Genomic DNA, 55,384 nt, shown 5'->3' on the forward strand with positions numbered 1-55,384 from the left:
CCGGTTCGCCCTGGTCAGCGGGTTCCGCTGGCTCAGCTGGTTGGGCGGGTTCCGCCGGTTCGCCTGCCTCCCGGTCCCCGCAGTCGTCCGTGGCGGGGTCGGAAGCGTCCGGCTCGGAGGCGTCGCGCTCGACGGCGGCCTTGGCCTGCCCGTCGGCCGGCTCGGAAAGCGGCTCCGCGTTCGCGGCCGCACCCAGCACGGCGACCAGTAGCCACCCCACCAGCGCCAGGCCTGCCGTTACCAGCACGCGCACGACGGCAGCGGGCAACAGGCAAGGGCGTGCGGGGTCCGCACTCCTCACCATCACCACCACCGTTCGAGCGTTCCTTGCACGCTTGCTGGAATTACAACGGCCCACCGGCCTCGCGGCCGACAGACCGGGCCACGACTACCCCGGAGACTGCTATTTCTAGCATTGCCGCGAAGTGTTTCACCCAGTCGATGGTCGATCCACCCCGGAAGTCGCAATCGAGATCAGTTTGTGCAGCCGGCTGATCGCCTCTTCCAGCACGTCATCGCGTTTGCAGAACGCGAAGCGCAGCACGTGTTTCCACGGTTCGGAGTTGTCGGTGAAGACACTCACCGGGACGGCGGCGACGCCTATGGTCTCCGGCAGCCGCCACGCGAGTTCGGCGGCATCGCGGAATCCAAGCGGCCGAACGTCGGCGCACACGAAGTACGTTCCCGCGCTCGGCCATACGTCGAACCCGGCCGCCCGCAATCCCTCGGACAGTCGATCCCGCTTGTGCTGCAGGGAAAGCCGCAGTCGCTCGACCCAGTCCAGCTCGTGCTCCAGCGCGTAGGCGACCGCGGGCTGCAGCGGGCCACCGGAGACGAAGGTCAAGAACTGCTTGGCCGCCTTCACCGCCGCGACCAGTTCCGGTGTCGCGCAAACCCAGCCGATCTTCCAGCCGGTGCAGTTGAACGACTTGCCCGCGCTGGAGATCGACACGGTGCGCGAAGCCATGCCGGGCAGCGTCGCGAGCGGGATGTGTTCACCGCCGTCGAACACCAGGTGCTCGTAAACCTCGTCGGTGATGGCGATGAGGTCGTTGTCGACACACACCCGCGCGATGGCGGCCAACTCGTCGCGGGTGAACACGGTGCCCGTGGGGTTGTGGGGCGAGTTCACCAGGATCGCCCTCGTCCTGTCCGTCACGGCGGCCCGCAACGCCTCGGTGTCGAGCGCGAACCGGCCGCCATCGGAGACCAGCGGCACGACCTTTCGCTCCGCGCCTGCCATGGCGACCGAGGCCGCGTAGGAGTCGTAGTACGGCTCGATGACGAGTACCTCGTCGCCCGGCTGCGTCAGCGCCAGCAGGCTGGCCGCGATGGCCTCGGTGGCGCCAGCCGTGACCAGGATCTCGCTGTCGGGGTCGTAGTGCGTGCCGTAGCGGGCTCTGTGCCGCGCGATGGCGGCGCGCAGTTCCGGTCGGCCAGGGCCGGGTGGGTACTGGTTGGCGCCGCCGAACAGCGCTTCCCGCGCCGCTTCCAGCATCCCGGCGGGACCGTCGGTGTCCGGAAAGCCCTGGCCGAGGTTGATCGCGTCGGTGCGCACGGCCAGTGCGGTCATCTCCGCGAAGATGGTCGAGGTGAACGGCCGCAGCCGGGGAACGAGTACAGGTTCACGCACGATCGCCCATCCTCACGGACAATGTCGGTGTGGAGCAACCGACGTCCGCCGCCGTTCCCGTGTCGCCACCGGGTGTGCTCGCGGGCGAGCAGAGCAAGCGGCGTGGCCTTCGCAGAATGAAGCTGGTCGCGCTGGGCTTCCTGCTTGGCGCGACCGTGATCTTCCTGCTCGCGAGCTGGGCGCAGTCGGCGGGCTGGCCCGCGTGGGTCGGGTACGTGCGAGCGGCGGCCGAGGCAGGCATGGTGGGTGCGCTCGCCGACTGGTTCGCCGTCACCGCGCTGTTCCGCCATCCGCTCGGCATCAAGATCCCGCACACGGCGATCATCCCCAACAAGAAGAACGTCCTCGGTGACAGTCTCGGCGACTTCGTCGGGTCCAACTTCCTCTCCGAGCCGGTGGTGCGGGACAAGCTGCGCAGGGTGGAGACCTCGCGCCGAGCGGGCGAGTGGCTTTCGCGGCGGGAGAACGCCGACCGCGTAACGGCCGAACTGGCGTCGGTGGTTCGCGGTGCCGTGACCGTGCTGCGCGACGAGGACGTGCAGGAGGTGATGGAGCAGGCGGTCGTGCGCAGAGTGGTGGAACGACAGTGGGGTCCGCCGCTTGGCAAGCTTCTTGAACAAGTGTTCGCCGACGGTGCGCACTACCGGCTGGTGGATCTCGTGGTGGACCGGGTGTACGAGTGGGTGCGGGACAACCACGAGACCGTACTGAGGGTGGTGTCCGAACGCGCGCCGTCCTGGTCACCCAGGTTCGTCGACGCGATGCTGGCCGACAAGGTCTACGGCGAGGTACTCGCGTTCGCGTGGGCGGTGAAGACCGACGTCAATCACCCGATGCGGCTGGCGCTGGACCGGTTCCTCGGAGAGTTCGCGCAGGATCTGCAGAAGGACCCCGACACCATGGCCAGGGCCGAGCAGGTCAAGCAACAACTCGTGGAACACCCGGAGGTACGCAGGCTGATCGACTCCGCGTGGTCCACGGCCAAGGAGATGTTGCTGACCGCGGCCGAGGACCCCTCGAGCGAGCTGCGCAGACGCGTGCGCGACGGGCTGGAGTCGCTGGGCCGGAAGTTGCTTTCCGACGCCTCACTGGCGAAGAAGGTCGACGGCTGGGTCGAGGGCGCCGCGGCGCACGTGGTGAACAACTACTCGCGTGAGATCACCACCATCATCACCGACACCGTCGAGCGCTGGGATGCCGAGGAGACGTCTCGCAAGGTCGAGTTGCAGGTGGGGCGGGACCTGCAGTTCATCCGGATCAACGGCACCGTCGTCGGCTCGCTCGCCGGGCTGGTGATCTACACGGTGGCACAGTTGCTGTTCTGAGTTGCTGTTCTGAGTTGCTGTTGGGCAACGGGTGTGGGATCTGGGAACGCATCGCCAACTTCGTGGGCGCGGAGGAAGCGGCGGCGAGGCTGGCCGCGCTTGCGCAGTGGCGGTCGGCTCGGGTGGTGTGAAGGCCAATCCGGACAGCCCGCAACTTCCGGTGCGCTCGCGGGCGCTGGCGGGTGGCAAGCCGCTCTACCTCGCGGGGCCGAAACTGGCGGGGGAGCAGCCGTTCGTGCTGCTCGATCCCGCTTCACCGGACGTATCGCCACGCAGGGCGGCGGCCAGGTGGATCTCGTGGCCACCCCGGACGAGGTGATCAAGACGGCGCGGCCGAAGCGAAGTACCGGCATCCTGTGGGACCACCTGTCCGAGGAGAAGATCGCGGCGATTCCCGAACTCGCCAGGAGTGCTCCCCGCGGTCGTGACGCGGGCCACCCAACTGGGTGAGGTTATCCACAGTTGGCGCGGTTATCCACCGAGTTATCCACAGGGTCAAGTGGTGGGCTTTGTGGCTGTGCGCTCCCGAAAAGCCCTCGCCTTCTCCCGGTTGCCGCAGACCTTCATCGAGCACCAGGTTCTGGATCGGTTGCGGGAGCGGTCGTAGAAGGCCCACCGGCAGTCGTCGGCCGGGCAGATCTTGATCCGGTCCCACTCGCCCAGTACGGCCAGTCGCGCGGCGGCGGCCAGCACCGCCGCGACGGCACTGCCCGGCACCATGGCTGGACCGTCGGGGGTAAGCGTGACCTCGACCTTGGCCCGCGTCGGATGCGCCTCCACGTCCGGATCGCCCACCGCGGCCCGCAACGAGTCGCGGGCCCTGGCCGCCTCGTCGAGCGGGTCGGCGGCGAGTTGGCGTTCGCCCGCCCACTCCTGCCAGTCCCGCTGTGCACGCAGCACGTCGGTGTTCGCCTCGACATCCAAGGTGTTGAGGAAGGCGAGCACGAGTGAGGTGTCCGCGTCCACCTAACCAGTCTAGTGCGAATTGTTGTTGTCACCTGCCGCTGTAACCGTCATACTCGTTTTGATAGTTACTGGGAGGTGGCTGTGACCGCAGCGAAGACATCGATCAAGTGGGGTTGCGTGGCGATCGACTGCCCGCAACCGTGGGAACTGGCCAGGTTCTACGGCGAGCTGCTCGGCTGGCAGCCGCACGAGGACGACAAGCCGGATGACGACTGGGTAACGCTGGTCAACCCCGGGTCGGGCGCCGACATCGCGTTCCAGCGAGACCCGGAGTTCCGGCCGCCGACCTGGCCCTCACCGGAGCGCGCGCAGATGCTGCACCTCGACTTCGAGGTGTCCGACATCGAGGCCGAACACGAGCGGGTGCTCGCGCTGGGGGCAAGGCTGCTCGACGACAAGCCGACGTCGTTTCGGGTGTACGCCGACCCCGCGGGCCACCCGTTCTGCCTCTGCGCCTGTTGATCCGGTGCCGCCCGGTCCCCGGACCGGGCGGCACCGGCTTTCAGAACTTCGGCAGCGCTGGTGAGCGCAGCATGGCGTCGGGGTCGCCGAAGGAGAACCCGGCACCCTCGGTGCGGTACAGCTCGGCGTAGCGTGCGACGCGGTCGGGGTCCAGCGCTACGCCGAGTCCCGGTTCGGCCGGGACATCGAGGTGGCCATCGGTATAGCCCGCCACCCCGCCGCCGAAGCCTTCGGTGACGTCGTCGGACAGCAGCGCGCCGTAGGCCTGGTTGGCGTAGGTGAAGTTGGGCGTGGCCGCGATGGCGTGCACGGCGGCGGCCAGGGCAACGCCAAGCTCGCCGAGACTGTGCTTGACCACCGGTAGGCCCGCGGCCTCGCACATGCCCGCCGAACGCTTCAGGTTCAGCAACCCGCCGTCCATCTGGTTGTCCACAGACAGCACGTCGGCCGCCCCTGCCTTGAGTACCGCGAGCTGCTCGTGCCGGGTCCAGCTCGCCTCGTTGGCCAGCAGTGGCACGTCCACCCGAGTCCGGACGTAGGCAAGTTCCTCGAGGTTGCGGCCCGACACCGGCTGCTCCACCAGTTCGAGGTCGAACCGAGCCAGCTCGCGAATCATCCGAACCGCGGTCCCCGGTGCCCACGCCTCGTTGGCGTCGACGCGCAACCTGGCCGAGGGGCCAGCCCCGTCGCGCAGTGCCTCGACCCGCTCGATGTCGGTGTTCGGCTCGTCGGAGCCGACCTTCAGGTAGCACGTCGAGAAGCCGGACTCACTCGCTCGCCTGGCCTCTCGCGCGACCTCGGCGGGATCGGAACGCGCCACGTAGTAGAAGCACTCCACCCGTTCCCGGAACCGGCCCCCGAGCAGGTTGACCAGCGGCTGACCGCAGACCTTGCCGACGATGTCCCAGCACGCCATCTCCACGGCGGCGATCGCCGGGCTTGTCGCCTTCACGTGGTGCCAGGTGCCGACGAGTTCGATCCTGCGCATCAGGCGCTCGATCGCGAACGGGTCCTCACCGAGCACCAGCGGTTCGATGGAGCGCAGCACCGCCAGCACGATGTCGGCGGACGGGTAGCCGGCCGCCTCGCCGAGCCCGGTGACTCCCTCGTCGGTCTCCACCTCCAGCAGCACGCTCACCTGACCGCGTCGCCTGCCGAAAGCCCATATCTCGTCGTGCACGTAGGGCACGGCCACCGGCGTCGCCGCGAGTTGTTTGATCCGCATTCAGTTCACCACCTTCAGCTCGCGCGGTGTGTTGGTGAGCGGTTCGGCGCCGTCCTGAGTGACCAGCACGGTGTCCGACATGACGTGCCCCGGCAGCCACGACATCAGGTGGAAGGTCATGCCCGGTGCCACCCGCACCCGCCCACCCGGGCGGATGCCGAGCACCTCGCCACCGCCCACCCAGCTGGGCGGGAAGCCGATCCCGACGAGGTAGCCGCAGTGGTGCCTCGGTGTCGGCGCACCCGTGGCCCGCTGCCAGGCGGCGTACACCTCGCCGGTGAGCACGCCCGGCCGCAGGGCGGCGAGCGCCGCGTGCCACCCCGCGAGCGCCACGGCGTGCGCTCTCGCCGCACCATCGGGAAGCCTGCCGATGTAGACGGTCCTGCTCAACGGCGCGTGGTAGCGAAGGTGGCACCCGGAAAGCTCGATGAACAGCCCGCTGCCTGGTTCCAGCTGCCGCTGCGCCCAGGACACGTGTTCCTGGTCGAGCAGCCGCAGCGGGCGGATCATGGGCACGAACCCCGGCTGCTGTCCGCCACCGGAGACCATGGTGTGCTGGACCGTGGCGGCCACCTCGTGCTCGCCGACGCCGGTGCCCGCCGTGGCGATCCCCGCGGCCATCGCGGCGTCGGAGAGGGCGGCGGCGAAGCGCATGTGCTCCACCTCGGTGGTCGACTTGACCGCCATGGCCTCGCTGAGCAGTGGTGTCGCGTCCAGCCATTCGCGGTCGGGCAGCGCTTCCCTGATACGGCTGTGGATCGCGGGTGGGAAGAACATCGCCGCGTCCTCGGTGCCGACCCGGCCGTGTGGGGCAGCCGTACCCCCGATGGCGAGTGCGGCGGCGGTGGCCGGGTCGGTTCCGTCGCCGAACGGCACGTGCTCGCAGTGCGGAACCTGCGCTCGCACCGTCGAGCGTTCCATCTCCCTTGTCACCAGGGCGAGATCGCCACGCAGCGGTACGACGAGGAGCGTGAACGCGAAGTAGCCGTGGTGATCGAGTCCGGTCAGGTAGTAGATGGCCTCCGGGCTGGCGACGGCGACGGCGTCGAGTCGCAGCAGCCGCATTCGCTCCCGCAGCGAGGCCAGCCGTCGGGAGTGTTCCTGGTTCGCCACGGGCGGGCGCGCGGGCAGCAGTTCGGCGGTCACAGCGCCAGGATGTGGTCGCCAAGCCGTAAGAACAAGCGATGATATTTGACGGTCAGCGTTAGAATTTCCGAATGCTTGAGGTCCGCAGGCTGCGGCTGCTCAGGGAACTCGCGCGGCACGGGACCATCGCCGCGACCGCGCGGGTCTGCTCGCTGAGCCCGTCCGCGGTCTCTCAGCAGCTCTCGCTGCTCGAGCGGGAGGCCGGTACGGCGTTGCTGCTGCGGGAGGGCCGCACGCTTACCCTCACGGAGGCCGCCAGGGTGCTCGTCGAGCACACCGAGGAGATCCTCGCCGAGCTGGAACGCGCGCGGGCCGAGGTAGCGGCGCTGACCTCCACCGTGAGTGGTGTGCTGCGCGTGGCCGCGTTCCCCACGGCCGCGCGGGTGCTCGTTCCCGGTGCGATAGCGCGGTGCCGCGCTCGCCACCCCGACCTGCGCATCCGACTCACCGAGGCGCAACTGCCCGATGCGATCACCGCGTTGCAGGGTGGGCACGTGGACCTGGCGCTGGTCTACGGCTACAGCCTGCTGCCCCGGGTCAGGGAGGCCGGGGTGGAGATCCACCGATTGCTCGACGAACCGCTGCTGGCCGCACTCCCCGCCGGGCTGCGGTCGGGGGAGGGGACGCTGGCGCTGGCCGAGCTGGCCGACCAGCCCTGGATCGCCGCCGACCGTGACGACGACCTGCACGAGATGCTGCGCAGAGCCTGCGGGCTGGCGGGTTTCGTCCCCAGGCTGGATTTCACCAGCTCCGACTACACCGTGATCTTCGCGCTGGTCGAGGCCGGGCTCGGGGTGTCGCTGGTGCCCCGCCTCGCCTTCGAGTCGATGTCCGCCGACGTGCGGCTGTGGGAGGTCGCCCAACCGTCGCTCAGCCGCACGGTCGGCGCGGCGATCAGGGCGGGCAGCGGTCGCAATCCCGCGATCGCCGCCATGCTGGCGGCGCTGCACCGGGTGGCCGACGAGCTACCGGAAACTGCGTAGGCTGTCCGTCGTGATCTGTCCCAAGTGCCAGAACGTGATGAAGACCGTCAACAAGTCCGGCATCCACATCGAACAGTGCGAAGGCTGCCGTGGCATCTTCCTCGACCACGGTGAGCTCGAGCAGGTCGTCAACGCGGAGAACGCCTACTACGGTGCCCCCGCCGCGCCGCCGCCGTACCGCCCCGCGGGCGGGCCGCAGCCGCCCGTCGCCCCGCCACCACCCATGCATCACGGCGGGTATCGCGACTCACCGGCGCCGTACCGGGGTGGCGGCTACTACAAGGACTCGCCCAAGCCGTATCGGGGCGGCTACGGCGACTCGCCGAAGCCCTACGGGCACGGCTACGGCCACCGCCGTAAGCGCAGCTTCCTAGAGAACCTGTTCGACTGACCGCGTTGCTCGATCCGACGATCTGCCCCTCCTGCGGTGACCGGGCCGAAGCACCGACGGTGCGGCAGGGGCTACTGGTGTGCGCCGAGTGTGGGCACAGCTGGCCGTTCCGGCGGCTGCCGTTGCTCGCGCTCACCGGCCCGAGTGGGGCAGGCAAGTCCACCGTCGGTCCCCTGCTGGCCGAGCGGTTGAGTGACCGGGTAGTCGTGCTGGAACAGGACGTGCTGTGGACCGGCGGCCTGCGCGACGACGTGGACGGCCATCCCACTTTCCGCGCCACGTGGTTGCGGATGGCGGCGATGATCCACCAGAGCGGCAGGCCGGTGGTGCTGTGCGGGACGGTGGTGCCGCCGGAGTTCGAGCCGCTGCCGGAGCGGGTGCTGTTCTCCGGTATCCACTACCTGGCGCTGGCGGCGGAGCCAGACGTGCTGGCGCGGCGGCTGCGGGCGCGACCCCGCTGGCGAGGCTGGGACGAGGAACGTATCGCCGAGATGCTGCGGTTCAACGACTGGCTGCGGCAGCAGGCCGCCGGGCTCTTCCCGCCGGTGGAATTGCTCGACACCACGCGAACCGCGCTGGAGGAGACGGTGGAGAAGGTCGTGGCCTGGGTGGAGCAGGTGCTCGCGACGGACTGAGCGTGTCACTCGCCAAGCGGCCAGGCGTGTTCGCCGAGTGAGAAGAACTGCCGCTGCGGCGTCACCGTGACGGCGAAGTCGTGCCGCGCGGGCTCGCCCAGCGCCAGCCACCGCTGGTAGGCGCGCTCGACAAGGTCCCACAGCCTGCGCTGCCCGCCCTGCTCGACGACGCGCTCGTCACCGGCCGTTCGGTAGCCTGCCCAGGAGCCGTCGGCGTGCACCAGGTAGGTGGTGTCGGTGGCTGTGGTGCCTGTTCCTTCGCTGTCCCTGCCGATCGTCACCAGCAGTCCGGGGATCTCCAGACTGACGAAGAACTCGAACGGGCTCGCCGGGTCGAGCACGGTGCCGAGCGACAGTTCCGTGGTCCGGCGCGTGTCGGCTTCACCACCGCGAGCCAGTACCTCGGCCGCCTCCGCTTCCCGGTGTGCGCGCATCGGCATGAACCTGCCGTCCTGCGCGAGCACCGTTCCGTGGCCGCTGGGGCCTTCCCCCGCGGCGAGCAGCACGAGACCCGCGCCGATCGGCCGGTTCAACGTCGTCAGCACCAGTCCACCCGCCACGGTCTGCTCCAGCCAGGCGGTGGGAATGTGCGAGACCGAGCACGTGGCCAGCACGCGGTCGTACGGCGCGCCCTCGGGGTGGCCCAGCTCCCCGTCGCCGAGTACGCAGTCGGGCTGGTAGCCGATGGCCGCCAGTGCCGCGCGGGCGGAGAGCAGCAACCCGGAGTCGACGTCTACAGTGGACACCAGCTCCGCGCCGAGCCGGTGGCACAGCAGTGCCGCGTTGTAGCCGGTGCCCGTGCCGATCTCCAGCACGCGCCGGCCCTGCGTGACACACAGTTCCTGCAGCATCACCGCCATGATCGTCGGCATGCTCGACGAGCAGGTCGGGGTGCCTCGCACCGGCCCTTCCCGCCTCGCGAGCGACCACTTGCCGTCCTCGCCGTCGAGTTGGGTGACCAGCACGCTGTCGGAGTAGACGGTGGCCAGCCAGCCGGGGTCCCCCGAGGCGATGGCGGCCCAGCCCTCGCCTCGGGGCAGGAAGTAGTGGGGCACGAACACGTGCCGTGGCACCTGGCGGAAAGCCTCGATCCAGTGAGGGTCGGTCAGCACGCCGTCGCGGCGCAGCGCCTCGACCATGCGCCTGCGTTGCCGAGCCGCGGAGCCCATCACCCAACACTAGTGCCAATGCCATCCGAAAGGTGCAAGCTGAGTGCTTGCAGTAGTTAGCACCCGGGCGTACCGTGGGAAATGCGCGAGGAGGTGCAAGGAGTTGAAGGAAACACCGGCCGCGGAGGGCAACGGCGCATCCACCACTCCGATGGACAAGGTGGCCGACATCGGCCGCGACATCGGGGAGTACATCCGCCTGCAGCGCAACAACGCCAAGATCTCCCTGCGGCAGTTGTCGAAGCTGGCCGGCGTGTCGAACCCCTATCTCAGCCAGATCGAGCGAGGGGTGCGCAAACCAAGCGCGGAGATCCTGCAGCAGATCGCCAAGGGGTTGCGCATCTCGGCGGAGGCGCTCTACGTGCAGGCAGGGCTGCTCGACCTGCCCTCGGGCGGACCGGTGCCCGACGCCATCCGCGCCGACACCGAGCTTTCCGAGCGCCAGAAGCAGGTGCTGCTCGACGTCTACGAGTCCTTCCGTCGCGAGAACCGGGCAGCGCGCACATCCGACACCGACACCCAACCCGAGGAGTGATCCTGATGGCGACTACCAAGCCCGATGACGTCCGAAAGGCCGTCAACACCGCATTCGAACAGATCAAGACGTCGATGCTCGCCGCGCTGGGCGCTGGCAACCTGGCGGGTCAGGCCGTCGCCGACGCCGTGGCCAAGGCCAGGGCGCGAGTGAACGAGAGCAGCGAGGTCGCGCGCAAGAACATCGAGGAGCTGCCCTCGGACGTGGAGGGCCTTCGCGAGCGCCTCGATCCAACGGAGCTGCGCAAGCTGCTCGACGAGTACACCGACGCCGCGCTGAAGCTGTACCACCAGCTCGCGGAGTCCGGTGAGCAGACGTGGGAGCGGTTCGTGTCGCAGCCGCAGGTCAAGCGCAGCATCGAGCAGTTGGAGGAGGCACTGCAGGCCGCCCAGGAGCGGGTCGACGAGGTGGCCTCCGACGCCCGCGAGCGCATGGACGAGGTGGTCTCCATGGTGGCGGGACGCACCAGGCAGGCAGGTGAGCGGGCAGGCACGGTGACCGAGGACGTCGCCGACAAGGTCGCCGACCGGATAGTGGAGCAGGCACCGGCCGCCGAGGCGCCCGCCGAGCCCGCGAAGGCGCCGCAAAAGGCGGCGCAGCAGCGCAAGCCCGCGAAGACCCAGGCGAAGACCACGAAGGCCGCCGCCCGCGACACCGGCGCACGCACCAGTTCAACCCCGAGGAAGCCGCAGGGCGGCTCGCGCAAGAGCGGCGAGTGAGTAGCAGGCGGCTCACCGGCCCCGGCGCCGCGACCCGGTGCCGGGGCCACCGCCGCCGCGGCGGTCTGACGTAGGGTGGATGAGTGCCGTTCCTCGCGCAATGGATTGTCTGGGTCATCGACTGGGCCGGTACGCTCGTCGGCCTGGTCGCGTTCGCGCACGCCGTCATGCAGAGATCGGACGCCTACACCGCCGCCGACCGGATGACCAAGCCGGTTTGGCTGGCCATCACCGGCGGGGCGACGGTCGCCATGCTGCTGTTCAGCTTCTTCGGTATCGGGATGATCTTCTGGCTGGCGGGCATCGTCGCCGCACTGGTTTACATCGTCGATGTTCGCCCCAAGCTCATCGAAGTCCAGCGCGGCGGTCAGAGCTGGTGATCCCGGCTTGAGTACGGTAGCGCTGTGAGCACGTGGAACATCGCAGGAACCCTCACGCCGGTCCCGGCCACTGAGCACACCGAGCTGGTGGCCGAACCCGTCGCCAAGGTGCTGGCCACACTCGGCGAGCCGGTCGGTCTCGTGGAGATCGACCCGGAACTCGCCGACACAGCGGAGTTCTGCGCCACCTACTCATCCCCGCTGTCGGCCTCGGCCAACTGCGTCGTGGTAGCTGGCAAGCGCGCGGGAGAAACCCGCTACGCCGCCGCACTCGTACTGGCCACCACCCGCGCCGACGTGAACAACGTCATCAGGCGCAGGCTGGACGTACGCAAGGCGTCGTTCGCGCCGATGGCGGAGGCGGTGGAACTCACCGGCATGGAATACGGCGGGATCACCCCGGTCGGGCTGCCAGGCGACTGGCCGATCCTGGTGGACAAGGCGGTCGCCGACTCGCCGGAGTTGGTGATCGGCAGCGGTCTGCGGAAGAGCAAGCTCCTCGTCACCGGCACGCTCCTGGCATCGCTTCCGGGTGCCGAGGTGATCGAGGGCCTGGCAAGGTAACCGGCGAAGTAGGCGAGAGGAGCCCAGCAGCCCATGGGTACGGTCACTGCCACCGCCGAGCGGACGATCGACGCTCCCGCGGACCGGGTGCGGGAATTGGTCCGCGACTACAGCCAGACGAGACCGGAGATCCTCACCGAGCACTACCGCGACTACCAGGTGGTCGAGGGCGGTTCCGGAGCGGGCACGGTCGCGCGCTGGAAGCTGCAGGCGACCTCCAAGCGGGTACGGGACGTCGCGGCCACGATCAGTGAGCCACAGCCGGGCACCGTCGTGGAAACCGACGCCAACTCCAGCATGGTCACCACCTGGACGGTGCGGGAACGTGACGGCCGCAGTTTGGTTCGCATCGAGACGTCCTGGCAGGGCGCGGGCGGTATCGGTGGCTTCTTCGAGAAGACCTTCGCCCCCTCGGGACTGCGCCGCATCTACGACGGCGTGTTGGCCAACCTCGAGCAGCGGTCGCGGCAGTCCTGATGGCGGCGACCGAGGTCAGGCTCGCTTCGCGGCCACACGGTATGCCGACGGAAGCCAACTTCGACGTCGTGGACACCGAGGTACCAAGCCCAGGCCCGGGTGAGGTGCTGGTACGCAACACGTGGTTGTCGGTTGACCCGTACATGCGGGGCCGGATGAGTTCGGCGAAGTCCTACGCCGAGCCCTACGAGGTCGGCAAGGTCATGCACGGCGGCGCGATCGGCGAGGTGGTGGAGTCTCGCTTCGACGGGCTCGCCCCCGGCGATGTCGTGCTGCACGGCCTTGGCTGGCGCACGCACGCCGTCGTGGCAGGTAAGCACGCAGGCAAGGTCGACGTTGAGGCCGCGCCCGTGACGGCCTATCTCGGCGTGCTTGGGCTCACCGGACTCACCGCCTACGCTGGACTGTTCGACGTCGCCGGGTTGAAGGAGGGCGACACGGTATTCGTGTCGGCCGCGGCCGGGGCGGTGGGTTCCGTGGCGGGCCAGCTCGCGAAGCTGCACGGCGCCGCCCGCGTGATAGGCAGCGCGGGTTCGGCGGAGAAGGTTCGCTGGCTCACCGAAGAACTGGGGTTCGACGCCGCCTTCAACTACCGGGACGCGCCCGTGGCCGAACAACTCGCGGCCGCCGCGCCCGACGGTGTCGACGTGTACTTCGACAACGTCGGCGGTGAGCACCTGGAAGCGGCCATCGGCTCGCTCAACCCGCACGGGCGTATCGCGGTGTGCGGCATGATCTCGGCCTACAACGCGACGGAGCCGCCTGCCGCCCCGCGTAACCTGGCGCAGATCATCGCCAAGCGGTTCACCATGCGCGGATTCCTCGTCGGCGATCACTATCACCTGCGGTCGCGGTTCCTCGCCGAGGTCGCGCCCATGGTCGCCGACGGAAGGCTGCGCTACTCCGAGACCGTCGTGGACGGTATCCGCAACGCGCCGAGGGCGTTTCTGGACCTGCTCGAAGGAGCCAACACCGGAAAGATGCTGGTCCGCCTGCAGGAGTGACGTAACGGTCGCTGACTGTGCCAAATCTGTGGCACAGAGTTACTAACATCGATGATACTATCATTCATGAAAGTATCATTGGAGTTACTATGGCGCGTTTCATCGGACGCGGGCGGGAACTCGCGCTTTTGGGCCGGATGTTGGACCGGGTACGCGCGGGCGGCAGAGCCGGTCGACCCGGCAGGGCCGTGCTCATCCGCGGTCGTCGGCGGGTCGGCAAGTCCCGGCTCGTTGAGGAGTTCGTCGAGCACGCGGGCGTACCGCATTTGTTCTACACCGCATCGGCGCAACCGAGTGCGGGGGCGGACCTGGAACTCTTCGCCGAGGCAGCGGTGGCTTCGGACCTGCCGGACGCTGACCTGTTCCGTGACCAGACCCCGAAGTCGTGGGACGCGGCCCTGCGGCTGTTGGCGAGCGCCGTGCCGTACGACGAACCCAGCATCGTCGTGTTCGACGAACTGCCTTACCTGATACGCAACGACCCCGGGTTCGAGGGGACGCTGCAAAAAGTGTTCGATCGCGAGTTGTCGCGGCGACCCGTGCTCCTGCTGGGTATCGGTTCGGACCTGGCGATGATGGAAGCACTCAACGATTACGGCAGGCCGTTTCACCAGCGAGCCTCGGAACTCGTCGTGCCATCGCTCAGCCCCGCCGACGTCGCGGACATGTTGGGTTTGGAGACGTCCGCGGAAGCCTTCGACGCGTACCTCGTTTCCGGTGGGCTGCCTCTGATCCTCGACGAATGGCCCGCGGGCGCGCCGGTTGTGCGGTACCTGGCCGAAGCGCTGGCCGATCCGACATCGGCATTGCTGGTGAGTGCGGAGCGTGCGCTCGCGGCCGAGTTTCCGACGGAGGCGCAAGCTCGGCACGTGCTTATGGCGATCGGTTCCGGGCAGCGGACGTTCTCGCTCATCGGGCAGGCCGCCGGTGGGATACCGCACGCCTCCTTGAACCGTTCCCTGCGGCTGCTCACGGCCAAGCGAATCGTCGAAGCGAAGTTGCCGCTCTCGGCACGCTCGTCGAAGGAGACGCGATACTGCGTAGCGGATCCATACCTGCGGTTCTGGTTGGCCTTCGTCGGACCGCATCTGCCCGAGATCGAACGTGGCAGGGGTGACCTCGTACTGGACCGGGTCCTTCGATCGTGGACGACATGGCGCGGCGGGGCCGTGGAGCCGGTCGTGCGCGAATCGCTTCGCCGCCTTCCGCCCGAAATGCTTCCGGAAGGCACCGCGGTCGTCGGCTCGTACTGGACACGGAGGAACGATCCGGAGATCGACATCGTCGGTGCGGACCGGGAACCCGTCGCCAAACGGATTACTCTCGTGGGCTCGATCAAGTGGCTGGAGCGGCGTCCCTTCGACGAACACGACTTGTCGCGGCTTGTACTCCATCGCTCGCTGCTACCCGGCGCCGACGAGCGCACCGCGCTGCTCGCCGTGAGCCGTAGCGGCGCCACCACCGAAGGCGTGCGCACTCTCACAGCGGACGACCTGCTCGCCGCGTGGCCGCGCTGATCGTTTCGCTCGGCCCTCAGAACACGACGGTGCGGTCTCCGTGCACCAGCACGCGCCCTTCCAGGTGCCAGCGCAGCCCGCGGGCCAGGGTCACCTTCTCGATGTCGCGGCCCTTACGCACCATGTCGGTCACCGAGTCGGTGTGATCGACACGGATCACGTCCTGCTCGATGATCGGTCCCGCGTCCAGGTCGGCGGTCACGTAGTGGCAGGTCGCGCCCACCAGCTTCACCCCGCGCGTGTGGGCCTGGTGATACGGCCGGGCACCGACGAACGACGGCAGGAAGCTGTGGTGGATGTTGATCGCCCTGCCCGCCCACGCCTCGCACAACGCGGGCGGCAGGATTCGCATGAACCTCGCCAGCACCACCGCGTGCGGGTCGTGCTCGTCGACCAGTTCGGCGATGCGGTCGAAAGCAGCCGCCTCGCCCGCTGTGTCTTCCGCGTCAGTGGGGAACGGTACGTGATGGAACGGGATTCCGTGGGCTCTCGTGATGTCGGCGAGCACGTCGTGGTTGCCGATCACCGCCCTGATATCGGCGTCCAGCTCGCCGGAGGAGACCCTGCCGAGCAGGTCGTAGAGGCAGTGCCCCTCCCTTGACACCAGCAGTACGACACGGTGGCGCTCTGCGGTGTCGTCGATCCGCCAGTCGGACTCCGCGCCGAGCGAGCGCGCCACCCCGGCGAACCGGGCACGCAATTCGTCGACGTCGAACGGCAGCGAGTCGGCTCTCACCACCTGGCGGGTGAAGAACCATCCGGTGTCCGGGTCGGTGTGGTAGGCGGCCTCAACGATCCAGCCGCCCGCCTCCGCGAGGAACGAGGCGATGCGGGCGATGATGCCGGTGCGGTCGGGGCAGCCGAAGGTGATGACGTACTCGCGGTCGTGCACAACCCGATTGTCGTACCCGGCGTCACGGCGCCGCCAGCGGCTCCAGCAGCGCCACGTCCCCGGTGACCTTCGCCTCGCTCGGCCTGCGCCACACCGCCCGGTAGACCGCGTCGGCGCTGCCCTCGATAGTCACGTCCGGCTCGAACGGCTGTTCCGCCAGCTGTGGTGCCGAACCCGGCGCCAGCCGCACCGACCACAGCCTGCCGGCGTCCTCCGCGTGCACCAGCACCGTGCCGTCGGCGGTGAACTCGCTCCAGCCGGTGCGCCGGTGCACCAGCAACATGAGCAGCTCGTCGATGCCGTCGGCGGCGAACTCCGGGTCGAACGTCACGGTGACGGCGCCCAGCGTGAGCTCGGCGTCGACGCGGTGTATGGCGGCTTCATGGGCCTGCCGCCGCGCCCAGGACGCGACCACCGGCGGGTACGACGAGAACGGCAACCTCGTCGGCGCGCCGGGGCCCCGGTCGAACACCGCGCGCAGCGCCTCCCGCTGCTGTTCCCACCAATCCAGCAACCGCTCCCACTCCCGAGGCGCCTCGCCCGCACGCACCCCGGAAACCTCAGGATGTTCGGTGGCCGCGACGACCCACGACTGGACCCTCGCGATGTGCCGCACGAGCTTGTGCACAGTCCAGTTCGGACACGTGGGTACCTGAGCCTGGGGACCGGCCGCGATCGCCGCGTCCCGCAGCGCGTCGCAGTGGTTCTCGACGGCCTGTCGGAAGGTCCCGTAGTCCACGGCGAGAGACTATCCTTCGCCCCAGCTCCACGCAGCCGAGCACCAGCAGTCCCAGTCCGAACGCGACGAGCAGACCCTTGGCGGGATCGTCGGCGAAGCCCGCCGCACCCGCGTACCCAACCGCGACGGCGTACACCGCCCAGATCGTCACACCCACCGCGTCGAGCGCGGCGAAGCGGGCGAGCGGGAAGCGCAGGCTGCCCGTGGCCAGTGCGGAAGCGACCCTGCCGCCCGGTACGTAGCGGCCCGCCACGACGAGCAGCGTCGCGTGCCTATACACCTTTCGCCGAGCCCACTCGTAGGTGCGTCTGCCCTTCTCGTTGCGGTGCAGCCTGCGCAGCGTTCGTGGACCCGCCAGCCTGCCGACGCCGTGTCCGAGCAGGTCGCCCGCGAGCGCGCCACAGGCCGCCACGGCGGTAAGCGCGGCGAGTGCGGGAAAGTCCGGTCCGAGCAGTACCGCCACCGCCATCACCGAACTCTCGCTCGGCATGAACGGCAGCAACGCGTCCAGACCCGCCACGGCGAAGATCAGCAACCACAGCCACGGTGAGTCGAGCGCGCCACGCAACAGCGCGGCGAACTCGTTCAGCAGCTCCAGCATGCCGGTTCCGTGGCGAGTACGGCGTGCCGGGCCCGTGCCGCGAGCTCCGCACGATCGCCTTCGGGTTCGAGCAACCGGTGCGCGCGCACCCGCAGCTTCAGCTCCCGCGCTCCGCAGACCCGACGCAGTGAGCGGGCGAGCGAGTCCTCGCCGACGAAGGCCGCCACCGTGCTCGGCTCGCCGTCCTGCAGGTACTCCAACGTGACGGGACGCACCGGTGCTTCCGCGTCCAGCGCGGCCTGGAACACCGCGTGCCGAAACCTCCCGCCCGGTGCCGAACACCAGGTGGTGGCCTCGGGAAACACGGCGACGGTGTGGCCCTGCCGTAGCCGCGTCGCGATCGTCGCGACCAGCTCGGGTAGCGCGCGTAGCGCCCACCTGTCAACGAACAGCGTGCCGCTGTCGCGCGCCAGCCTGCCCAGCCACGGCCAACTCGCCACCTCGCGCTTGGCGAGCATGCTTACCGGTTCCACGGCGAGCAGGCCCACGATGTCGAGCCAGGAGACGTGGTTGGCGACCACCAGTGTGCCGCGTCCGTCGGCTGCGCTGAGCCGATCGGTGTCGCGCTCGAGGGTCACCTCCAGCGCGCGGAGCACGCGCAGGGCTCGGGCATCGAGTGTGCCGCGTGCGGTGAGTGAGGACCCCAGCGCTGCGCACCGTTTCATGGCTTTCATGGTGCTGACCGGAGTTCTCCGGTGGGTGACGCAGCGAGGAGTGCAGGGTGAACTCGCGCGGTATGAGTTCACCGGGTCTGCCCGAGGAAGTGCCGCAGGTAGCGGTCGTCGATGCGGTCGAGCGGTAGCAGCACGAAGAAGTCGGCGACACCGAAGTCCGGGTCGTGAGCGGGTGGCCCGCAGACCCAAGCGCCGAGCCGCAGGTATCCCCGCAGCAGCGGCGGCACCCGTGCGTAGCTTGGCCGCTCGTCGGTCGTCGGCGTGGCGTTCCACGGCAGGTGTGGCTCGACCCGCAGGTGCGCCGGTGACAGGTGGCGGCGCCGCGCGAGCTGCCACGTGTTCGCGCAGGCCTGCCCGCCGTCGGCGAGCGAGACCGAGGCGCAGCCCGCGAGGTGGCGCGCGCCGGAGAGCAACGCGTAGCGGGCCAGCGCACCCCACATCAGGTTGATGACCTGCCCGCCACGGTGGTCGGGGTGCACGCAGGAGCGGCCTGCCTCGATCAGCGATTCGCGCAGCGGGCGCAACGCGGCGAGGTCGAACTCTCCGCTGGAGTAGAGCCGATCAGTACGACCGGGCGGCAGCAGCCGGTAGGTGCCCACCACCGTGTCCGCGTGCTCGACGATCAGGTGGTCGCAGCGGTCGTCGAACTCGTCGCGGTCGAGTTCGCCGGGTAGCGCGGCGTTGAACTCGTCGACGAAGACGGCACGGCGCAACCGCTGAGCCGCTTCGACCTGTGCAGGGGTGTGCGCGATCGAAACCGTGTACTCGCGCGTGGGTACCGTGGCGGGTGAGGGCATGGTGACTCTCTTTCCGTTTCGCAGTGAGGAGCCGGTGTCTTCGCGGGGTCGTCGGGTGGCGGCCCGACGACCCCGCTCACCGCAGACTCGCAGGTAAGAGCGGTGTCGACCACGGGCTGACAGCGATCTCAGGGAGAACTCAGGGCACCCCTTACCTGCAGGCCCGACCCCCGTGCGGCGGCTACCTGTTCCGTTCGGACGGGGCGGCCGCTTCCCATGCCACGGTCAGCTCACCGAGCCGCCAACGCGTGCCGCGGCCCAGCAGCGGCCAGCCACGCTGGGCGAGTAACCGCACCGCCTCCACCCACCGCGCCCTGCGGCCGAACGGTGCGAACGGCACCGCGGCGGCCCAGCACTCGTCCAGCTCCGCGAGGAAGCCGTGAACGGCTTCGCCCGGCACGTTGCGGTGGATCAGCGCCTTAGGCAATCGCTGTGCCACAGTGGACGGACGGTCGATGCTGTCGAGGCGGCAGGAGAGGGTGAGGCTGATCGGGCCTGCGTGGTTGAGCGTGACCCACGAGCACAACCTGCCGATCTCGTCGCTGGTTCCCTCCACCAGCAGGCCTCCCGGCGCGATGCCGCCGAGCATCGCTTCCCACGAGGGTGCGACATCACGCTCGGCGTACTGGCGCAGCACGTTGAACGCCCGCACCAGCACCGGGTGCGTGCCCGCCAACTCGAAACCACCCCTGCGGAAGTCCAACCTCGGCGGGTCGGCCACCGAGGCGGCGGCCGCGACGCGGTCGGCGTCCAGCTCCAGGCCGAGAACCCGAACCCCCGGCTGCCGCTGTGCCAACCGCCTCGCCAGCTCCACCGTGGTCACAGGTGACGCCCCGTACCCGAGATCGACCACCAGCGGCTCGGCCGCGCCGGACAGCGCCCTGCCCACCGCCGGATCGGCGAGCAGCCAGCGGTCGACCCTGCGTAGCCGGTTGGGGTTGGTGGTTCCTCGGGTAGGGGTGCCGATCAGCCGCGGTCCGCGAGCCACCGCGACGTGAACTCCGCCTCGTGCTCGAGCAGCTCGGTCACCTGGTCGGCGACGAAGCCTTCGAGCTTGCCCCCCACGAGCGGGATGCGGACCTTGACCTCACCCCTGGTGTGTAGCACGCTACCCGACGTCTCGTCGTAAAGTTCGGTGCGGGCGGTGATGTGCCCCGGCATCGCGCTGACGTGAACGGTTACCGTGCCGACGTAGCGGCCCTGCTGCGCCGACCAGGTGTGCTCGCGCTGCACCTCGAGGTCACCGGAGTGCATTTTCTGCACCAGGTGCGGTAGCTGCTCGGCCGGAATGCCCTGTACCAGCGTGTACGACACACCGTCGGCCGTGGCGGTGTGCTCGCGCAGCGTCGAATCCTTGCCGCCGATCTCGTCCAGCCGTGCCCGCAGCGCGTGCTGTTGTGTCTGGGCGGCATACACGTCGGCGGCACTGTGCGCGAACGTCGCACGGTGCTCGATACGGGTCGCCATGCGCAGGACAGTACCGTTACCGCTTGTGAGCACTGTCGGAACGCCCGTCCAGGAGGCCCTGCGCGAGCACACCACGCTGCGGCTCGGCGGCCCGGCCCGCCGGTTCGTCACCGCGTCGACGACCGGGGAACTGGTCTCGCTCGTGCGCGAACTCGACGCGGCGGGCGAGTCGGTGCTGCTGCTCGGCGGTGGCTCGAACCTCGTCGTGGCGGACGCCGGGTTCGCGGGCACGGTGGTGCGCATCGGCACCACCGGCTGGGACGACGACGGCGTCGCCGCGGGACAGAACTGGGACGACTACGTCGCGGCCACGATCGCGGCAGGTCTGGGCGGCCTGGAATGTCTCTCCGGCATCCCGGGGTCGGCAGGCGCGACGCCGATCCAGAACGTTGGCGCCTACGGCTGCGAGATCAGCCAGGTGCTGCGCTCCATCGATCTCTACGATCGCCGATCCGGCGCGATCCGCACCATCGCCGCCGCCGACCTCGGCTTCGCCTACCGCACGAGCGTGCTGAAGGGCACCGACTCCGGCATCGTGCTCCGGGTGCGCTTCTCGTTGCACACCGACGGGCTGTCCGCCCCGATCCGGTACGCAGAGCTCGCGACCGCCCTGGGCACCGAGGTCGGCGCCAGGGTGCCTGCCGCCGAGGCCCGAGAGGCGGTGCTCGCGCTACGCGCGCGCAAGGGCATGGTGCTCGACCCTGCTGATCACGACACCTGGAGCGCGGGCTCGTTCTTCACCAATCCCGTCGTCGCCGACGACCAGGTCACCGACGTGCTGGCCAGGATCGCCGAGGTCGTCGGGGCCGACGTGCCCGTGCCAAGGTATCCCGCCGACGGCGGCGTGAAGCTGTCCGCGGCGTGGCTGATCGAGCGAGCCGGGTTCGGCAAGGGCTACCCGGGGCCGGGCGGGCGCGTTCGGCTTTCGACGAAGCACACGCTCGCGCTGACCAACCGCGGCGCGGCGACCACGGCCGACCTGCTGGCCCTCGCTCGCGAGGTGCGTGACGGGGTGCTCAACACCTTCGGCGTCACCCTTCGGCCGGAGCCGCTGCTCATCAACTGCCAGCTGTAGCGCGACCTGGATTTCAGCGCCGTCAGCGCCGTTAGCGACGCAGAATGCGGCTGCCGTTGTACTGGTCCCTCGGCTGTAGCACGATCCGGTCGAGGTTGACGTGCGCGGGCCTGGTGGCGGCGAAGGCGATGACCTCGGCCACGTCGGCCGCGGTGAGGGGTTGCAGGCCCCGGTAGACCTTCGCCGCTCGCTCAGCATCGCCGTCGAAACGGTTCAGCGAGAAATCCGTCTCGACCATCCCTGGCACGATCTCGGTCATGCGCAGCGGATCTCCCAGGTGCTCCGAACGCAGGGTCTGGTGCAGCGCCGCCTGCGCGTGTTTGGCCGAGGTGTAGCCCGCGCCGCCGTCGTACACCTCGTGCCCGGCGATGGAGGTCACGGTGATCACATGCCCCTCACCCGAGGCGATCAGCTTCGGTAGCAGAGCCTTGGTGACACGCAGCGTGCCGAGCACGTTCGCCTGCCACATCCAGTGCCAGTTCTCCTCGTCGGCCTCCTCGACGCGCTCGAGCCCCCTCGCGCCGCCGGCGTTGTTGACGAGGAGATGGCATTCTGGGATGTGGTTGACGAATGACGCAACGGAGTCAGCATCCGTGACGTCCAGTTCATGTGCGGTGCCGGACAGTTCCTCGGCGAGCGCACGCAGCCGGTCGAGGCGGCGTGCGCCGAGCACGACGTGGAAGCCGGCTGCGGCCAGCGCCCTGGCGCTCGCTTCGCCGATGCCCGCGCTTGCTCCCGTTACGACTGCGGTTCGCATGCTCATGCCTGCATGCTGCCAAATGAGGTGAGTCCGCTCACGGGCGGTTCACATTGTGATCGAGGAGGACAGGTTGATCGAACGGCGGACGGTTTTCAGGGCCGCCATCGCGGCAGGGTCGGTCGGCGCGCTCGCGGCTTGTTCCGGGCGCACGGCGGGCACGGCCGAGGTGGACCCCGCGCGGGTGCCGCCCAAGGCGAAGATCACGGCTGAGCCCGCGGTCGGGGCCAGGGACGTGTCCGTGCTGGCCCCGGTCAAGCTGAAGGTCGAGGAAGGCACGTTCACCGAGGTCTCGGTGACCAACCCAGACGGCAAACCCGTGGCGGGCGGCCTCGACGGTGACAAGCGCACGTGGACGAGTTCGGAGCCGCTCGGCTACGGCTCGACCTACACCTACACGGCGAAGGCCAGCGGCCACGACGGCAAGGTGGCCGAGCTGACCGGCAGCTTCGACACGATCAATCCGGCCACGCTGGTGCGGGCGACGCTGAACCCGGTCGACAACGCCGAGGTGGGCGTCGCCATGCCGATCAGCGTCAAGTTCGCCGAGCCGGTCGCCGACCGCGCCGCGGCGCAGCGGGCCCTGGCAGTGGAGACGTCAACCGAGGTGGAGGGCGGCTGGGCCTGGCTGTCCGACCGGCAGGTCGATTGGCGGCCCAAGGAGTACTGGCCAGCGAACACCGACGTCAAGGTCACCGCCAAGCTGTACGGCGTGCACTACGGCGGCGGTGCGTACGGCAAGGCCGACGTCAGCACCCAGTTCAGGGTCGGTCGCAACCAGGTCGTCAAGATCCACACCCCGGACCATGTGATGCGCGTCTATCGCGACGGCAGCGAATCCGCCAGCTACCCGTGCAGCAACGGCAAGGACGCCGACCCCAATCTCAACACCCCCAACGGCACCGTGATCGTGATGACCAAGGAGCCGACCTCCATCTTCGACAACGAGCGCTACGGCTACACCGACGTGAAGAAGAAGTGGTGCTGCCGCATCTCCAACCACGGCGAGTACATCCACGAGAACGAGGAGAACCGCGCCAACATCGGAAAGAACAACACCTCTCATGGGTGCGTGAATCTGTTCGAGCGTGATGCCTTGGCATACTTCGACTCCGCGCTGATCGGCGATCCGGTGGAGATCACCGGGTCGAAGGCGGACTTTCCCCTCACGTCCGACGTGATGGACTGGCTACTGGATTGGCGGACATGGATGTCGAAGTCGGCCCTGTGACCGACCCCTGTGCTCAGAAGGCCTGCTTCGACCGACACCTTCGGGAAGGTCGTGGAGATGAGAACAGAGGTCGCCGGTGCGGGTGGCGCCAGGATCGGCGTTCGCGTGGCGGGCATCGGCACCGGGCCCCCGATCGTCTTCGTGCACGGCTGGGCACAGTCGGCTCGGGCATGGGACGCCCAGTTCGCCGATCCACGGCTGACTGAGCGGTTCCGGCTCCTCGCGCTGGACCTGCGTGGTCACGGCGGTTCCGACGTGCCCACCCGCGGCTACGACGACCCGGCGGTGTGGGCCGACGACCTGGCCGCCGTACTGGGCCTCGTGGGCGAGCCCGCGGTCGTGGTCGGGTGGTCCTACGGCGCGCTCGTGATCACCGACTACGTTCGCGTGCACGGCACCGGCGGGCTGGCCGGCATCGTGCTGGTCGGCGGGATCACTGAGATCGGTAAGGGCCACCCCGGCGGCTGGGTCGGTTCCGCGATGCGCTCCGCGCTGCCGGACGCGCTCGCGGAGGACATCGACGTCGCGCTGCCCGCGCTGAGTCGGCTCATCGCGGACATGTCGGTGAACCCGCTGCCGGGTACCTTCGCGCAGGCCATGCTCGGGGCCAGCCTCTGCGTCCAACCGTCGGTGCGATCGGCGCTGTTCAGCCGCGACGTCGACAGTGCGGACGTGCTCGCTTCGATCGACGTCCCCACGCTGGTGACGCACGGTACCGAGGACACGACCGTCGACCCAAGGGCCGGAGAGTACGCGGCCGGGAAGATTCCGGGGGCGGCGACGCGTTGGTGGGTCGGTGTAGGCCACATACCGTTCGTCGAAGCCACGCAGGAGTTCAACGAGACCCTGGCGCGGTTCGTCGAGGAGCGGGCGCAGGGCGCCCCAGCAGAAAGGTGATTCGGTGACGATCTCCTTGTACCGGACGGCACCGAAGCCGCGCCGGGTCGCGGTGCTGTCCGTACACACCTCCCCGTTGGAGCAGCCGGGTACCGGGGACGCGGGCGGCATGAACGTCTACATCACCCAAACCGCGATCGAGATGGCCCGCAGCGGGGTCAGCGTCGAGGTGTTCACCAGGGCCACCTCCTCGGAGCAGCCGCCGGTGGCGGAACTGGCGCCCGGGGTCATCGTGCGTCACATTCCCGCGGGCCCTTTCGAGCCGCTGGAGCGGCACGAACTGCCAGCTCAGCTGTGTGCCTTCACCTCAGGCGTGCTGCGCACCGAGGCGTTCCACGAGCCCGGCTACTACGACCTCATCCACTCGCACTACTGGATCTCGGGTCAGGTCGGTTGGCTGGCGAGGGACCGTTGGGGCGTGCCGCTGGTGCACACGGCCCACACACTGGCCAAGGTGAAGAACGCCGCGCTCGCCGAGGGTGACAAACCCGAGCCGCGCACCCGCGTGATCGGTGAGCAACAGGTGGTGGCCGAGGCGGATCGCCTCGTCGTCAACACCGATGTGGAGGCCGACCAGCTGGTTCGGCTGTACGACGCAGACCCCGGCAGTGTGCGCACCGTGTCGCCCGGTGTGGACCTGCACACCTTCCGCCCCGGATCGAGGGCCGCCGCCCGGCAGGCGCTGGATCTGCCGCCGGATGCCGTCGTGCTGGCCTTCGTCGGCCGAATCCAGCCGCTCAAGGCTCCTGACGTGCTGCTGAACGCGGCCGAGCGGATGCTGCGACGGCACCCGTGGCTGCGACGGCGGCTGGTGGTGCTGGTCGCGGGCGGCCCGTCCGGCACAGGGATGGAGCAGCCGACGGCGCTGCGGGAACTGGCCTCCTCGCTCGGAATCGCGGAGCTGACACGGTTCCTGCCGCCGCAGTCGGGCGAGCGGCTGGTGCAGGTGTATCGGGCCGCCGACGTGGTGGCGGTTCCCAGCTACAACGAGTCGTTCGGGCTGGTGGCGCTCGAGGCGCAGGCGTGCGGCACCCCGGTGGTCGCCGCGGAGGTGGGTGGCCTTCCTGTGGCCGTCGACCATGGCGTTTCCGGTGTCCTTGTGCCCTCGCACAGCGCCGACGACTGGGCGGGCGCGCTCGGTCTGGTCGCGTTGAGCCCGTACCGGCGCGCCCAGCTCGCATCGGGCGCGTTGCGGCATGCCGAGCGGTTCTCCTGGAAGCGCACCACCGATGCGCTGCTGGACGCCTACACGGAGGCGACAAGCGCGTTCCAGGGTGCCGCGCTGGGGGTGGCGGTATGAGCGTCGACGAGGTCATCCGGCGCACGCTGGACTCGGCCGAGTTGGACTACGACCGCAAGGGGGAGGGCGTGTACTTCGTCACGCTTCCTGGCACCAAGAAGTTGCAGACGAACTGCTGGCTGGTGGCGCGGGAGCATTCGCTGGCCATCGAGGCTTTCGTGTGCAGGAGGCCCGACGAGCGGCACGAGGACGTGTACCGGTTCCTGCTGCGTCGTAACGCCAAGTTGTACGGAGTGCACTACACGATCGACGCGGTTGGCGACATCTACCTCGTCGGAAGGCTCGGCCTGGACGCGGTGAGTGAGGCGGAGCTGGACCGGTTGCTCGGGCAGGTGCTCGAAGCGGCGGACGGTGACTTCAACACCCTGCTCGAGATCGGTTTCGCCTCGTCGATCCGGCGGGAGTGGGACTGGCGGGTCTCGCGTGGCGAGTCACTGGCCAACTTGCGGGCGTTCGCGCACCTGGTGGAACCCGAAGGCGGACACCGGCCCGGATCGCTCACGGACGACTGAACGCGGGTCGCGGGGCGGCTCGAGGGAGGGGGGAGTCGCGAACTCGAGCCGCCCCGCTGACGTTCCCGCCGCGTGGACCCGGTGACGAGGGGGATGCCAACGGGGCCGGCGGGTCGCAGCTCGGCAGGGGGGAGACGAGCTGCGCCTACAACCGCGTTCGGCCGGGGAGTGCGTGGTTTCCGACCGAGCGGGTTGGTAGCCAACTTGTCAGACTCGGGTCTGTAATCACAAGACTACTTACTACCCCGATTGGGTGAATTTCTCCAAGGTCGTTAACGCATCGCGACATCGTTAACCGTATCGAAATGTTGTTGGCGCTACGCCTAGCGATCGGGTTAACACGGCACGGTATGTCTGGCCCACAGTCGGTAGAACTCACCCACGCAGCTGGCCTCGGCTAGCACACCGCGAACCTTCTGGCACGCTGAACGCATGGCCGAACTTGGGACTCTGGTGCTGCTGCGACACGGGCAGAGCACGTGGAACGCCGAAAACCTCTTCACCGGCTGGGTCGACGTCCCGCTGTCCAAGCTGGGCGAGGAGGAGGCTCGCCGTGGCGGCGAGTTGCTCGCCGAGACCGGGCTGCTGCCGGACGTGGTGCACACCTCACTGCTGCGGAGGGCCATCTCCACCGCCAACATCGCGCTCGACGTGGCCGACCGGCACTGGATCGAGGTGCGGCGCGACTGGCGGCTCAACGAGCGCCACTACGGCGCCTTGCAGGGCAAGAACAAGAAGCAGACGCTCGAGCAGTTCGGCGAGGAGCAGTTCATGCTGTGGCGGCGCTCCTACGACACCCCGCCGCCTGCCATCGAACCCGGCAGCGAGTTCAGCCAGGACGCCGACGTGCGCTACGCCGGACTCGGCGCCGAGTTGCCGATGACCGAGTGCCTGAAGGACGTGGTGGCGCGCATGCTGCCGTACTGGGAGTCCTCGGTCGTGCCCGACCTACTGGCGGGCAGGACGGTGCTGCTCGCCGCGCACGGCAACTCGCTGCGCGCGCTGGTAAAGCACCTCGACGGCATCTCCGACGCCGACATCGCCGGCCTGAACATCCCCACCGGTATCCCGCTGCGCTACGACCTCGACGCCGACCTCAAACCGACCAACCCCGGCGGCACCTACCTCGACCCCGCGGCCGCCGAGGAGGCCGCCGCGGCGGTGGCAAGCCAGGGTCGTTGACCGTTGACCCCACCGTCAGGGGCCGTGGGTTCCCGGCCCCGGACGATGGCAGCCGGACAGTCGCGACTCTCCGAGTGCAACGCGGTGATACTCCACCGCATCGAATGAAATCGAATGGATGTGCTTTGCGATGAGTCCTACGAAGGGTGACCAGAGTGTGAACGGCCGCTGACCCAGCGGCGAACTTGTGCCCAGTAGGTGTCGCGGCCGTCACGAGAGCACTTCCAGGACTAGGCCAACAGGCCACCCGGACGCTTACCATGCGAATCGTGACGGCGTCCGCTTCCGCTGTGCTGGCCATCGCCGCCCTGGTGGTGGGCTCGGCCGTCGGTTTTCTTCTCGCGAGGCACCGCTTCGCAAACGGGGAGCGTCGACCGGTGGGCCCCACGGCCGCCGAACTACTCGAACGCTTCGTCCGCTCCTCCAACAACGGCGTCGTCGTGCTCAACCGTTTCGGCGACATGGTGCTGCACAACAGGCGCGCCGAGGCGCTCGGCCTCGTGCGGCTCAACCAGGCCGACGCCCGTGCCCGCAAGGCCGCCGAGCAAGTGATCAAGACGGCGCTGCCGCTGGAGATCGACCTTTCGCCGCTGGCAGTGCGCGGGAGGGGGCCCGAGGCCGTGCTCGGCGAGGTCCGCCCGCTCGGTGACGGCTTCACGGTGGTGGAGGCGGTCGACCACTCCGAGGCCGTGCGGCTGGAGGCGACCCGCCGCGACTTCGTCGCAAATGTCAGCCACGAGCTCAAGACACCGGTGGGAGCCATCGCACTGCTTGCCGAGGCCGTGCTGGACGCGGCCGACGACAGCGACGAGGTGCGCCGCTTCAGCGAGAAGATCCTGCGTGAGTCCACTCGGCTCGGCAAGCTGGTCACCGAACTGATCGCGCTGTCCAGGTTGCAGGGTGCCGAGCGACTGCCCGAGCTGACCGTGGTGGAGGTCGACGCGGTCGTCGAGGAGGCGCTTGGCCGCGTGCGGCTCGCCGCGGAGACCTCCGAGATCACCGTCACCACCGACGAGGCCAGCGACCTGCTCGTGGAGGGCGACCGCACGCTGCTGGTCACGGCGCTCACCAACCTGCTGGAGAACGCGGTCGCGTACTCGCCGCCCGGTAGTCCGGTCTCGATCAGCAGGCGGCTCGTCGACGGGCTCGTGGAGATCGCCGTGACCGACCGGGGCATTGGCATAGCCGAGGAAGAGCAGCAGCGGGTGTTCGAGCGCTTCTACCGGGCCGACAAGGCCCGTTCCCGCGCCACTGGGGGCACCGGCCTCGGTCTGGCCATCGTCAAGCACGTCGCCGCCAACCACGGTGGCGAGGTCCGGCTGTGGAGCAGCCTCGGGGTGGGCTCGACCTTCACCCTGCGCATACCCGCGCACGTGGCGGCAACCGACGACCAGCAGCCCGCGCCGCGGTCCTTGGTCGCGACCGGACAGGAAAGCACCGAACAGGGAGGAACACCGTGACGAGGGTGCTGATCGTCGAGGACGAGGAGTCGTTCGCCGACCCGCTGGCCTTCCTGTTGCGCAAGGAGGGCTTCACCGCCGCCGTGGCCACCACCGGGCAGGACGCACTCGAGGAGTTCGACCGCAACGGTGCCGACATCGTGCTGCTGGACCTGATGCTGCCCGGGATGAGCGGCACCGACGTGTGCAAGCAGTTGCGCCAGCGCTCCACGGTGCCTGTGATCATGGTCACCGCGCGGGACAGCGAGATCGACAAGGTGGTCGGCCTCGAACTCGGCGCCGACGACTACGTCACCAAGCCCTACTCGGCGCGCGAGCTGATCGCCAGGGTTCGGGCCGTGCTGCGCCGCGGCGGCGAGCCGACTGCCGACAACGACGTGACTCCCCAGGTGCTCGCTGCGGGACCGGTACGCATGGACATCGAGCGGCACGTGGTGACCGTGGACGGGGATGAGGTCTCGCTGCCGCTGAAGGAGTTCGATCTGCTCGAATACCTGCTGCGTAACGTCGGTCGAGTGCTCACCCGCGGCCAGTTGATCGACCGGGTCTGGGGTGCCGACTACGTTGGTGACACCAAGACCCTCGACGTACACGTGAAACGGCTGCGGTCCAAGATCGAACCCGACCCCGGCTCGCCGAGGTACCTGGTGACCGTTCGCGGGCTCGGCTACAAGTTCGAAAGCTGACCGACCCCACTGCCTGCCTTGTCCGCGACCGAGCGCGACGGTGACCTCACCGGTGGTGGCACTAGTCCATATCGGCACAGTGGGGGGCCGAAGCCAGGTACCGTAGGGCTTCGTGCGCCTAGGGGTACTCGACGTGGGGTCGAACACCGTTCACCTGCTTGTGGTGGACGCGCATCGTGGTGCCCACCCGACACCGATGCACTCCGAGAAGACCGTGCTTCGGCTCGGCGAACGCATCACAGGGGACGGCAAGCTGAGCGAGGCCGACGCCGCCGAGCTGTCCAGGACGGTGGCCGCGGCCAAGGAGTCGGCGGAGCGGCTCGGCTGCGAAGATCTCATGGCATTCGCCACATCGGCCGTGCGGGAGGCGGGCAACGCGGGCAAGGTGCTGCGGAAGGTCGCCGACGAGACCGGCGTGGAGTTGCAGGTGCTCAGCGGCACCGACGAGGCGAGACTGACGTTTCTCGCGGTGCGCCGCTGGTTCGGCTGGTCGGCAGGAAAGTTGCTGGTCCTCGACATCGGTGGGGGTTCGCTGGAGGTCGCGATGGGGATCGACGAGGAACCCGCACTCGCGGCGTCGTTGCCGTTGGGCGCGGGCCGGATCACCCGGACGCGGTTCCGGCACGACCCGCCCACCCGGTCCGAACTCGTGGCGACCACGGCGTGGCTGGAGGACCAACTCGGCGACCTCGCCAAGGAGGTCACCCGGCTCGGCGAGCCCGATCGAGTGGTAGCGACCTCCAAGACGTTCCGCTCTCTTGCCCGGCTCACTGGTGCCGCGCCATCCTCAGCAGGCCAGCGGGTGCGCAGGGTGCTCACCGACACCGCGTTGCGCCAACTGATCGCGTTCGTGTCGCGGATGCCCTCCTCCGACATCGCCGAACTGGAAGGGGTCAGCCCGAGCAGGGCGCATCAATTGGTCGCGGGAGCACTCGTGGCGCAGGCCACCATGCGAGCGCTGTCACTGGAGCTGCTGGAGATCTGCCCGTGGGCCCTGCGGGAGGGCGTGATCCTGCGGCGGTTGGACCATGCCAGCGACACGGATGGCACGGACCAAACCCCGCTTTTGACCGGCCAGGGACGGTGCGGATGACGCCTGGGTTCACACTAGACGCAGACAACGCGCGACGGGCACGGTGGAAAGGATGACTCGAGACAGCGACGGCGGGCGGCCACAGAAGACCGTGGCCGAGCTACTCGCCGAGCACGGCGGCCAGGTCGGCGGCAATCCACGCCGTCGGCGGCGTCGCGCTGCCGAGGACGACGACGCGCCTGGCGGTCGTAGTCCCAGGATGGGGGACACGGCACCGCAGGCGATCATCGAACGGGTGCGTTCGGAAGGGCCGCAGCCTCCGCGTACCCGGCACAACGGCCACGCCGTGCCGGAAACCAACGAGGAACCGCCACCGGGCCGGGGCGGACCGCGTCCGGCACCTCCGCAATCTCCACAGCCTCCACAGCCCCCACAGCAAGGCCAACAGCCGCAGCCGCCGAAACCACGGCAGCAGCAGTCGGGGCCGCTCCCGCGCCCGCCGCACCCGACGGGTGGCTACCCCGTCCCTGGTGCGGACGAGGTAGCCAGGCCGCCGCTGCCGCCGAGGGCACCCAACGGAAGACCGCCGCACGGCGCTTCGCAGGGTGGGGTCCAGACCAACGGCGCGATCAAACCGGGACCGCCCAACGGGGCGCCGCACGGCCACACCGGCCCCAACGGCATCCCCAACGGCGTCAAGCCACCGGGTGACGCCCAGGGCCGGATGAACGCGACCCGTCGCGTACAGCCTGCGCCTCCTCCTCCGGGTCAGCCACCGTCGTCGCCGCCGGACAGTTCGCTGGCCGCCCGGCTTGACGGGCTCGGCGAGCCGGAGGCCGACGTCGCGGAGCCGAAGGGTCCGCCTCCACCGCACGGCACCGGCGCCTACCCCGCGCCGCCGCACCGGCGCAGGCCGCCGCGGCTTCCCCCGGCACCCCCGCCGGAACCCAGCACCGAACAGTTCCCCGCGGTGGACGAGACGGCCATCGCGCAGGCGCTGCCCGGTGCGGCGGAGCCGCCCGCGGGGCTGTCCGGCTGGCACGGGCAGCGGCAGGGTGGTTTCGACGACACCGAGATCGCAGCGCTGCCCACACTCCCGAGGGAGGACGACGACGAGGCCGAGGAGGGCCCGCCGACCGGCTACTACGTGCCGGAGTTCGACGATGACGACGAAGCCTCGCAGCCCTACCGCAGCGGTGTACTCGACGACGACCCGCTCGGCGAGGAGGACGACTACCGCGACTACGTCGACGACTCCGGTGAGTTCACCTACGACGACCCCGATGACCACCCCGACGAGGCGGGCGAGGCCGGGCAGGAGACCGTGTCACCGGCACGGCAGTGGCTGGCGCTCGCGGGCCAGCTCGCGCTCGGCGTGGTCGGCGGCGCTGGTGTGTGGCTTGGGTTCAACTGGCTCTGGGTGGCGCTGCCCGCGGCCGCGCTGGTCGCGGCGCTGGTGGTGACCGTCGGGCTCGTCTGGATCGTGCGCAAGGTCAGGCGGGCGGAGGACCTGCAGACGACCGTGCTGGCACTGCTCGTCGGTCTTGTGGTGACCGTGTCCCCGGCCGCGCTGTTACTCCTCTCCAGGTAGCGCGTGGCCGCAGCGATCCGGGTCGGCCTCTCGACGGCCTCGGTGTGGCCGCTTCGCGCGGGCGAGGGCTTCGAGCTCGCCGCCGCGCTGGGGTACGACGGCGTCGAGGTCATGGTGTGGGCTGATCCGGAGAGTCAGAGCGTGTCCGCGCTTCGCAACCGCAGCCGCACCACCGGCATGCCGGTACTTTCCATCCACTCGCCGTCACTGTTGATCACCCAGCGGGTGTGGTCTCCGGACCCCGTGGTGCGGCTGCGCAGGTCCGTCGAGGCGGCTGTGGAGCTGGAGGCGCGGACCGTGGTGGTCCACCCGCCGTTTCGGTGGCAGCGCCGCTACGGCGACGCGTTCGCGGAGCTGCTCGTCGAGCTGGAGGAGGAGAGCGGGGTCGAGATCGCCGTGGAGAACATGTTCAAGGTGCGTCCCCCCGGTGGCGCCAAGACCAGCCGGATCTCGGCGTTTCGGCCCTCTATCGACCCGACCGACGTGGGCTACCGCCACTACACGCTGGACCTCTCGCACACCGCCGCCGCCGGGATGGACGCGATGCTGCTGGCCAAGCGGATGGGCGAGCGGCTCTCGCATGTGCACCTCGCCGATGGCACCGGCATCCCCAAGGACGAGCACCTGGTGCCGGGGCGGGGCAACCAGCCGTGCGCGCGGCTGCTGGAGCACCTGGTGGAGCACGGCTACTCCGGTCACGTCGTGCTCGAGGTCAACACTCGTGGCGCGAGGTACATGGCAAGGCGCGCGAAGGACCTCGCGGAGGCACTGCTGTTCACCCGCCTGCATCTTGGTCAGTAGGCGAGGCGAAGCGGCAGGCACCGCAATGCCGGGGGGAGAGCGATTCGTGCCTACTCACACGTACAGTCGTGCTCGTGGAGCCGCTGCGTTCGCTGATTCTCGCTGCCGCGGGCAGTGACAGCATCCGTCGTTTGGTAGCCACAGCGCCCGGTGCTCGTGGCGTGGTGGGCAGGTTCGTCGCGGGGGAGACCATCGGAGAGGCACTGCGGGCGGTGCGCGGGCTCGCCGACGACGGCAGGTGCGCGACTCTCGACTATCTCGGCGAGTACACCAGTGACGAGGAGCAGACCGAGCGGATCGTGCGCACCTACCTGCGGCTGCTCGACGAGCTGTACTCCAGCGGGCTCACCGCTCACGCCGAGGTGAGCGTGAAGCTGTCCGCGGTCACGGTCGGGGGCGATGCGCGGTTGGCTTTGCGTAACGCGGGCCGTATCTGCGCCGCCGCCGAGCAGTGCGGCACCACCGTGACCATCGACATGGAGGACCACACCACGACCGACGACACGTTGCGGGTGGTCACCGAACTGCGAAGGACGTGGCCTTCGGTGGGTGCGGTGTTGCAGTCGTACCTGCGGCGCACCGAGCAGGACGCCGTCGCGTTGTCGGGTAAGGGTTCGCGGGTGCGGCTGTGCAAGGGCGCGTACGCCGAACCTGCCGAGGTGGCGTTCACCCGCGCCCACGACGTCGACGTGAGCTACGTCCGTAACGCTAATGTGCTGCTCGAGGGCGGGGCGTACGCGATGTTCGCGACACACGACCCTCGGCTGGTCGAGGTGCTCGGGCAGCGAGTGCGCTGGTACGGACGGGAGCGGGGCAGCTACGAGTACCAGATGCTTTACGGGGTCCGGCCGGACGAGCAGCGTCGGCTGGCGGCGGAAGGGGAGACCGTGCGCGTGTACGTGCCGTTCGGGGAGCAGTGGTACGGCTACTTGATGCGGAGGTTGGCGGAGCGGCCCGCCAATACCGCATTCTTCCTCCGAGCGCTGGCCAGCCGTTCGTGAGCGCCGCGGAGCAGGAGGCCGCTCGGTTCGGAGAGGCCTGTGCCGTCCGTTCCCTCGGGGACGGCACCTTTACCGCGGACCTACGGTTCGAATGGTCCATCGGAGGTCACCCTCACGGGGGTTTCTTGTTGGCCCTGCTCGCCAACGCGGCGGGCAGGGCGCTGGCCGAGCGAGGCGAGCCGCCCGCCGACCCGATGGTGGTCAGCGCGGAGTTCCTGCGCGCACCCGCCGTGGGGCCCGCGCTGTTGCGTGCCGACATCCGCAAGATCGGGCGCAGGGCCACGGTGGTGGCGGTAGGTCTGGAGCAGCGAGGTCGAAGCTGCGTGGAGGGCAGGGTCACCGTGGGCAGGTTGCCGGTGCGACCGCCGGTGTGGACCGACGCACCCGCACTGCCCGCTGAACCGCCCCAAGGCGCCATCCCGCTGACCGGGGAGACATCGGAAGGCGTGTTCAACCTGGCGAGCGGTTGCGACGTGCGCATCGACCCGGCCACCGCGGGCTACCTGTCCGGCCGGACGGGCGACCCGCCTCGGCTGCGCCTGTGGGCGCGGCCGAGGGACGGTGAACCCGACCCGCTGTTCGCGTTGCTGGCCTGCGACATCAACCCGCCTGTGGTGTTCAACCTCGGCAGGTTCGGCTGGGCGCCTACAGCGCAACTGACCGCTCTGGTACGGACCCGGCCCTGCCCCGGTTGGCTGCGCGTGCACGTGGAGGCGCGGTCGGTGCAGGAAGGTTGGTTCGACTCCGACGCGGTCGTGGTGGACGCCCAGGGCCGTATCGTCTGCCAGGCCAGGCAGCTGGCGCTGTCCCCGTCACCGAGCGGGTAGCCGGTTGCCCAGGTGGACACCCCGCTGCCTAGGCTTTGCGGCCATGGGAACCATCGCGGTACTGGGTGCGGGAAAGATCGGCGAGGCGTTGCTGTCCGGGCTGATCAGCGCGGGAAAGTCCGCCGAGGAACTGCTGTTCACCGAGCGGCATCCCGAGCGTGCGGCCGAGTTGACCGAGCGCTACGGCATCGCGTCGGTGGGCGTCACCGAGGCGGCCAAGCGGGCCGAGGTGCTGGTCGTGGCGGTCAAGCCGCAGGACATCGAGCCGTTGCTGGCCGAACTCGCGCCACTGGTCGGTCCCGGCTCGTTGGTGGTCTCGCTGTGCGCAGGGCTGCCGACCACGCTGTACGAGCGCAGGCTGCCCGATGCGGTGCCGGTGGTTCGGGCTATGCCCAACACCCCGATGCTGGTCGGTGAGGCGATGAGCGCGGTTTCTCCCGGCAGGTACGCCACCGCGGAGCACGTGCGGACCGTGGAGGACATGCTGCGTTCGGTCGGCAAGGTCGTCGAGGTCCCCGAGGCGCAGCAGGACGCGGTCACCGCGCTGTCGGGCTCCGGGCCCGCCTACTTCTTCTACCTGGTCGAGGCGATGATCGACGCGGGCATTCTGCTGGGGCTGCCCAGGGCCGTAGCCGAGCAACTGATCGTGCAGTCCGCGGTGGGGGCCGCCAAGATGCTAGCGCAGGGCAGTGAGCACCCCGTGTTGCTGCGTGAGGCCGTGACCTCCCCCGCGGGCACCACCATCAACGCCATCAGGGAGTTGGAGCGACACGGCGTACGCGCCGCACTGCTGGCCGCCATTGAGGCTGCGAGGGACCGATCGGTGGAACTGGGCAGGGCCCACGAGGCCTGACCGGCACCGTCGCTGGAGTCAATCCCCTCGACAGGCGTCGCACTGGCCCCACCTGTCCCGCTACCCTCGGCGTCAGCACGTGCGTGTCGGTACCGCTCGGTGGGGAAGCCGAGCGGCACGACACGTGCCGAAGGGGCACGGTGAATTGTTATGTCGCCGAGCAGGAAAGAAGACGTGCCGGGGCCCCGGCAGGTCCAGTTCCTGACCGTAGCCGAGGTGGCCGCGCTGATGCGGGTGTCGAAGATGACCGTCTATCGGCTCGTGCACTCGGGAGAACTGCCCGCCGTCCGGGTCGGCAAGTCCTTCCGAGTGCCGGAAAAGGCTGTGCACGACTACCTGGACAACGCTTACTTCGACGTTGGGTAGGCCTCGCAAAGGCCACGAGCGGCGACGGGTAACCTGGTAGGTCGTTCGTGACCGACCGTTGAGGAGCGCCTGTGGGCTCGGTGATCAAGAAGCGCCGTAAGCGTATGTCCAAGAAGAAGCACCGCAAACTGCTTCGCCGCACCCGGGTGCAGCGCCGCAAGCAGGGCAAGTGACGCGCTGAAGCCCGGCCTGTGCGGGCGCGGGGTCCGCGAGGCGTGACCGCCGTCAACAACAGGTTATAGCCGGTTCGTTCACGTCCGGTTCGCCAGTACCATTCGAACTGTCTCGTCCGATCCGCCACCAGACCTGCCTCTTCGCGGGGGTGCGATGCCGTCGAAAGCCGTCCTCATCACCGGGGTGGCCGGTGAGCTGGGTGGGCGGCTCCTCGCGCGGTTGGGCAACAGCCCGGACCTCGAACGGGTCATTGGTGTCGACACGGCACCGCCGCGCGAGGACGTGCTGCGTCGCATGGGCAGAGCCGAGTTCGTGCGCGCCGACATCCGGAACCCGCTCATAGCGAAGATCATCGCCTCCTCGGAGGTCGACACCGTCGTGCACGCGGCCACCACGTCGCATCCGGCGGAACCCGGTCGGCGCAGGGCGATCAAGGAAGTCAACGTCATTGGCACGATGCGGCTGCTGGCCGCGTGTCAACGCTCGCCGCGCGTGGGCAAGTTGGTCGTCAAGTCCACGGCCGCGGTGTACGGAGCTGGGCCGCGCTCGCAGGCGGTGTTCACCGAGGACTCGGAGCTGAGCGGCTCGGCATCGAGCGGCTACGCCAAGGACGCCGTCGAGATGGAGGGCTACGTGCGTGGTCTCTCCCGCCGCCGCCCGGACATCGACATGACCGTGCTGCGGTTCGTCAATGTCGTGGGTCCGGACATCGACACGGTGTTCTCGCGGTACTTCGCGATGCCGGTCGTGCCGACCGTGCTCGGTTTCGACGCGCGGCTGCAACTGCTGCACGCCTGCGACGCGCTCGGCATCCTCGAACACGCGACACTGCACGACCGGCCGGGCGTGTTCAACGCCGCCTCCGACGGGGTAATAACGCTGGGGCAGGCGATCCGTCGAGCGGGTCGAGTTGAACTGCCCGTGCTCCGCAACGCGATGCCCGTGCTGGGCAGGATGCTTCGGGGCGCCAGGGTGGTCGACTTCTCCTCCGACCAGGTGCGGCTGCTCAATTTCGGGCGCGTCGTGGACAACACGAAGCTGAAGCAGGAGTTCGGCTACACCCCCAGCTGGACGACACGGGAAGCCTTCGACGACTACGTGCAGGGCAGGGGACTGCGGTCGGTTGTCGATGGGCAGCGGCTAGCGAGACTGGTTACAACGGTCGACGCTTGGAGGGCGAAGCTGTGACTTCCGGCAGCTCGGCGCGGGTCATCCCGCTGCACCGGGGCAGGAGCGCACCGAGAGGCACCGTGCGGTCCGATCGCGACGCGCCGGTGGTGACGCTGCCGACGTCGCAGGACAAGGGTCCGTTGCCCGCCGATCCGGTAGCGAGGGTGCTGACTTTCCTGCGGCACCGCCTCACCGGGGACTATCCGGTGGACGAGTTCGGATTCGACGTCGAACTCACCGAGACCCTGCTGCTGCCGCCGCTGCGGGTGCTGTACGACAACTGGTTCCGGGTGCGCACGCATGGGGTGGAGAACCTGCCGCGGCGTGGAGGCGCGCTGCTGGTGAGCAACCACTCGGGTGTGCTCCCGATCGATGCGATCATGATGGGGCTCGCCGTCCACGACGAGCATCCGGAGCACCGCTACCTGCGGATGCTCGGCGCCGACCTAGTGTTCAAGACCCCGCTGTTGAGCATGCTCGCGCGCAAGTCGGGGCAGACGCTCGCGTGCCACCCTGACGCGGAGCGACTGCTGCGTGCGGGTGAGCTGGTGGGTGTCTGGCCGGAGGGGTTCAAGGGCGTCGGCAAGCCGTTCTCGGCCCGCTACAAGTTGCAGCGGTTCGGCCGAGGCGGGTTCGTGTCGGCGGCGCTTCGCACCGGCGTGCCGATCATCCCGTGTGCCATCGTCGGCGCCGAGGAGATCTACCCCAAGATCGGCGACATCCGGCCGCTGGCTCGGCTGCTTGGCCTGCCGTACTTCCCCGTGACGCCGTTCTTCCCGCTGCTCGGCGCACTCGGTACGGTCCCGCTGCCCACCAAGTGGCACATCGAATTCGGTGAACCGATCCGCACAGACACCTACGATGCCGGCGCCGACGACGACCAGATGTTGGTGCTGAACCTCACCGACCAGGTCCGCGAGGCGATCCAGCACATGCTTTACCGCAGGTTGGCGCAGCGGCGCGGCATCTTTCGGGGTTGACCCGGACCCTTCGAGGCCGCTACGCGGCGCGCCTGCGGTAGGCGAGTCCGGCGGCGACCGCCCCCGCCAGCGCTCCGGCGCCGAGCACGGACGGCACGCCGATCTTGGCGGCCTTGCGCCCGGTGCGGAAGTCGCGGATCTCCCAGCCGCGCTCCCTCGCGGTCTCGCGCAGCCCCGCGTCGGGGTTCACCGCGACAGCCGTGCCGACCACAGAGAGCATGGGAACGTCGTTCTGTGAGTCCGAGTAGGCGGTGCAGCGCTTCAGGTTGAGCCCCTCTCGCGCCGCCAGTGCCCGTACCGCGTGTGCTTTGGCCCTGCCGTGCAGCAGGTCGCCGACGAGCCTGCCGGTGTAGACGCCGTCCACGTTCTCGGCGACCGTGCCGAGTGCCCCTGTGAGGCCCAGCCGTCTCGCGATGATCGCGGCCAGCTCGACCGGTGTCGCCGTGACCAGCCAGACCCGCTGGCCCGCGTCGAGGTGCAACTGGGCGAGCGCCCTCGTGCCTGCCCAGATCTTGTCGGCCATCAGCTCGTCGTAGATCTCCTCGCCGATGGCCACCATTTCCTCGACCGTGCGGCCTGCCACGAACGACAACGCCTGCTCACGGCTGGACTGCACGCCCTGTTTGCTCTCCCTGCCACCGACCCGGAACTTGACCTGCTGCCACGCGAAGCCAGCGAGGTCGGAGGTGGTGAAGTACTTGCGCGCCGCGAGTCCCCTCGCGAAGTGGAAGATCGAGGCGCCGATCATCATCGTGTTGTCCACGTCGAAGAACGCCGCCGCGGTCAGGTCCGGCGGGGCAGGCGGTGGAGGTGGCTGCCGCTCCTCGTCGTCGCCGCTTTCGAGCTCGATGGTGGCCACCGGCGCGGCGGATTCCATCGCGACAGCGGCGTCGGCAGAAGCCTCACCCGCCAGCGCCGCGAGGCGCTCACGGTCCTTCCCGCGGCCGGCCAACCACGACACGCGCACCGCCTCCAGATCTTCACACTGTGCTCAGCACCCGCTCACAGAGTATCGAGAACGTCGCCAGCACCGGAGAGCTATCCGATCCCGACTTCCGGTAAGCCGGGCAACAGCGGCGGGATCGTCACCGGCGGTCGCGGTGGCGGTGAGCCGTCCGGCAGCCGCGGCATCGTCGGGGTGGGGACCGGCGGCCCGTACACGGTGGTGCTCGAGGTCACCGGCGAGGCGGTCGGTAGCGGCGAGGCGGTAGGCACCGGTTCCCGCAGTACGGCCAGTGTGTTCTCGGTCCGCTCGTCGTCCGGGGTGGGTCGCGGTGGTGGCGGCAGCGGTGGTCCGGGATCGGTCCGGGTGCCGGGAGGTTCGGCGGGCGGTGTGCCGCAGGCTCCGGTGGCTGGAATCGCGCCGATGTCGTCGAAGTCGCCGGACGTGATCTGCGCACAGTCCATCCTCGCCGCCAGTGCCGTGGCTCGCCGTTCGATCCGCGAGAGCAGGGTGCGCGGCGCCGCCGGTTCCTCGGGAAGCGTGGGGCTCAGCAGCGCAAGCTTGGCCGCCTGCTCGTTCGCCCACTGTCGAAGCGGGCTGAGCTGCCGCCCTCCCGTGCTGGTGGCCACGGCGGTGAGGCCGGAGGTACCTGCCGCCGCCTCGTCGGTGAAGTCGTCGAACGCGATCGCGTAGTTGTGCCGCGCCCGCTCGCCGCTTTCCACCAGCAGCGCGAGTTCCGCCAGCCGCAGTTCGGCGTACTCGAGGTGCTTAAGCGCCCTGCTCTCGTCGTCGAGCGTGAGCTGGATGACGGCGGCCTCGCGGGCCCGTTTGACGTCGTAGAGTGCCTCTCCAGGCAGCGAGTTCGCCGAGAGCACCAGCGCGAGTCCGGAAACGGCGGTGACCACGGCCGTCGCCGCGGTGATCACCGCGGTCAGCCGGGGCTTGCGCTTCACCCTGCGAAGGTCGGGGGTGACGCGGTCGGCGATGCGGGCACGTGCGTCACCGCTCAGCGAGGCGGTGTCGCCCTCGCCCAGCCGCCGCAGCGCTGCCACGACGGCGAGTTCGGTCCCGAACTCCGAGTCGTCGCCGGTATCGACCGCGCGAGCGAAACGCTCGTCCTCGCGTCGCCTGGCTCGCGACCAGGGGGGCACTCTCACCTCGCCCGCCTCCACGCAGTCGTCACCGAATCTTTTGCCTGAGTAACGATCAGTTGGTACGCGCGGTTACGGCTGTGGGCACGGCGAGTACAGGCCGCGCGGCGGGCTCAGCGCACTCCGGAAGGCAACAGCTTGGCGAGCCTGCGAACGGCCCTGTGCTGCAGCGCCTTGACCGCACCCTCGTTGCGCTGCATGATCGCGGCGGTCTCGGCTACCGAGTAGCCCTGGATGAACCGCAGGATGATGCACTCGCGCTGGTCGTCACCGAGGTCGGCGATGCTGCGCAACAGTTCGTCGCTGGTGGTTTTGCTGATCACCTGTTGCTCCGGTCCTGGGGCCTCGCTTCCTCGCGAGCCCGGCTCTGCCACCTCGTCGGTGACGATCTCGAGCCGGTACCGGCTCGACTTGACGTGGTCGAACACCAGGTTGCGGGCGATCGTGGTGAACCACGCGCCCACGTCACGGCCCTGGTAGGAGATCGAGGTGATTCGGCGCAGCGCGCGCAGGAACGTCTCGCTGGTCACGTCCTCGGCGAGGTGCCGGTCGCCGACCCGCAGCAGGACATACCGGTAAACCCAGTCCACGTAGCGGTCGTAGAGCTTGCCGAAAGCGGCCGTGTCGCCGCGCTGGGCGGCTCGCACCAGCTCCCAGTTCTCCGCTACGGCGGCATCCCGGGGCTCGGTCTGCTCGCGTTCGGCCGGTGCGGGCGCATCGACGGCCCGAAGCCTCGCGGGTGCGGGACCAGCCGCAACAGCGATCGGCATGCTCACGTGTCGCACCTCCTCCGGGCCCGTTCCCGGCCTCCGCGTGATCACCGCCACTACGTCGCCTGGGGAGCATACGCGTTGTTACCCCAAAGTAGGTAGTGGTGTCCCGATTGCGAACCGAGCACAACGGTCGCGCGACACCACGGTGACGGCTCGGCTGGCACACTGGCCGATACAGGAAAGGGGCTGGTTGTGACCGGTGTACGGGGCAATGTCGCCGACCTGGTGAGCACGGCTGCGACGGCACATCCGACGACTGTCGCGTTGATCGATACAGTGTCGGGCGACACAGTGACCTGGAAAGCGCTGGACGCCGCCGTCGACGCGCTGGCGCGTTCGCTCAGCGAGGCGGGGCTGCGCCCGGGCGATCGAGTGGCGCTGCGGTCGCCGACCTGCCCCGCCTTCGCCATCGGCTTCTTCGCCGTGGCCAGGGCAGGGGGCATCGTCGTGCCGCTTTCCCCGCAGGCGCCCAACGCCGAGTTGCTGCCGGTGCTCGAACAAAGCGGCGCCCGCATGCTGCTGGGGTCCGCCGACGCCGAGTTGGGCCACGACCTGACGGTTCTCGAGCCGGACCTGGGCGCGAGCGGTGACCCTGTCGATCCGGTCGGCGGCGGTGAGGACATCGCCGCCCTGCTGTACACCTCGGGCACCGCGGGCCCCGCGCGCGGCGTGATGCTGTCGCACCGTGCATTACTGGCCAACGTGGAGCAACTGCGCTCGCTGACGCCTCCGGTGGCCGAGCCGGGCGATCGGGTTTTCATCGCCATCCCGCTGCACCACATCTACGGGCTCGGGCCCGGTCTGCTCACCGCCGCCGCGGCCGGGGCGACCGCCGTGCTGGCCCCACGGTTCGAAGCGAGGCAGGCGCTTGCCCACTGCTCGACCCATCGGGTCACCGTGCTGCTCGGCGTGCCGGGCATGTACGCCGATTTCGCGGCACTGCCACCCGAGGAGGTCGGCGAGCGGCTCTCCACGGTGCGGCTGCTGGTCTCGGGAGCCGCACCGCTGCGGCCGAAGGTGCTCGCCGCCATGCGGGCGGCGACGGGTCTTGCGGTCTACGAGGGTTACGGGCTCACCGAGGCAGCGCCCGTCGTCACCTCCACGCTCGTCACCGGCTACGCCAAGCCCGGATCGGTCGGGCGGCCACTGCCGGGCGTCGAGGTGCGCCTTGTCGACAGCGACGGAAGCGGGGAAGGCGTTCCGCTCGATCCCGCCGACCCCGACGACGCCTTCGGCGAGGACGAGGCGGGCACCGGGCTGGTCGCCATCCGCGGCGAGAACCTGTTCTCCGGCTACTGGCCCGACGGCGCGCACGGCCCGGACGCCGACGGTTGGGTGCGTACCGGTGACGTGGGCTACCTGGACACCGACGGCGACCTGCACCTTGTCGACCGCGCCAACGACCTGATCATCGTTAACGGCTTCAACGTCTACCCTCGCGAGGTGGAGCAGGTCATCGCCGAGTTGCCGCAGGTCGCCGAGGTGGCGGTGGTGGGAATGCTCGACGAACGCAGCGGGGAGGCCGTGCGGGCGGTGGTGGTTCCGAAGCCAGGTGCCGCGCTGTCGGAACAGCAGGTGCTGCAACGGTGTTCGGAGCGGCTGGCAGGTTACAAGGTGCCTGCCACGGTGCGGTTCGTCTCCGAGTTGCCCCACTCACCGACCGGCAAGCTGCGCCGCCTCGACCTGCGGTCATGATGGCGTCATGCACACAGTCACCGTCATGACACGAGCGGGCTGCCACGCCTGCGAGCGAGCCGAGCAGCAGGTGGAGCGCATCTGCACGGAGTTGGGCGTGGAATGGTCCACGGCCGACGTCGACTCCGACACCGAGTGGCGTGCCGAGTACGGCGACCGTGTCCCCGTGATCCTTGTCGACGGGAAGGAACACGGGTACTGGACGGTCGAGGAGGACCGGCTTCGGGCGGCGCTGTCCTCGTAAGCCTGCTGTAACCACGCCAGACCTCTCCCAGCCCGCGAAAGCGGGCGAACATGGTGACATGAGCGATGTCACCGGTGCGCGGCGTCCGCCCCGCATCTCGGGGCCCGTCTCGGGCCTCATCGGGCTGCTGGCCCTCGCCGCGGCGCTGGCGGCCGGACATCTGATGGCGGCCTTCGTCGGCATCGGCGCCTCTCCCTACTTCGCGGTCGGCTCCGCCGCCATCGACCTCGCGCCCACCTGGCTTAAGGACTGGGCGGTAGGCACCTTCGGCAGCTACGACAAGCTCGTGCTGCTCGCAGGCATGGCCGCGGTGCTCATGTCGCTGGCCGTCACCGCGGGATTGCTCTCCCGGCGCCGCCCGCTTGCCGCAACGATCGTCATCGCCGGGCTCGGCGTGCTCGCCGGGGTCGCGGTGTTGACAAGGCCTGATGTCGGGCGGCTCGCATTGCTGGCCCCGCTGGCCGCGGTCGCGGCCGGGCTGGGCGTCTTCCACTGGCTGCACGCGTTGGCCCGGCGCGGCCGCCACGACCCCGGCGAGCGGCCCTTCGAGCACGCTGAGCAGGTCACCACCGACCGGCGCCGCTTCCTCGCCGCCGCAGGCGGGGTCGCGGCCGGCGCGGGGCTGGCCGGGCTGGGCGGGGTACTCATCGGTGGCGGCAAGGACGCGGCCGGTTCACGGGCGGCCGTGGGCGAGTTGGCGGTGGCGCGACCCGCACCACCGGTTCCTGCCGGGGCCGACTTCGCCGGTTCCGGCACGCCGTCGTTTCTCACCAGCAACGACTCCTTCTACCGCATCGACACCGCGCTGGTCGTCCCGCAGGTTCGTGCGCAGGACTGGACGCTTCGGGTGCACGGCATGGTGGAGCGCGAGCTGACCATCGACTACGCCGACATCCGCGCCCGGCCACTCGTGGAGCGCACGGTCACCTTGTGTTGCGTCTCCAACGAGGTCGGCGGCCCCTACGTGTCCACGGCCAACTTCATCGGCATCGACCTCGCAGACCTGCTCGCCGAGGCCGGTGTCGAGCCAGGTGCCGAGCAACTGTTCTCCACCAGTGCCGACGGCTGGACCTGCGGCACCCCCGTCGAGGCCGTGACGGACGGCTCGCGCGGCGCCATGCTCGCGATCGGCATGAACGGCGAGCCGTTGCCGCTGGAGCACGGCTTCCCCGCCCGCATGGTGGTGCCGGGCCTTTACGGCTACGTTTCGGCGACCAAGTGGGTCACCGACCTTGAGCTCACCACCTGGCAGGCGCGGCGGGCGTACTGGCTCGAGCGCGGCTGGGCACAGCGCGCCCCTGTGAAGACCCAGTCGCGCGTCGACTTCCCTGCGGCGTCGGCGACCGTGCCCACCGGCACCATCACGGTCGCGGGCACCGCCTGGGCGCAGTCGCGGGGCATCGCGAAGGTCGAGGTACGGCTGGACGAGGGGCCGTGGCGAACGGCGGAGCTTTCCGCCGACGTCAGCGACGACGCCTGGCGGATGTGGCGGATCGAGTTGGAGCTGCCTCGCCCCGGCGAGTACTCGGTGGCTTGCCGCGCGACGGACAAGTCCGGCTACACCCAGACCGGCGAGCGGGCACCCGTCCTCCCAGACGGCGCGACCGGCCGACACACGGTGAGATTCACGGCCAGGTAACGCGGATTACAACCGGCAGGGGAGCTGACAACGCGTCACCAAAGTGTCCGGTGTGGCCTGCGTCAATGCTGTCACCAGCGACTTTGTGCCTGCGTTCACAAATGGCTACCGTATTGCGCAGTACAGGCGGGCATCGAACACCCTCCCGCCCGGTTGGTCAAGGGTTGATTCTTACTCGGCGACAGGAGAGCCAGCGTGGTGGCACAGCGGGGCCGGCGAAACGGGGCTGTGCCCTCGCCCAAGCCCTCGCCCAAGCCCTCGCCCAAGCCCAAGCGGAGGCCGGGGATGCCGGACGCCGACAACGCGCCCACCGCGGAACTGCCCGCCGTCACGGACAACGGCACGGACAACGGCACCGACCCCGAGGTCAGGGCCAAGTCCATCCCCGAGGCCGCGGTCGCAAGGCTGGCCGTGTACCTGCGGGTGCTGTGCGCGATGGCCGAGCAAGGCGCCACCACGGTGTCGAGTGAGGAACTCTCCGCCGCGGCGGGGGTGAACTCGGCGAAGCTGCGCAAGGACCTGTCCTACATCGGCTCTTACGGCACCAGGGGTGTCGGCTACGAGGTCGAGGTTCTCGTCGGGCAGATCGAGCGCATCCTGGGTCTCACCCGCAAGCACAAGGTCGCGGTGGTCGGCATCGGCAACCTCGGCCACGCCCTCGCGAACTATGGTGGATTCCCAGGACGGGGTTTCCCTGTCGAGGCGCTGTTCGACATCGACCCCGACCTCGCCGGAGTGCCAGTTGGCGGCATCCCCGTCTCGCACCTGGAGGACATCCCCCGGGTGTGCGCGGAGCGCCAGATCTCCATCGGCGTGATCGCCACACCGCCCGCGGCCGCGCAGACGGTGTGCGATCGCCTCGTCGCGGGCGGGGTCGGCAGCATCCTGAACTTCGCCCCCGTGGTACTCCAAGTCCCCGAACATGTCGAGGTGCGGAAGGTCGACCTGGCTGTGGAACTGCAGATCCTGTCTTTCCATGTGGCGCGCAAGGCGGACGGCGAGGCCGGCAGCCAGGTCATCGGTGACGTGGTGGTGTCGTCATGAGCGTATTGGCGATCGGACTGTCGCACCGCACGGCTGACCTTGCCACGCTGGAGCGGGCGGCCGTGCCCGCCTCCGAGGTGGTCAAGGTGCTGCACGAGTTGCAGCAGACCGAACACGTTTCCGAGGTCATGCTGCTCTCGACGTGCAACCGCATCGAGGTATACGCCGTGGTGGAGACGTTCCACGGCGGTCTCGCCGACGTGTCCGAGGTGCTGGCCCGCCAGGCCGGAGTCGAGGCGGCGCAGCTGTACGACCACTTCTACGTGCACTACGCGGGAGCCGCCGTGGAGCACGTGTTCTCGGTGGCGGCGGGCCTCGATTCGATGGTGGTCGGTGAAACCCAGATCCTCGGTCAGGTCCGCAATGCCTACGCCACTGCACGGGAGGCCGGCACGGTCGGACGCACCATGCACGAGCTGATCCAGACGACGCTGCGGGTCGGCAAGCGGGTACACGCCGAGACGGGTCTGGACGCGCTGGGTGCCTCCGTGGTGTCGGAGGCGCTGGCGGCCGCCGGTGAGCTGGTGGGCAAGCGGGCGCTGATCGTCGGCGCGGGTTCGATGGGCGCGCTCGCGGCCTCGCGGCTGCGCAAGGCGGGCATCGGTGAACTCGCCGTCGCCAACCGCACGCTGTCCAACGCCTCCCGACTGGCCGATTCGGTGGCTGAGCAGGGCATCAGCGCGCGTGCGGTTTCGATGGCCGAGCTGGACGCCGCCGTCGATTGGGCGGACGTCGTGGTGTCGTGCACCGGCGCCAAGGGTGCCGTGCTCGCCGCTGAGCACGTCGGTCCGCGCGAGGACTCGCCACTGGTCGTCTGCGACCTCGGGCTGCCGAGGGACGTCGAGCCGGAGGTCGCAGAGCTGCCCGGGGTGCAGGTGGTCGACCTGGAGACGGTGCGTGCGCGGATGCGCCGGACCGGCTCGGCGACGACGGACAGGCAACTCGCGCTCGCCTCCGGGATCGTGCTGGACGAGGTACGCGCCTACCTCGCCAGCCAGCGCAGCTCCACCGTCACACCCACCGTTACCGCACTGCGCAAGCGGGCGGCGGAGGTGGTGGACGCCGAGCTGCTGCGGCTGGACCGGCGCCTGCCCAAACTCGACGCCGAGGTCAGGGAGGAGCTTTCCCGCACGGTCCGCAGGGTCGTCGACAAGCTCCTGCACACCCCCACCGTGCGTGTCAAACAACTGGCCGCCGAGACGGCTGACACCGACTACGCGAGTGCGCTTCGTGAGTTGTTCGGGCTCGACCCGCAGCTGCCGAACGTGGTGTCCAACCCGTCGGTGACCACCAAGCACGACCAGATCGACGGTGACGCACGTGGCTGACAGCACCATCCGGATCGGCACGAGGGGCAGCAAACTCGCTCTCGCGCAGACCGGCACGATCGCCAAGCGGCTGGAGGAAGCCGGGCACGACGTCGAGATCGTCACGGTCTCCACGCCCGGCGACCGGTCCAGCGCGCCGATCGCCGAGATCGGTGTCGGAGTGTTCACCTCCGCGCTGCGGGACGCGCTGCTGAACAAGCAGGTCGACGTGGCAGTGCACTCCTACAAGGACCTGCCGACGGCGGCGGAACCCGACCTCTCGCTGGCCGCGGTGCCGCCGAGGGAGGACCCCAGGGACGCGCTCGTCGCGCGGGACGGGCTGACGCTCGGTGAACTTCCGCCGGGCTCCGTCGTCGGTACCGGGTCGCCGCGACGGATGGCGCAGCTTCGTGCGCTCGGCCTCGGCCTCGAGGTGGTGCCTATCAGGGGCAACATCGACACCCGCGTCGGCAAGGTCACCTCGGGTGAACTGGACGCTGTCGTGCTGGCCCGCGCGGGCCTGGCCAGGGTGGGCAGGCTGGATGTGGTCACCGAGACCCTGGACCCCATCCAGGTTCTGCCCGCACCCGCGCAGGGTGCGCTCGCAGTGGAGACCCGCGTCGACGACGTGGACACTGAGCACCTGATTCACTCCCTTGTGGACGATGAGCCGACAAGGGCCTCGGCGGCCGCCGAGCGGGCCATGCTCGCCGCTCTCGAGGCGGGCTGCAGCGCGCCGGTGGGCGCGCTGGCCGAGGTGGTGGAGGACCTCGACGGCGAGGGGGCGGTCATCGAACGTCTCTCGCTGCGCGGGATCGCCGCCGTCGATGTCGACGGCGACGCGGTCCGAATCCTTCGCGCGTCGGCCATCGCCGAGAAACACGAGGCGGAGCAACTGGGCCGGGCGCTGGCCGCCGAGTTGCTCGACCTCGGTGCCGGGGCACTGTCTCATTGAACGTCTCACTGAGCATTTCACTGAGCGTTCCACTGAACACCGCCCCACCGAACATCGAACGAAAGACCGCAACCGCTCGGCGGTTCGTGAGAACCGCCGAATACGAGGAGAGACGACGTAGATGACCACCCGCGCACGCAAGACAACGGGGCGTGTCGCCTTCGTGGGCTCGGGGCCCGGCGACGCCGGACTGCTGACGGTCCGCGCTCAGGAACTGCTCGCGAAGGCGGAACTGGTGGTGACAGATCCGGACGTGCCCGCAGGGGCGCTCGCCTACGCGGGCGCGGACGCCGAAGTCCGGCCTGCTGTAGGGGAGCCGGGCGATGTCGCCAAGGACCTGGCCTCCGAGGCCAAGGCGGGCAGGCTCGTGCTGCGGCTGGTCTCCGGTGACCCACTCACGCAGCCTGCCGTGGTCGCCGAGGTGCAGGCGGTCTCGCGCACCAGCGCCGTGTTCGACATCGTGCCCGGAGTCTCGCCGGGCACCGCGGTGCCCGCGTACGCCGGTGTCGCGCTGGGCGGGGCGCACACCGAGGTGGACGTCCGTTCCGAGGTCGACTGGGCCGGTCTCGCGGCCACACCGGGCACGATCGTGTTGCACGCGACGTCCAGCCACCTCGCGGAGGCGGCCTCGGCGTTGATGGAGCACGGCCTCGCGCCGCAGACGCCGGTGGCGGTCACCTGCAACGGGACGAGCAACACCCAGCGCACCGTGGACTCGACGCTGGCCTCGCTCGCCGCCGACGCGGGTGAACTCGTCGGCCCGCTGGTGGTGAGCATCGGTGCGGCCGTCGGCAACAGGCAGAAGCTGTCCTGGTGGGAGTCGCGCGCGCTGTACGGCTGGAAGGTGCTCGTACCGCGCACCAAGGAGCAGGCAGGCGACATGGCAGAGCGGCTGCGCAGCCACGGTGCCACGTCGCACGAGGTGCCGACCATCTCGGTGGAACCGCCCCGCAGCCCGGCGCAGATGGAGCGCGCCGTGAAGGGGCTGGTCGACGGCCGCTACCAGTGGATCGTGTTCACCTCCACCAACGCGGTGCGAGCGGTGTGGGAGAAGTTCGCCGAGTTCGGGCTCGACGCGCGGGCCTTCTCCGGTGTGAAGATCGCCTGCGTCGGGGAGTCGACGGCGGAGAAGGTGCGCTCCTTCGGCATCATCCCGGAACTGGTCCCCTCCGGTGAGCAGTCCAGCGAGGGCCTGCTCGCGGAGTTCCCGCCCTACGACGACGTGCTTGACCCGGTGGACCGCGTGTTACTGCCGAGGGCCGACATCGCCACCGAGACGCTGTCGGCCGGACTTCGCGACCGGGGCTGGGAGATCGACGACGTCACCGCCTACCGCACGGTGCGTGCGGCGCCGCCACCGGCGGAGACCCGAGAGATGATCAAGACAGGCGGCTTCGACGCCGTGTGCTTCACCTCTTCCTCGACGGTGCGCAACCTGGTTGGTATCGCGGGCAAGCCGCACGCGCGCACGCTGGTTGCCTGCATCGGACCGAAGACGGCGGAGACCGCGACGGAGTTCGGGTTGCGGGTCGACGTGCGGCCGGAGAAGCCCAACGTCGTGATGCTGGTGGACGCGCTCGCCGAGCACGCCGCGAAGCTTCGTGCCGAGGGTGCACTGCCGCCGCCTCGCAAGGCCAAGCGCGCTCGCCGCTCCTGATTCCTGACGACGGGCGCGGGCGCGCGGCCGGGCTCAGCAGAGCAACGCCAGGGCGCCCGCGCTACAGGCCGCACCAGTTGAGGCAGAGCCGCTCCAGTATCGCCACGGACTCGGCGAGTTTGCGGATCGATACCCACTCGTCGGTCACGTGTGCCTGCTCCGGCTCACCTGGACCGCAGATCACGGTCGGCACCGAACCGAGTGCTGGGGTCAGCACGGAGGCGTCGGTGAAGTAGGTGGCGGCACGCGGCCCGGTGTGCTTACCGTCGCCGCCCGTCACTTCCCGCACCACCTCGGCCGCCGACGCGGCCCATTCGTCGTCGGCGTCGGTCCACACCGCGGGCAGGTCGACCATCGGCCGCAGCCGAACCTGCGGGCCGAGGCGCTCGCCGAGGCTCGCGAGCACCTCGGCGTGGTCCTGGCCTGCCACGGTGCGTACGTCGACGGTCGCCTCGGCGGCATCGGGAACCGAGTTGGTGTTGAGGCCGCCGTGGAAGGTGCCAACGTTCAGGGTCGGCGCTCCCAGCACGGGGTGTGCAGGGACGTCGAATGAGTGATCCCGCAGCCTGGTCACGGCTTCGGCAAGCTTGTAGACGGCGTTGTCGCCGAGGTGCGGCATGGAGCCGTGCGCGGTGACGCCGCTCGCCTGGGCGGAGAGCCACAACGCCCCCTTGTGCCCGTGCAGCAGCGCGTTCCCGGTCGGCTCGGTGATCACCAGCGGGCCGCTTGGTTCGCCGCGCAGCCGCTGCACGGCGTGCCGCGCGCCCTGCGAGCCGGTCTCCTCCGCGGAGGTGAGCACCAGCCGAAGGCCTGCTCGTTTCGGTCGGGTGGCACCGAGTTTGCTGGCCGCGGCGACGATCGCAGCGACACCGCCCTTCATGTCGGCGGTGCCACGCCCGTACAACCGGTCACCGTCCGGCTCGGCGTTGAAGGGGTCGTGCCGCCATCGCGCGATGCCGAGTGGCACCGTGTCGACGTGTCCGGAAAGGCACAACGGCGGTTGGTCCAGACCGGTGTGCCACTGCGCCACGAGAGTGCCCCGGCCCGGTTCGTGCTCCTCGATGTCCACTGTGAAGCCCGCCTGCTCAAGCAGTGGGGCCACAACGGCCAGCGCCCGGCTCTCGTCGTGTCCGATCGTGTCGATCGAGACCAGGTCCCTTGTCAGCCGCACTACATCGACGCTCATTCGACAGCCGCCTTGGTGTGAGGATTGCCGTACCAGCAGCCTAGGCGTGATCGCCAGGTCGTGGGGACCGCGGTTTCGGGGGAAGGGCTGTTGGCAGCCGCGCGCGGGAGTACGGTGGTAGGGGTGTTCCCTGAGCATCGTCCCCGCCGGTTGCGTGGCACCGCCGCGATTCGTCGTCTGGTCAGCGAGACCACGCTGCGCCCGCGCCAGTTGATCCTGCCGATGTTCGTGGCCGAGGGCGCCGATGCGCCGAAACCGATCGCCAGCATGCCCGGCGTCGTGCAGCACAGCCGCGATTCGCTGCGCAAGGCCGCCGTGGAAGCGGTGCGTGCCGGCGTCGGTGGGTTGATGCTGTTCGGGGTGCCGAGGACGCACGACGCCGTCGGTTCCGGCGCCACCGACCCCGACGGCGTTCTCAACGTCGCGCTGCGCGACCTGCGTGCCGAACTGGGCGACGACACCGTGCTGATGGCCGACACCTGCCTGGACGAGTTCACCGACCACGGTCACTGCGGTTTACTCGACTCCCGTGGCGGGGTGGACAACGACGCCACGTTGGAACGCTACGCCGAGATGGCGGTGGCGCAGGCGGAGGCGGGCGCGCACGTGCTCGGCCCGAGCGGGATGATGGACGGTCAGGTCGGAGCCATCCGCAGGGCGCTGGACGGCGCGGGCTATGCCGATACCGGCATTCTCGCCTACTCGGCCAAGTACGCCAGCGCCTTCTACGGCCCGTTCCGGGAGGCCGTCGACAGCCAGCTCAAAGGTGACCGCAAGACGTATCAGCAGGACCCCGGCAACGCCCGCGAGGCGCTGCGCGAGATCGAGTTGGACATCGCGGAGGGCGCCGACATGGTGATGGTCAAGCCCGCGCTGTCCTATCTGGACGTGGTCAGCGCGGCGGCGCAAGCATCGCCCGTTCCGGTGGCCGCGTACAACATTTCGGGGGAGTACGCGATGGTGGAGGCAGCTGCGGCCAACGGCTGGGTCGACCGCGAGCGCACGGTGTTGGAGGTGCTGACCTCGATCAGGAGGGCCGGAGCCGACCTGATTCTCACGTACTGGGCCGCTGAAGCGACGGCCTGGCTGGACTAGAGTCGCCTGCCGTGACTGACTCAGACGAATCGGATGACCAGCGGCGCTCGCGGGGGCTGCCGCCCGCACCGCGCCCTCCCGGTGAGGAGCGCGAGCCTGTCGCCCCGCCGACTCCGGTGAAGATCTCCTTCGTGCTGTGGTTGCTCTCCGGTGCGGTGCTCGTCGCTGGGTTCGGCTACACGCTCACGGCCAAGGAAGAGATCATCGAAGCGATCCTCGCCGTGAACAACGACCCCAACATCAGCGAGGAGCAGATCCGCTCGGGTGCGACGACGCTGTTGTGGACGTTGTTCGTCGGTGCGCTGGTGTTCGCGATCCTGTTCGCGTTATTCGCCTACAAGGCCAGGGAGGGCACCCGCTCGGCGCGCACCATCCTGACGGTGCTCGCGGCCATCGTGCTGATCTTCCAACTGGTGCTGTTCTCGAACCTGATCACGCTCGCCGCCGCTTTCCTGGCGATCGTGGCCGTGGTGCTGATGTACCTGCCCACGGTCGCCGACTACTTCCCCAAGGTGCCCAAGTCGCTGCCCCGATCGTGACCGAGCCGCTGTATCTGGAGCGAGGCGTGGGCTACGGGCCGTTGCTGTGGGGGCCCGCGTTCGCCGTGGTGGGCTCGCTCGTCGAGTTGCTGGTGGGCGATCGCCCGCACTGGTTCATGTGGGTGCTCGTCGCCTTCGGGCTGCTGGTGCTGACGTCGGTGTGGGTTTACGCGCGCAGGCGATTCCTCACCGTGCGGGTGACCGGCGAGGAGCTGTGGCAGGGGCAGCAGCGGCAGCCGATCGCCGACATCGCCGACATCCCCGATGCCACCGACAACACCGACGTGGGCACGCTTACGGGCGCCAGGGTGCTGGGTGGCGGTTGGAGCGCGCCGCACAAGTACCAGGAGGTGCCGCTGCGGCTCGCTGACGGCTCCGTTGTGGTGGCGTGGGCCCGCGACGCCGAGGCGCTGCGTACCGCGCTACGCACGGCCATGAGACACTGCGACACGTGAGCGAACTCGCCGACCCCATGCCCGCGGAGTCGCCGGGTGAGCGGTTGCACGAGCCGAGGCGGTTGCTCGTCGCGGTGGCAGAACTGCTCGGAGCCGGGCTGGCGGTGTGGGGCGCGCTGGCCTGCTGGTCGGCGGCGATCGGCACGCTGACGGTCCGGCTGGACGACGGGACGGTGCTGGTTTCGCGCACCTACGAGGGGAACCTGGTCGGCCTCACCGTGACGCTCACCACGGTGGCGGCCTTGCTGGTCGTCGACGCGGCGCGGCAGTCGGTGCTTGGGCTGCGCCCGAAGCGGCGGCAGCCCACTCGGTCGTTGCCCGAGGAAGACCGCTGAACCGGCTTTGCGAGACTGGCAGCTGTGACAGGAGCAGTCGAGCAGTCCAGGTCCTGGTTCGAACGGGCCGCCGCAGCCACGCCCGGCGGCGTCAACTCCCCGGTGCGGGCGTTCGCGGCGGTGGGCGGCACACCCCGCTTCATGGTGCGGGGGCAGGGTCCCCACCTGTGGGACGTCGACGGCAACCGGTATGTCGATCTGGTGTCTTCGTGGGGTCCGATGATCCTGGGGCACGCACACCCGGAGGTGGTGCGGGCGACCAAGGAGGCGGCGGCGAACGGGCTGTCGTTCGGCACCCCGACGATCGGTGAGGTGGAGCTGGCCGAGGAGATCATCCGGCGGGTGCAGCCGGTCGAACAGGTGCGCCTGGTCAACTCCGGTACCGAGGCGACCATGAGCGCCATCCGGCTGGCGCGCGCGTTCACCGGCCGTAGCAAGATCATCAAGTTCGCGGGCTGTTACCACGGCCACGTGGACGCGCTACTCGCGCAGGCGGGCTCGGGGGTCGCCACGTTGGGCCTTCCCACCTCCCCCGGCGTCACCGGGGCACAGGCCGCCGACACGATCGTGCTTCCCTACAACGACATCGAGGCTGTCCGTAAGTCCCTTTCGGACAACCCGGACTCGGTGGCCGCAGTGATCACCGAAGCCGCCGCTGGCAACATGGGAGCCGTCGCGCCGCGCGAGGACTTCAACGCCCGGCTACGCGAGCTGGCGCACGCCCACGGCGCGCTGCTGATCATGGACGAGGTGATGACCGGCTTCCGGGTCTCGGCGAGCGGCTGGTACGGGGTCGACGGCGTCGCGGGCGACCTCTACACCTTCGGCAAGGTGATGTCGGGCGGGCTGCCTGCCGCCGCCTTCGGCGGGCGGGCCGAGGTGATGGCTCGGCTCGCGCCAAGCGGGCCGGTGTACCAGGCGGGCACCCTGTCGGGGAACCCCGTCGCGGTCGCCGCGGGGTTGACGACGCTTCGGCTCGCCGACGAGGGCGTGTACCGCGCGTTGAACGCCAACGCGGAGCGGCTGGGAACCCTGCTCGGGCAGGCGCTGACGGCCGAGGGCGTCGAACACACCGTGGCATTCGCTGGCAACCTGGTCAGCGTGTTCTTCACCGACCGGCCGGTGCGCGACTACGCCGACGCCTCCGCATCGCAGACCTGGCGCTTCAAACCGTTCTTCCACGCGCTGCTCGAACGCGGCGTCTACCCGCCGCCGAGCGCGTTCGAGGCGTGGTTCGTCAACGCGGCCATGGACGACGCGGCGTTCGAGACGATCGAGACGGCGTTGCCCGCCGCGGCGCGAGCGGCGGCAGCCGCGGAGCGACCATGACAACGATCGTGCACCTGCTGCGGCACGGTGAGGTGAAAAACCCCGACGGCGTGCTGTACGGGCGGATGCCGGGCTTTCGGCTTTCGCAACTCGGGCGCAGGCAGGCGTTGACGGTGGCGGAATTGCTGGCCGGTCACGCGGTCGTGCATGTGGTCGCATCGCCGTTGGAGCGGGCCAACGAGACGGCAGCACCGATCGCATCGGCACACCGGCTCGACGTCAACACCGACGAGCGGCTGATCGAGGCCGAGAACCTGTTCGAAGGGCTGCGGGTCAGTGTCGGTGACGGCGCGCTTCGCTCGCCGAGGCACTGGGCGAAACTGCGCAACCCCTTGCGACCGTCCTGGGGCGAGCCCTACCTGCACATCGCCCGCCGCATGCTCGCCGCCGTGTCCCGCGCCCGCGCCGCCGCCGACGGCCACGAGGCGGTGTGCGTCTCCCACCAGTTGCCCATCTGGACACTGCGCAGGTTTCTCGAAGGCAAGCGGTTGTGGCACGACCCCAGGCGCAGGCAGTGCTCGCTGGCATCGCTGACCAGCCTGGTGTTCGATGCCGAGCAACTGGTGGACATCGTCTACAGCGAGCCTGCGGGAACAACGGACCCGGCGGTGACCGGAGCATGAGAAAGCTCGCCGCACTGGCCGCCGTGCTGCTGCTCACACTGGTGACCGCCTGCTCGACCGGCGAGGACGCCGTGTCAAGGGGCAGCAGCTTCACCTTCGTCTCACCGGGTGGCAAGACCGACATCTACTACGAGGGTGCTGACCGGCAGCCGCTGCCCGAGGTCGAGGGCGAGGACCTGTTCGACGAGAACAAGCGCATCGCGGTCTCCGACTTCAA

The 55,384-nt window shown here is 69.4% G+C and carries 64 protein-coding genes (2 of these 64 only partly in view); 46 read left to right on the forward strand and 18 right to left on the reverse strand.

The annotated features are described in order from the left end of the window. Positions 1-304 carry the 5' portion of a hypothetical protein gene (locus FHU38_RS25080; protein ID WP_167177035.1) on the reverse strand. Its footprint begins 794 nt before the window's first position, so 304 of the gene's 1,098 nt are visible here — the first part of the coding sequence; the start codon lies at positions 302-304; its stop codon lies beyond the left edge, outside the window. Positions 305-430: 126 nt separating this feature from the next. After that, a complete protein-coding gene (locus tag FHU38_RS25085) occupies positions 431-1,633 on the reverse strand; it encodes a pyridoxal phosphate-dependent aminotransferase (RefSeq protein WP_167177037.1) in 1,203 nt (400 codons plus the stop codon). Between the two features lie 29 nt (positions 1,634-1,662). Between FHU38_RS25085 and FHU38_RS25090 the strand changes: the two genes are divergently transcribed. The 3 genes from FHU38_RS25090 (at position 1,663) to FHU38_RS27020 (ending at position 3,408) form a co-directional block, all read left to right on the forward strand. Continuing rightward, positions 1,663-2,958 (forward strand): DUF445 domain-containing protein, encoded by a 1,296-nt coding sequence (locus FHU38_RS25090; RefSeq protein WP_167177040.1) that lies wholly within the window; start codon positions 1,663-1,665, stop codon positions 2,956-2,958. Between the two features lie 127 nt (positions 2,959-3,085). Continuing rightward, positions 3,086-3,277, forward strand: coding sequence for a hypothetical protein (locus FHU38_RS27015; RefSeq protein ID WP_208416935.1), 192 nt, complete (start codon positions 3,086-3,088; stop codon positions 3,275-3,277). After that, a complete protein-coding gene (locus FHU38_RS27020; RefSeq protein ID WP_208416936.1) occupies positions 3,256-3,408 on the forward strand; it encodes a hypothetical protein in 153 nt (50 codons plus the stop codon). The genes FHU38_RS27015 and FHU38_RS27020 overlap by 22 nt, the downstream gene beginning before the upstream one ends. A gap of 45 nt (positions 3,409-3,453) precedes the next feature. Here the strand turns inward: FHU38_RS27020 and FHU38_RS25100 are convergent, their stop codons facing one another. Then, positions 3,454-3,924, reverse strand: coding sequence for a CGNR zinc finger domain-containing protein (locus FHU38_RS25100; protein ID WP_167177042.1), 471 nt, complete (start codon positions 3,922-3,924; stop codon positions 3,454-3,456). 81 nt (positions 3,925-4,005) lie between these two features. On the opposite strand from FHU38_RS25100, the gene FHU38_RS25105 reads away from it, so the two are divergent. Beyond that, complete coding sequence (locus FHU38_RS25105; protein WP_167177044.1) at positions 4,006-4,386, forward strand: VOC family protein; 381 nt, start codon at positions 4,006-4,008, stop codon at positions 4,384-4,386. Between the two features lie 40 nt (positions 4,387-4,426). Here FHU38_RS25105 and FHU38_RS25110 read toward each other — a convergent pair whose 3' ends face one another. Both FHU38_RS25110 and FHU38_RS25115 read right to left on the reverse strand, forming a co-directional pair. Next, the gene (locus FHU38_RS25110) at positions 4,427-5,611 is read right to left on the reverse strand and encodes a mandelate racemase/muconate lactonizing enzyme family protein (RefSeq protein WP_167177046.1); all 1,185 of its coding nucleotides are present in this window, start codon (positions 5,609-5,611) and stop codon (positions 4,427-4,429) included. After that, positions 5,612-6,757 carry a M24 family metallopeptidase gene (locus FHU38_RS25115; RefSeq protein ID WP_167177048.1) on the reverse strand — a complete coding sequence of 382 codons (1,146 nt, stop codon included), beginning with the start codon at positions 6,755-6,757 and terminating at the stop codon, positions 5,612-5,614. Positions 6,758-6,828: 71 nt separating this feature from the next. On the opposite strand from FHU38_RS25115, the gene FHU38_RS25120 reads away from it, so the two are divergent. Genes FHU38_RS25120 through FHU38_RS25130 form a run of 3 tightly spaced genes read left to right on the forward strand, consistent with a single transcriptional unit; the run spans position 6,829 to position 8,766 of the window. Further along, a complete protein-coding gene (locus tag FHU38_RS25120; protein WP_167177050.1) occupies positions 6,829-7,740 on the forward strand; it encodes a LysR family transcriptional regulator in 912 nt (303 codons plus the stop codon). A 10-nt stretch (positions 7,741-7,750) separates the two neighbouring features. Then, on the forward strand, positions 7,751-8,131 hold the full coding sequence (locus FHU38_RS25125) for a TFIIB-type zinc ribbon-containing protein (protein ID WP_167177052.1): 381 nt from the start codon (positions 7,751-7,753) through the stop codon (positions 8,129-8,131). 5 nt (positions 8,132-8,136) lie between these two features. Beyond that, the gene (locus tag FHU38_RS25130; RefSeq protein WP_167177054.1) at positions 8,137-8,766 is read left to right on the forward strand and encodes an AAA family ATPase; all 630 of its coding nucleotides are present in this window, start codon (positions 8,137-8,139) and stop codon (positions 8,764-8,766) included. Positions 8,767-8,771: 5 nt separating this feature from the next. Here the strand turns inward: FHU38_RS25130 and tgmC are convergent, their stop codons facing one another. Then, positions 8,772-9,935: an ATP-grasp peptide maturase system methyltransferase gene (gene tgmC / locus FHU38_RS25135; protein WP_167177056.1), complete on the reverse strand. Its 1,164-nt coding sequence runs from the start codon at positions 9,933-9,935 to the stop codon at positions 8,772-8,774. A 151-nt stretch (positions 9,936-10,086) separates the two neighbouring features. Here tgmC and FHU38_RS25140 point away from each other — a divergent pair, with 151 nt between their 5' ends. From FHU38_RS25140 to FHU38_RS25170, 7 genes are all read left to right on the forward strand, one after another. Next, positions 10,087-10,470, forward strand: coding sequence for a helix-turn-helix domain-containing protein (locus FHU38_RS25140; protein WP_167177244.1), 384 nt, complete (start codon positions 10,087-10,089; stop codon positions 10,468-10,470). Positions 10,471-10,475: 5 nt separating this feature from the next. After that, positions 10,476-11,189: a hypothetical protein gene (locus FHU38_RS25145; RefSeq protein ID WP_167177058.1), complete on the forward strand. Its 714-nt coding sequence runs from the start codon at positions 10,476-10,478 to the stop codon at positions 11,187-11,189. An 83-nt stretch (positions 11,190-11,272) separates the two neighbouring features. Further along, the gene (locus FHU38_RS25150) at positions 11,273-11,569 is read left to right on the forward strand and encodes a DUF2516 family protein (protein WP_167177060.1); all 297 of its coding nucleotides are present in this window, start codon (positions 11,273-11,275) and stop codon (positions 11,567-11,569) included. A gap of 24 nt (positions 11,570-11,593) precedes the next feature. Continuing rightward, positions 11,594-12,133, forward strand: a complete 540-nt coding sequence (locus FHU38_RS25155) for a YbaK/EbsC family protein (RefSeq protein ID WP_167177062.1) — start codon at positions 11,594-11,596, stop codon at positions 12,131-12,133. Between the two features lie 33 nt (positions 12,134-12,166). Then, positions 12,167-12,610, forward strand: coding sequence for an SRPBCC family protein (locus FHU38_RS25160; RefSeq protein WP_167177064.1), 444 nt, complete (start codon positions 12,167-12,169; stop codon positions 12,608-12,610). Beyond that, positions 12,610-13,614: an NADP-dependent oxidoreductase gene (locus FHU38_RS25165; protein WP_167177066.1), complete on the forward strand. Its 1,005-nt coding sequence runs from the start codon at positions 12,610-12,612 to the stop codon at positions 13,612-13,614. The genes FHU38_RS25160 and FHU38_RS25165 overlap by 1 nt, the downstream gene beginning before the upstream one ends. An 89-nt stretch (positions 13,615-13,703) precedes the next feature. Continuing rightward, on the forward strand, positions 13,704-15,131 hold the full coding sequence (locus FHU38_RS25170) for an ATP-binding protein (protein WP_167177068.1): 1,428 nt from the start codon (positions 13,704-13,706) through the stop codon (positions 15,129-15,131). Between the two features lie 16 nt (positions 15,132-15,147). On the opposite strand, the gene purU is transcribed toward FHU38_RS25170, so the two are convergent. From purU to FHU38_RS25205, 7 genes are all read right to left on the reverse strand, one after another. After that, entirely contained in the window at positions 15,148-16,023 is an 876-nt protein-coding gene (gene purU / locus FHU38_RS25175) for a formyltetrahydrofolate deformylase (RefSeq protein ID WP_167177071.1), read from the reverse strand. 22 nt (positions 16,024-16,045) lie between these two features. Beyond that, positions 16,046-16,699, reverse strand: a complete 654-nt coding sequence (locus tag FHU38_RS25180; RefSeq protein ID WP_313886907.1) for a maleylpyruvate isomerase family mycothiol-dependent enzyme — start codon at positions 16,697-16,699, stop codon at positions 16,046-16,048. Beyond that, entirely contained in the window at positions 16,584-17,363 is a 780-nt protein-coding gene (locus tag FHU38_RS25185; protein ID WP_167177075.1) for a DedA family protein, read from the reverse strand. Before FHU38_RS25185 ends, FHU38_RS25180 begins: the two co-directional genes overlap by 116 nt. Continuing rightward, positions 17,348-18,028, reverse strand: a complete 681-nt coding sequence (locus tag FHU38_RS25190) for a lysophospholipid acyltransferase family protein (protein ID WP_167177077.1) — start codon at positions 18,026-18,028, stop codon at positions 17,348-17,350. The genes FHU38_RS25185 and FHU38_RS25190 overlap by 16 nt, the downstream gene beginning before the upstream one ends. 77 nt (positions 18,029-18,105) lie before the next feature. Continuing rightward, a complete protein-coding gene (locus tag FHU38_RS25195) occupies positions 18,106-18,834 on the reverse strand; it encodes a GNAT family N-acetyltransferase (protein WP_167177079.1) in 729 nt (242 codons plus the stop codon). A gap of 181 nt (positions 18,835-19,015) precedes the next feature. Further along, positions 19,016-19,822: a class I SAM-dependent methyltransferase gene (locus FHU38_RS25200; protein ID WP_167177081.1), complete on the reverse strand. Its 807-nt coding sequence runs from the start codon at positions 19,820-19,822 to the stop codon at positions 19,016-19,018. Then, positions 19,801-20,301, reverse strand: coding sequence for a DUF2505 domain-containing protein (locus tag FHU38_RS25205; protein WP_167177083.1), 501 nt, complete (start codon positions 20,299-20,301; stop codon positions 19,801-19,803). Before FHU38_RS25205 ends, FHU38_RS25200 begins: the two co-directional genes overlap by 22 nt. Positions 20,302-20,326: 25 nt before the next feature. Here FHU38_RS25205 and FHU38_RS25210 point away from each other — a divergent pair, with 25 nt between their 5' ends. Further along, entirely contained in the window at positions 20,327-21,376 is a 1,050-nt protein-coding gene (locus tag FHU38_RS25210) for a UDP-N-acetylmuramate dehydrogenase (RefSeq protein WP_167177085.1), read from the forward strand. Between the two features lie 31 nt (positions 21,377-21,407). Here the strand turns inward: FHU38_RS25210 and FHU38_RS25215 are convergent, their stop codons facing one another. Continuing rightward, the gene (locus FHU38_RS25215; RefSeq protein WP_167177087.1) at positions 21,408-22,139 is read right to left on the reverse strand and encodes an SDR family NAD(P)-dependent oxidoreductase; all 732 of its coding nucleotides are present in this window, start codon (positions 22,137-22,139) and stop codon (positions 21,408-21,410) included. A 67-nt stretch (positions 22,140-22,206) separates the two neighbouring features. Here FHU38_RS25215 and FHU38_RS25220 point away from each other — a divergent pair, with 67 nt between their 5' ends. The 17 genes from FHU38_RS25220 to FHU38_RS25300 all read left to right on the forward strand — a co-directional run bounded on the left by FHU38_RS25220 (position 22,207) and on the right by FHU38_RS25300 (position 38,197). Beyond that, positions 22,207-23,364: a L,D-transpeptidase gene (locus FHU38_RS25220; protein ID WP_167177089.1), complete on the forward strand. Its 1,158-nt coding sequence runs from the start codon at positions 22,207-22,209 to the stop codon at positions 23,362-23,364. Between the two features lie 57 nt (positions 23,365-23,421). Then, a complete protein-coding gene (locus tag FHU38_RS25225) occupies positions 23,422-24,261 on the forward strand; it encodes an alpha/beta fold hydrolase (protein WP_167177091.1) in 840 nt (279 codons plus the stop codon). A gap of 4 nt (positions 24,262-24,265) precedes the next feature. Then, positions 24,266-25,561: a D-inositol-3-phosphate glycosyltransferase gene (mshA, locus tag FHU38_RS25230; protein WP_167177093.1), complete on the forward strand. Its 1,296-nt coding sequence runs from the start codon at positions 24,266-24,268 to the stop codon at positions 25,559-25,561. Beyond that, the gene (locus FHU38_RS25235) at positions 25,558-26,073 is read left to right on the forward strand and encodes a type III secretion system chaperone family protein (protein WP_167177095.1); all 516 of its coding nucleotides are present in this window, start codon (positions 25,558-25,560) and stop codon (positions 26,071-26,073) included. Before mshA ends, FHU38_RS25235 begins: the two co-directional genes overlap by 4 nt. Positions 26,074-26,505: 432 nt before the next feature. Further along, entirely contained in the window at positions 26,506-27,255 is a 750-nt protein-coding gene (locus FHU38_RS25240) for a phosphoglyceromutase (protein WP_167177097.1), read from the forward strand. Between the two features lie 260 nt (positions 27,256-27,515). Further along, positions 27,516-28,715: a sensor histidine kinase gene (locus FHU38_RS25245; protein ID WP_208416939.1), complete on the forward strand. Its 1,200-nt coding sequence runs from the start codon at positions 27,516-27,518 to the stop codon at positions 28,713-28,715. Next, entirely contained in the window at positions 28,712-29,401 is a 690-nt protein-coding gene (locus tag FHU38_RS25250; RefSeq protein WP_167177101.1) for a response regulator transcription factor, read from the forward strand. The genes FHU38_RS25245 and FHU38_RS25250 overlap by 4 nt, the downstream gene beginning before the upstream one ends. A gap of 112 nt (positions 29,402-29,513) precedes the next feature. Next, complete coding sequence (locus FHU38_RS25255; RefSeq protein WP_167177103.1) at positions 29,514-30,494, forward strand: Ppx/GppA phosphatase family protein; 981 nt, start codon at positions 29,514-29,516, stop codon at positions 30,492-30,494. Between the two features lie 52 nt (positions 30,495-30,546). Continuing rightward, entirely contained in the window at positions 30,547-32,025 is a 1,479-nt protein-coding gene (locus FHU38_RS25260) for a hypothetical protein (protein ID WP_167177105.1), read from the forward strand. A gap of 3 nt (positions 32,026-32,028) precedes the next feature. Continuing rightward, complete coding sequence (locus FHU38_RS25265) at positions 32,029-32,826, forward strand: sugar phosphate isomerase/epimerase family protein (protein ID WP_167177107.1); 798 nt, start codon at positions 32,029-32,031, stop codon at positions 32,824-32,826. Between the two features lie 74 nt (positions 32,827-32,900). Then, positions 32,901-33,827 (forward strand): proline dehydrogenase family protein, encoded by a 927-nt coding sequence (locus tag FHU38_RS25270; RefSeq protein WP_167177109.1) that lies wholly within the window; start codon positions 32,901-32,903, stop codon positions 33,825-33,827. Beyond that, a complete protein-coding gene (locus FHU38_RS25275; RefSeq protein WP_167177111.1) occupies positions 33,824-34,654 on the forward strand; it encodes a thioesterase family protein in 831 nt (276 codons plus the stop codon). Before FHU38_RS25270 ends, FHU38_RS25275 begins: the two co-directional genes overlap by 4 nt. Positions 34,655-34,697: 43 nt before the next feature. After that, the gene (proC, locus tag FHU38_RS25280) at positions 34,698-35,507 is read left to right on the forward strand and encodes a pyrroline-5-carboxylate reductase (RefSeq protein ID WP_167177113.1); all 810 of its coding nucleotides are present in this window, start codon (positions 34,698-34,700) and stop codon (positions 35,505-35,507) included. Positions 35,508-35,657: 150 nt separating this feature from the next. After that, positions 35,658-35,873, forward strand: coding sequence for a helix-turn-helix domain-containing protein (locus FHU38_RS25285; RefSeq protein ID WP_167177115.1), 216 nt, complete (start codon positions 35,658-35,660; stop codon positions 35,871-35,873). A 71-nt stretch (positions 35,874-35,944) separates the two neighbouring features. Further along, the gene (locus FHU38_RS25290) at positions 35,945-36,046 is read left to right on the forward strand and encodes a 30S ribosomal protein bS22 (protein ID WP_005453035.1); all 102 of its coding nucleotides are present in this window, start codon (positions 35,945-35,947) and stop codon (positions 36,044-36,046) included. Positions 36,047-36,200: 154 nt separating this feature from the next. Next, complete coding sequence (locus FHU38_RS25295; RefSeq protein ID WP_167177117.1) at positions 36,201-37,235, forward strand: NAD-dependent epimerase/dehydratase family protein; 1,035 nt, start codon at positions 36,201-36,203, stop codon at positions 37,233-37,235. Then, positions 37,232-38,197: a lysophospholipid acyltransferase family protein gene (locus tag FHU38_RS25300; protein ID WP_167177119.1), complete on the forward strand. Its 966-nt coding sequence runs from the start codon at positions 37,232-37,234 to the stop codon at positions 38,195-38,197. The genes FHU38_RS25295 and FHU38_RS25300 overlap by 4 nt, the downstream gene beginning before the upstream one ends. A gap of 19 nt (positions 38,198-38,216) precedes the next feature. Here FHU38_RS25300 and FHU38_RS25305 read toward each other — a convergent pair whose 3' ends face one another. From FHU38_RS25305 to FHU38_RS25315, 3 genes are all read right to left on the reverse strand, one after another. Beyond that, entirely contained in the window at positions 38,217-39,173 is a 957-nt protein-coding gene (locus FHU38_RS25305) for an HAD family hydrolase (protein WP_167177246.1), read from the reverse strand. A gap of 62 nt (positions 39,174-39,235) precedes the next feature. Then, the gene (locus FHU38_RS25310) at positions 39,236-40,297 is read right to left on the reverse strand and encodes a DUF5667 domain-containing protein (protein WP_167177121.1); all 1,062 of its coding nucleotides are present in this window, start codon (positions 40,295-40,297) and stop codon (positions 39,236-39,238) included. A gap of 107 nt (positions 40,298-40,404) precedes the next feature. Next, on the reverse strand, positions 40,405-41,067 hold the full coding sequence (locus FHU38_RS25315; RefSeq protein ID WP_167177123.1) for a sigma-70 family RNA polymerase sigma factor: 663 nt from the start codon (positions 41,065-41,067) through the stop codon (positions 40,405-40,407). A gap of 189 nt (positions 41,068-41,256) precedes the next feature. Here FHU38_RS25315 and FHU38_RS25320 point away from each other — a divergent pair, with 189 nt between their 5' ends. The 7 genes from FHU38_RS25320 (at position 41,257) to FHU38_RS25350 (ending at position 49,605) form a co-directional block, all read left to right on the forward strand. Next, entirely contained in the window at positions 41,257-42,759 is a 1,503-nt protein-coding gene (locus FHU38_RS25320) for an AMP-binding protein (RefSeq protein ID WP_167177125.1), read from the forward strand. A 7-nt stretch (positions 42,760-42,766) separates the two neighbouring features. Next, a complete protein-coding gene (locus FHU38_RS25325) occupies positions 42,767-43,003 on the forward strand; it encodes a glutaredoxin family protein (protein ID WP_009152221.1) in 237 nt (78 codons plus the stop codon). A 58-nt stretch (positions 43,004-43,061) separates the two neighbouring features. Next, a complete protein-coding gene (locus tag FHU38_RS25330; protein WP_208416942.1) occupies positions 43,062-44,642 on the forward strand; it encodes a molybdopterin-dependent oxidoreductase in 1,581 nt (526 codons plus the stop codon). Positions 44,643-44,837: 195 nt separating this feature from the next. Then, the gene (locus FHU38_RS25335) at positions 44,838-45,686 is read left to right on the forward strand and encodes a redox-sensing transcriptional repressor Rex (RefSeq protein ID WP_167177127.1); all 849 of its coding nucleotides are present in this window, start codon (positions 44,838-44,840) and stop codon (positions 45,684-45,686) included. Continuing rightward, positions 45,683-47,014 (forward strand): glutamyl-tRNA reductase, encoded by a 1,332-nt coding sequence (locus FHU38_RS25340; RefSeq protein WP_167177129.1) that lies wholly within the window; start codon positions 45,683-45,685, stop codon positions 47,012-47,014. Before FHU38_RS25335 ends, FHU38_RS25340 begins: the two co-directional genes overlap by 4 nt. Then, positions 47,007-47,948: a hydroxymethylbilane synthase gene (gene hemC / locus FHU38_RS25345; RefSeq protein ID WP_167177131.1), complete on the forward strand. Its 942-nt coding sequence runs from the start codon at positions 47,007-47,009 to the stop codon at positions 47,946-47,948. Before FHU38_RS25340 ends, hemC begins: the two co-directional genes overlap by 8 nt. A 121-nt stretch (positions 47,949-48,069) precedes the next feature. Beyond that, on the forward strand, positions 48,070-49,605 hold the full coding sequence (locus tag FHU38_RS25350; RefSeq protein ID WP_167177133.1) for a bifunctional uroporphyrinogen-III C-methyltransferase/uroporphyrinogen-III synthase: 1,536 nt from the start codon (positions 48,070-48,072) through the stop codon (positions 49,603-49,605). A gap of 61 nt (positions 49,606-49,666) precedes the next feature. Here FHU38_RS25350 and FHU38_RS25355 read toward each other — a convergent pair whose 3' ends face one another. After that, a complete protein-coding gene (locus FHU38_RS25355) occupies positions 49,667-50,791 on the reverse strand; it encodes a M20 family metallopeptidase (RefSeq protein ID WP_167177135.1) in 1,125 nt (374 codons plus the stop codon). 123 nt (positions 50,792-50,914) lie between these two features. On the opposite strand from FHU38_RS25355, the gene hemB reads away from it, so the two are divergent. The 7 genes in view from hemB to FHU38_RS25390 are tightly spaced (at most 24 nt apart) and all read left to right on the forward strand, a layout consistent with a single transcriptional unit that may run on beyond the window. Continuing rightward, the gene (gene hemB, locus FHU38_RS25360) at positions 50,915-51,886 is read left to right on the forward strand and encodes a porphobilinogen synthase (protein WP_167177137.1); all 972 of its coding nucleotides are present in this window, start codon (positions 50,915-50,917) and stop codon (positions 51,884-51,886) included. Positions 51,887-51,897: 11 nt separating this feature from the next. Next, positions 51,898-52,425, forward strand: coding sequence for a hypothetical protein (locus FHU38_RS25365; protein WP_167177139.1), 528 nt, complete (start codon positions 51,898-51,900; stop codon positions 52,423-52,425). After that, positions 52,422-52,880 carry a hypothetical protein gene (locus FHU38_RS25370; RefSeq protein WP_167177141.1) on the forward strand — a complete coding sequence of 153 codons (459 nt, stop codon included), beginning with the start codon at positions 52,422-52,424 and terminating at the stop codon, positions 52,878-52,880. Before FHU38_RS25365 ends, FHU38_RS25370 begins: the two co-directional genes overlap by 4 nt. Further along, positions 52,877-53,215 carry a hypothetical protein gene (locus FHU38_RS25375; protein ID WP_313886904.1) on the forward strand — a complete coding sequence of 113 codons (339 nt, stop codon included), beginning with the start codon at positions 52,877-52,879 and terminating at the stop codon, positions 53,213-53,215. The genes FHU38_RS25370 and FHU38_RS25375 overlap by 4 nt, the downstream gene beginning before the upstream one ends. A gap of 24 nt (positions 53,216-53,239) precedes the next feature. Further along, positions 53,240-54,544 carry a glutamate-1-semialdehyde 2,1-aminomutase gene (gene hemL, locus FHU38_RS25380; protein ID WP_167177144.1) on the forward strand — a complete coding sequence of 435 codons (1,305 nt, stop codon included), beginning with the start codon at positions 53,240-53,242 and terminating at the stop codon, positions 54,542-54,544. After that, positions 54,541-55,167: a histidine phosphatase family protein gene (locus FHU38_RS25385; protein WP_167177146.1), complete on the forward strand. Its 627-nt coding sequence runs from the start codon at positions 54,541-54,543 to the stop codon at positions 55,165-55,167. The genes hemL and FHU38_RS25385 overlap by 4 nt, the downstream gene beginning before the upstream one ends. After that, positions 55,164-55,384: the 5' portion of a TlpA family protein disulfide reductase gene (locus FHU38_RS25390; RefSeq protein ID WP_167177148.1), read on the forward strand. Its footprint extends 367 nt past the window's final position; only the first 221 of its 588 coding nucleotides appear in the window; the start codon lies at positions 55,164-55,166; its stop codon lies beyond the right edge, outside the window. The genes FHU38_RS25385 and FHU38_RS25390 overlap by 4 nt, the downstream gene beginning before the upstream one ends.

It is taken from the genome of Saccharomonospora amisosensis (assembly GCF_011761185.1).
Lineage (GTDB): Bacteria > Actinomycetota > Actinomycetes > Mycobacteriales > Pseudonocardiaceae > Saccharomonospora_A > Saccharomonospora_A amisosensis.

What these genes read in the sequence shown, in the direction of transcription:
- FHU38_RS25110 (WP_167177046.1), bottom strand. Translation starts at nt 5,611, where the DNA reads ATGCGGATCAAACAACTCGCGGCGACGCCGGTGGCCGTGCCCTACGTG.
- FHU38_RS25120 (WP_167177050.1), top strand. Translation starts at nt 6,829, where the DNA reads ATGCTTGAGGTCCGCAGGCTGCGGCTGCTCAGGGAACTCGCGCGGCAC.
- tgmC (WP_167177056.1), bottom strand. Translation starts at nt 9,935, where the DNA reads ATGGGCTCCGCGGCTCGGCAACGCAGGCGCATGGTCGAGGCGCTGCGC.
- FHU38_RS25140 (WP_167177244.1), top strand. Translation starts at nt 10,087, where the DNA reads ATGGACAAGGTGGCCGACATCGGCCGCGACATCGGGGAGTACATCCGC.
- FHU38_RS25145 (WP_167177058.1), top strand. Translation starts at nt 10,476, where the DNA reads ATGGCGACTACCAAGCCCGATGACGTCCGAAAGGCCGTCAACACCGCA.
- FHU38_RS25160 (WP_167177064.1), top strand. Translation starts at nt 12,167, where the DNA reads ATGGGTACGGTCACTGCCACCGCCGAGCGGACGATCGACGCTCCCGCG.
- FHU38_RS25165 (WP_167177066.1), top strand. Translation starts at nt 12,610, where the DNA reads ATGGCGGCGACCGAGGTCAGGCTCGCTTCGCGGCCACACGGTATGCCG.
- FHU38_RS25170 (WP_167177068.1), top strand. Translation starts at nt 13,704, where the DNA reads ATGGCGCGTTTCATCGGACGCGGGCGGGAACTCGCGCTTTTGGGCCGG.
- FHU38_RS25185 (WP_167177075.1), bottom strand. Translation starts at nt 17,363, where the DNA reads ATGCTGGAGCTGCTGAACGAGTTCGCCGCGCTGTTGCGTGGCGCGCTC.
- FHU38_RS25190 (WP_167177077.1), bottom strand. Translation starts at nt 18,028, where the DNA reads ATGAAACGGTGCGCAGCGCTGGGGTCCTCACTCACCGCACGCGGCACA.
- FHU38_RS25195 (WP_167177079.1), bottom strand. Translation starts at nt 18,834, where the DNA reads ATGCCCTCACCCGCCACGGTACCCACGCGCGAGTACACGGTTTCGATC.
- FHU38_RS25205 (WP_167177083.1), bottom strand. Translation starts at nt 20,301, where the DNA reads ATGGCGACCCGTATCGAGCACCGTGCGACGTTCGCGCACAGTGCCGCC.
- FHU38_RS25215 (WP_167177087.1), bottom strand. Translation starts at nt 22,139, where the DNA reads ATGAGCATGCGAACCGCAGTCGTAACGGGAGCAAGCGCGGGCATCGGC.
- FHU38_RS25225 (WP_167177091.1), top strand. Translation starts at nt 23,422, where the DNA reads ATGAGAACAGAGGTCGCCGGTGCGGGTGGCGCCAGGATCGGCGTTCGC.
- FHU38_RS25235 (WP_167177095.1), top strand. Translation starts at nt 25,558, where the DNA reads ATGAGCGTCGACGAGGTCATCCGGCGCACGCTGGACTCGGCCGAGTTG.
- FHU38_RS25240 (WP_167177097.1), top strand. Translation starts at nt 26,506, where the DNA reads ATGGCCGAACTTGGGACTCTGGTGCTGCTGCGACACGGGCAGAGCACG.
- FHU38_RS25245 (WP_208416939.1), top strand. Translation starts at nt 27,516, where the DNA reads ATGCGAATCGTGACGGCGTCCGCTTCCGCTGTGCTGGCCATCGCCGCC.
- FHU38_RS25260 (WP_167177105.1), top strand. Translation starts at nt 30,547, where the DNA reads ATGACTCGAGACAGCGACGGCGGGCGGCCACAGAAGACCGTGGCCGAG.
- proC (WP_167177113.1), top strand. Translation starts at nt 34,698, where the DNA reads ATGGGAACCATCGCGGTACTGGGTGCGGGAAAGATCGGCGAGGCGTTG.
- FHU38_RS25285 (WP_167177115.1), top strand. Translation starts at nt 35,658, where the DNA reads ATGTCGCCGAGCAGGAAAGAAGACGTGCCGGGGCCCCGGCAGGTCCAG.
- FHU38_RS25295 (WP_167177117.1), top strand. Translation starts at nt 36,201, where the DNA reads ATGCCGTCGAAAGCCGTCCTCATCACCGGGGTGGCCGGTGAGCTGGGT.
- FHU38_RS25325 (WP_009152221.1), top strand. Translation starts at nt 42,767, where the DNA reads ATGCACACAGTCACCGTCATGACACGAGCGGGCTGCCACGCCTGCGAG.
- FHU38_RS25330 (WP_208416942.1), top strand. Translation starts at nt 43,062, where the DNA reads ATGAGCGATGTCACCGGTGCGCGGCGTCCGCCCCGCATCTCGGGGCCC.
- FHU38_RS25340 (WP_167177129.1), top strand. Translation starts at nt 45,683, where the DNA reads ATGAGCGTATTGGCGATCGGACTGTCGCACCGCACGGCTGACCTTGCC.
- FHU38_RS25350 (WP_167177133.1), top strand. Translation starts at nt 48,070, where the DNA reads ATGACCACCCGCGCACGCAAGACAACGGGGCGTGTCGCCTTCGTGGGC.
- FHU38_RS25355 (WP_167177135.1), bottom strand. Translation starts at nt 50,791, where the DNA reads ATGAGCGTCGATGTAGTGCGGCTGACAAGGGACCTGGTCTCGATCGAC.
- FHU38_RS25385 (WP_167177146.1), top strand. Translation starts at nt 54,541, where the DNA reads ATGACAACGATCGTGCACCTGCTGCGGCACGGTGAGGTGAAAAACCCC.